Raw genomic sequence first — 57,271 nt, forward strand, 5'->3', positions numbered from 1 at the left:
GGCGCTCCGCCGCGCCCCGCGGCGCCGCGTCCCGGCCCGCCCGCTCCCGGGCAGGGCCCGGCGCAGGGCGGCCAGGGTGGCGGCGCTCCGCGTCCGGGTGGTCCGCGCCCGGCCGCTCCTCGCTCCGGTGAGCCCGGCCGCGCCGGTCCCCGTCCCCCGTCGCCGGGCAACATGCCTCCGCGGCCGAACCCCGGCATGATGCCGGCGCGTCCGGCAGGCGGCGGCCGTTCCGGTGGCCCGGGTGGTCCCGGCGGCGGGCGTGGCGGCCCCGGTGGCCGTCCCGGTGGTCCGGGCGGAGGACGTCCCGGCGGTCCCGGCGGTCGTCCCGGCGGCGGTGGCTTCCGCCCCGGTGGCGGGGGCGGTCCCGGCGGTGGTGGCGGTGGCGCCCCCGCGGGTGGTGGCGGTTTCCGTCCCGGCGGTGGCGGCGGTGGTCGTCCCGGTGGTGGCGGCGGTCGTGGCCGCGGCGGTGCCGCGGGTGCGTTCGGCCGTCCGGGCGGGCCCGCGCGCAAGGGCCGCAAGTCGAAGCGGCAGAAGCGCCAGGAGTTCGACTCGATGCAGGCCCCCTCGGTCGGCGGCGTCCGCCTGCCGAAGGGCAGCGGCGAGACGATCAAGCTCCCGCGCGGCGCTTCGCTCACCGACTTCGCCGACAAGATCGGCGCCAACCCGGCTTCGCTGGTGCAGGTGCTGTTCCACCTCGGCGAGATGGTCACGTCCACGCAGTCGGTGTCGGACGAGATCCTCGAGCTGCTCGGCAGCGAGATGAACTACCAGGTGCAGGTCGTCAGCCCGGAGGAGGAGGACCGCGAGCTGCTCGACAGCTTCTCCATCTCCTACGGCGAGGACGCCGGTGGCGAGGAGGACCTGGTCATCCGGCCGCCGGTCGTCACCGTCATGGGTCACGTCGACCACGGCAAGACGCGCCTGCTCGACACCATCCGCAAGGCGAACGTCGCGGAGGGCGAGGCGGGTGGCATCACCCAGCACATCGGTGCCTACCAGGTGATGACCGAGCTCGACGGCCAGGAGCGGCTGATCACCTTCATCGACACCCCTGGTCACGAGGCGTTCACCGCCATGCGTGCCCGCGGGGCGCAGTCCACGGACATCGCGGTGATCGTGGTCGCTGCGGACGACGGCGTGATGCCACAGACGGTGGAGGCGATCAACCACGCCCAGGCGGCGAACGTGCCGATCGTGGTCGCGGTCAACAAGATCGACAAGGAGGGGGCCAACCCCGCCAAGATCCGCCAGCAGCTCACCGAGTACGGGCTGGTCGCCGAGGAGTACGGCGGCGACACGATGTTCGTGGACATCTCCGCCCGCGAGAACATCAACATCGACCAGCTGCTCGAGGCGATCCTGCTCACCGCCGACGCATCGCTGGACCTCCGGGCGAACCCCGCCATGGAGGCCCAGGGCGTCGCGATCGAGGCGCACCTGGACCGCGGTCGCGGTCCGGTGGCCACGGTGCTGGTGCAGCGCGGCACGCTGCGGGTGGGCGACTCGATCGTCGCAGGCGACGCCTCCGGGCGCGTCCGGCGGATGTTCGACGAGTTCGGCAACGACGTCGAGGCGGCTCTCCCGGCGCGGCCGGTGCAGGTCATCGGTCTCACGTCGGTGCCTGGCGCAGGCGACACGTTCCTCGTCGTCGACGAGGACCGGGTGGCCCGCCAGATCGCCGACCGGCGCCGCGCCCGCGAGCGCAACGCCGAGCTGGCCAGCCGCCGCAAGCGCGTCAGCCTGGAGGACCTGGACGCCGCGCTGAAGGAGACCAACACCCTCAACCTGATCATCAAGGGTGACAACTCGGGTACCGTCGAGGCCCTCGAGGACGCGCTCCTGAAGATCGAGGTGGGCGACGACGTGGAGCTGCGGGTCATCCACCGCGGCGTCGGTGGCATCACCGAGGGCGACATCAACCTCGCCATCGCCGACAACGTCATCGTGCTGGGCTTCAACGTCCGGGCCGAGGGCAAGGCCACCGAGCTCGCCAACCGCGAGGGTGTGGAGATCCGGTACTACACCGTGATCTACCAGGCCATCGAGGAGATCGAGAAGGCGCTCAAGGGCATGCTCAAGCCGGAGTTCGAGGAGGTCGAGCTGGGCCGTGCCGAGGTCCGCGAGGTCTTCAAGTCCTCCCGGTTCGGCACGATCGCCGGTTGCCTCGTGATGGCGGGCGAGATCCGCCGCAACGCGCGCGGCCGCCTGCTGCGCGACAACGTGGTGATCGCCGAGAACCTGCCGATCAGCTCGCTGCGGCGGTTCAAGGACGACGTGGTCGAGGTCCGCGAGGGCTTCGAGTGCGGTTTCACGCTCGGCAACTACAGCGACATCAAGGTCGGCGACGTCGTCGAGACCTTCGAGATGCGCGAGAAGCCGAGGAGCTGACGCGACCCGGGGACCGGTCCCACAAGGCCGGTCCCCGGCGCCGTCGACCGTCATGTTCGTCGGAGCCCTCGAATTGGACGTTCTCCTCGGGGATGTCCACTCGCTGAAGGAGAAGCGGTCCGTGGTCCGCCCCGTGGTGGCTGAGCTGCGCCGCAGGTTCGACGTGGCCGTCGCCGAGGCCGGCCACCTCGACCTGCACCGGCGTGCTCTACTCGGCGTCAGCTGCGTCGCGGCCGACCCCGGTCACGTCGGCGAAGTGCTCGACCGGTGCGAACGGTTCGTCGCCGCGCGCCCCGAGCTCGAACTGCTCTCGGCCCGGCAGCGCATGCTGGGCCCTGAGGACTAGGAGAGGCGAGATGGTGGACCAGGCCCGCGCACGGAGGCTGGCCAAGAGGATCACGCAGATCGTTGCGGCTGCGCTCGAACACGAGGTCAAGGACCCGCGGCTGACGATGGTGACGATCACTGACACCCGGGTCACGGGAGATCTGCGCGAAGCCACCGTGTACTACACGGTGCTCGGCGAGCGCGTCGACGCCGAACCGGACTCCGCCGGGGCCGCCGCGGCCCTCGCCAGCGCCACCGGCGTGCTGCGCTCGCTCGTCGGGGCCGGCACTGGCATCCGGCACACCCCGTCGCTCGCGTTCGTCCCCGACGAGGTGCCGGACGAGGCGCGCCGGATGGAGGAACTGCTCGCCCGCACCCGCGAGTCCGACGCCGAGGTGGCACGCCTTGCGGCCTCGGCCCGGCCGGCCGGCGACGCGGACCCCTACCGGGCGCCACGCGAGCGGGCCGAGGAGGAGTGACCGCGCGCGTCGGGCCCGCCGTCGCGCGGGCCGCCGCACTGCTGGCGAACGCCCGCGATGTCACGCTTCTCGCGCATGTCAACCCCGACGCCGACTCGCTCGGCAGTGCGCTGGCGCTCGGCATCGCACTGCGCCGGCGTGGTGCCGCCGTGCGGGTGTCGTTCGCGACTCCGGAGCGGATGCCCGAGACCCTCGTACCGCTCGACGTCCTCGGGCTCGTCGTGGCGCCGGACCAGGTGCCGGCAGCGCCCGAACTGCTCGTGGCGTGTGACGCCGCCGACCCGTCCCGCCTCGGGAGCCTCGCCGATCGGCTCGGCACCGCGGACGCGTCGATCATGATCGACCACCACGCGACCAACCCGGGATTCGGTGACGTTCAGGTCCTCGACCCCACCGCGGAGGCGACAGTGGTGCTCGTGCACGACGTGCTCGCCGCGATGGGCGTGCCCCTCGACGCCGCCGTCGCCCGCTGCCTCTACGCGGGTCTCGTCACCGACACCAGCGGCTTCCGCCGGGCCGGCGCCTCGGCGCACCGCCTGGCGGCGGAGCTCGTCACCGCCGGTGTCGACCCCGAGGCGCTGGTGCGCCCGCTGATGGACACCCATCCCTACACCTGGCTGGCCGCGCTGGGACGCATCCTGCAGAGCGCAGTGCTGGAGCAGGGCGCCGCGAGAGGGCTCGGGCTCGTGCACGCCCGCGTGCCGCTCGAGGACACCACGCGCTTCCGCACCGAGGAGGTCGACGGCCTCGTCGACATCCTGCGCACGGCGGCGGAGGCCGAGGTGGCAGCTGTCCTCAAACAGGTCGGCAACCAGCGCTGGATCACGTCGCTGCGGTCGGACGGCCGGGTGGACGTCGCGGCGGCGGCCGGGCTGCTCGGCGGTGGCGGGCACCGGGCCGCCGCAGGCTTCACCGCTGACGGCACCGCCGACGAGGTGCTGGCCTCGCTGCGCGAGGCATTGGCGGCCGTGCCCCCGCAGGCGCTCGCCTCCTGATCGGCGCCCGATACGGTGTGCGCTCGACGACTGGAGGAACCTGGATGACGTCCGAGACCGGACCAACCGGCGCTGCCATTCCGTCCGGCGGTCGCACCCCGGGTGAGGGGCGCTCCGCCCACCGCGCCTTCCTCGCGGCGGCGCTGCGCAGGCCGGCGACGATGGGCGCGGTAGCGCCCAGTTCCCCCCGGCTCGGAGGGGTGCTCGCATCGGTTGTGCCGCGCACCGGCGCGCCGGTGGTGGTCGAGCTCGGTCCGGGCACCGGCGCCGTCAGCGCCGTCATCGCCGAGAGGCTCCCGCTCGGCGCGCGGCACCTCGCCGTGGAACTGGACCCGGGCATGGTGGCCTACCTGCGGCACGCACGTCCCGACCTGGAGGTCGTTGCCGGCAATGCCGCCCAACTGGGCACGCTCCTGGCCGATCGGGGCATCTCCGCCGTCGACGCGATCATCTGCGGGCTGCCGTGGGCGCTCTTCGACGACGACACCCAGACCAGGCTGCTGGGTGAGATCAGCGGGGCCATCGGCGACACCGGCGCCTTCACCACCTTCGCCTACCTCCACGGCATGACGCTCACCGCGGCCCGCCGGTTCCGCCGCACGCTGCGCTCCACGTTCGACGAGGTGCTGGTCACGGCCACGGTCTGGCGCAACCTCCCGCCGGCGTTCGTCTACGTCTGCCGGCGCCCGCGCGCGCGGGGATGACCAGAGTCTCCGACCGAGTCCCTGCCCGCCAGGTCCTCCGGCTGGCCGCTCCGGCATTGCCCGTGCTCGCGGCGGAGCCGCTGTACCTGCTCGTCGACACCGCGGTGGTCGGCCGCCTGGGGGCGGTCGCACTCGCCGGCCTGGCCGTCGCGGGTGTGGTTTTCGCGCAGGTCACGAGCCAGCTCAACTTCCTCTCCTACGGCACGACTGCGCGCGCGGCCCGGTTGCACGGCGCCGGCAGGCGCAGTGCCGCGGTGGGCGAGGGGGTGCAGGCCACGTGGCTCGCGCTCGCCGTCGGGCTGCTCGTGCTCTGCGTCGGGCAACTCGTCGCGCGGCCCGTGGCCGAGGCGCTCGGCGACGGCGGCGCGATCGCCGAGGCCGCGGTGTCGTGGCTGCGGGTGGCGCTACTCGGGGCGCCGCTCGTTCTCGTCACGCTGGCGGGCAACGGCTGGATGCGCGGCGTGCAGGACACCGCCAAACCGCTCCGGTACGTGCTGGCGGGCAACGGGCTCTCCGCTGTGGCCTGCCCCGTGCTGGTGCACGGCGCCGGGGGCTGGGCCGGGATGGGCTTGCCCGGTTCGGCGCTCGCCAACGTCGTGGGCCAGACGGTCGGGGCGAGCCTGTTCGTCGGGGCGCTCGCACGGGCGGCAAGGGCGGAGTCGGTGTCGCTGCGGCCGTCGCCCGCCGTGTTGCGCGCCCAGATGGCGCTGGGGCGCGACCTCATCGCCCGCAGCCTCGCGTTCCAGGCCTGCTTCCTCTCGGCCGCGGCGGTCGCGACGCGGTTCGGCGCGGCCGCGGCGGCGGCGCACCAGATCGTGCTGCAGCTGTGGTTCTTCCTCGCTCTCGTGCTCGACGCCGTGGCCATCGCCGCGCAGTCGCTCGTGGGTGCCGCGCTCGGGTCACCCGAGCGGGGCGCGCAACGGGCGCGGGCGCTCGCCGCGCAGGTCACGCGCTACGGGCTGGTGCTCGGCGTGGCCTTCGGCGTGCTGTTCGGCGCCCTCGCCGGGGTGCTCCCGCCCGTGTTCACGCCCGACGTGGCCGTGCTGGCCGAGGTTCCGGTGGCCTGGTGGTTCTTTGTGGCCATGCAGCCGGTGGCCGGGGTGGTGTTCGCCCTCGACGGCGTGCTGCTGGGCGCGGGCGACGCCGCGTACCTGCGCACCACCACGCTCCTGGCGGCTGTGCTCGGGTTCCTCCCGGCGATCTGGGCGTCGCTGGCGTTCGGGTGGGGACTGGCCGGCATCTGGTCTGGGCTGGTCGCGTTCATGCTGATCCGGCTGGTGGCGGTGAGCCTGCGTGCCCGCTCGGACCGCTGGGCGGTGACGGGCGCGGTACGTCCTGCAAGGTGACATTGCTGGACGTTTCACAGGCGCACGCGCTGCACGTCCCAGACCGGCTCGTCGGTCTCTCGCACCTCTCCGTCGCCCGCGAAGAGCAGGAACCGGTCGAAGCCGCGGGTGAACCAGCGGTCGTGCGTCACAGCAAGCACCGTGCCGTCGAATGCCGCCAGCGCCTGTTCGAGGGCCTCGGCCGAGGCCAGGTCGAGGTTGTCGGTGGGCTCGTCGAGGAGCAGGAGCGTGGCCCCCGACAGCTCCAGCTCCAGCACCAGCAGCCGGGCCTGCTGCCCGCCCGAGAGGGTCTCGAAGCGTTGCTCGGCCTGCCCCGCCAGCTCGTAGCGGGCCAGCGCCTTCATCGCCGCACCCCGGGTCATCCCGTCGCGGTCGGCGTCGCCGTTCACGAGCACGTCCAGCACCGTGCGGCCGGTGAGCTCCGGCTTGTCGTGGGTCTGGGAGAAGCGGCCCGGCCGCACCCGGGCGCCGAGGCGGGCGGTGCCCTCATGCGGGACCTCCGCGAGCGCCGCCCCGCTCGGTGGCACCGCGAGCGGTTCGGGGTCGGTGCCGCCGCGGGCCAGGAGCCGCAGGAAATGTGACTTGCCCGTGCCGTTCGCCCCGAGCACCGCCACCCGGTCGCCGTACCAGACCTCCAGGTCGAAGGGGTAGGTGAGCCCGTCGAGCTCGAGCTGCTCGCACACCACCGCCCGCTTGCCGGTGCGCCCGCCGCCCAGCTGCATGCGGATGCTCTGCTCGCGCGCCTTCTCCTTCGGCGGTCCGTCGTCGACGAACCGGGCCAGCCGGGTGCGCGCTGCCTGCAACCGCGAGGACATCCCGTCGTTGTAGGCGGCCTTCGTCTTGTAGTAGGTGACGAGCCGCTCCAGCTTCGCGCGCTCCTCGTCCCAGCGGCGGCGCTGCTCGTCGAGCCGGTCGTGGCGGGCGACGCGCGCCGCGTGCCACGACTCGAACCCACCGGGATGCACCCACGCCGAACCGGCCTCCACCGTCACCACCCGCTGGGCGGTGCGCGCGAGCAGCTCCCGGTCATGGCTGACGAACAGCACGCTCTTGGCCGACTCCCCGATGCGTCCCTCCAGCCACCGCTTGCCGGGGACGTCGAGGAAGTTGTCCGGCTCGTCGAGCAGCAGCACCTCGTCGGGGCCGCGCAGCAGCAGCTCCAGCGCGAACCGCTTCTGCTCGCCTCCCGACAGCGTCGCGACACGCCGGTCCTGCACCCGCTCCCACGGCAGCCCCAGCGCGGCGACGGCGGCGGTGTCGAACTCCACCTCGGCCGCGTAGCCGCCCGCCTCACCCCACGCGGCCAGAGATTCCGCGTACCGCAGCTGCGAGCGCTCGTCCGCGCCCAGGGCGCGCTCTGCCGCGCGCAGCCGCTCCCCGGCGGCGCGCACTGCGGGCGGGGCGAGCGAGAGGGCGAGGTCCCCGACACTCCGGTCGTCGACGATCGAGCCGATGAACTGCCGCATCACCCCGAGCCCGCCGCTGCGTGCGATGCTCCCGCTGACAGGCTCCAGCTCGCCCGCGACCAGCCGCAGCAGCGTGGTCTTGCCTGCGCCGTTCGGTCCGACGAGCGCGACCTTCGCGCCGTCGCCCACCCGGAACGAGACGTCCGCGAAGAGCGTGCGGCCGTCGGGGAGCATCTGCCCCACGGCCATCGCCTCGATGTGTCCCACAAGCGCTGGATGCTGCCGGTTCCCCGCGCGCAGGACCAGCGGTTATCAGACGGGGATGGGAGTGCGGATCAGCGTCTCGCCGATGAACGTCGAGATCGCGTCGAGCTTCGCCTCCGAGTCGCGCACGTCCTCGGGGTCGCCGCCCTTGCCCCAGACCCGCTTGGCCTCGTCCCAGGCGAGGTCGCGGGTGAACCGGATGACGAGGTCGGCCATCCAGTTCGCGGTGCGGTCCCAGATCGCGCCGTCCGGCCCCGCGCTGAGCAGGGAGTCCAGGTCCTCCCGCAGCGGGTCCATCTCGGCCTCGAAGACGTCGTTGATCAGGCGGTAGTCGTGGAACTGGGCGCTGTCGTGGTCGTCGCCGTCCGGGGGGAGGTGGTGCCAGGTGGCGACGAGCGCGCAGGACAGGTCGAAGTTGATGTGGGCGTTGACGCCCGCCACCGCGAAGTTGAGCGCCGGGACGCGGGGGTCGCTGCGGTTGTCGAAGACGACCCGCCACACGCGCGGCGCGGTGCGCATGTCCGCCGCGTAGCTGCGCAGGGCGGCGAAATAGCGCTCGGCGAACTCGAGGTCCAGCCGGACGAGGAACCCCGGCGACCGGAACTCGCCGCGGTCGGCCATCGCGCCGATGTGGGCGGTGATCACGTGGTAGAGGCGGGTGAAGGCGGCGATCCCGTCGTCCTCGCCCCGCAGCGACGTGCTCGCGGCGTAGTCCCGGATCGCCGCGAGCCGATCCAGCACCTCCGGGATCGACGTCGCCGGTGTGGACCCGGCGAGATGGGCCAGGTGCTGCGTCGTGCCGCGTCCGCTGTCCCGACGGTTGCTGTCCCCCGTGCCCACGTGCACTCCCCTCGCTCGCCCGGCCCGTCCCCGGGGCCGCTCTCAGCTAGAGCCGGCGGGGCCACGGCCTGATACACCGAGATCAGCGCCGGTAGGCTGGCCTGCGGGGGACCCGGCGCCGATCACACCCGGCTGCGTGCTTCTCAGGAACGAGCGGGTTGGCTAGCGTCGCGACGTGACGGAGCGATTGGCGTGCCCGCTGGTCGGCCGGGAGCACGATCTCGCCGCGCTCGACGCGGCTCTCGCAACTGTGCGGCAGGGCCGGATGGCCGCCGTCTTCCTGACCGGGGACGCGGGGGTCGGGAAGACGCGGCTCGTGCAGGAGCTCGTGGCGAGGGCCGACGGCGGAGCCGACTGGAGCCGCCCGGCACCGGCCGTGCTTCTGGGGGCTGCCACCGACATCGCGGAGAGCCCACCGTTCTGGCCGGTGGTGTCGGCCATGCGTGGGCTCCTGCGCTCGGCGCAGGGGCCGGAGGTGCGGCGGCTGCTCGCGCCATGGGCCGACCAGCTCGACGAGCTGCTCGCGCTGCGGCCCGCCGGGCCGGCGCCCGCGGGACCGGATGCCCGGGTGCAGACCCTGGAACTGCTGCACCGGGTGGTGCTGCGCCTCGCAGCGCACTCCGGTGTGGTGCTGGTGGTGGACGACCTGCAGTGGGCCGACCGGTCCACACTCGACCTCGTTGCCTACCTCGTCGCGAACCTCGCCGACGAGAGCCTGCTCCTCGCCGGGACCTACCGCACCGAGCCCGGCACGGACTACGGTCCGGCGTCGGCGCCCGCGCGCACCATGATCCGCGAGCTCGGCCGGCACCGGCAGGTGCGCACCATCGAGGTGGCCCCACTCGACAGGGACGCCGTCGCCGAGCTGGTGGAGGCCGCGGCGCCCGGCCGGGACGACCTCGTCGAGCTGGTATGGAAGCGCTCGGCAGGCAACGCCTTCATCGCCGAGGAGACACTGCGCGCCGCGGCGCACGGCGACCAGACGGGCCTGCCCACCACCCTGCGCGAGCTCGTGCTCTCGCGCGTCGAGCGGCTGTCGGCGCCCGCGCTGCGGGCCGTACGGGCGGTCGGGGTGTGCGACGGGCCGCTGCCGCACCGGCTGCTCGCCGCCGTGCTCGACCCCTCGCCGCTCGACCCCGCGGCACCCGACACCGCGCCCTCCGGCGCCGACGCGGCGCTGCTCGACGCCCTGCGCGAGGGGGTGGACGCCGGGGTCGTCGTGGTGGACGGCAACGGCTATCGGCTGAGGCACGGGCTCATGACGGACGTGGTGGTCGCCGAGCTGCTGCCGGGGGAGCGGATGCACCTGCACCGGCGCTACGCGGAGGCCCTGGGGAGCCCGTGGGCCCGGGAGCTGCCCGGTGTGGACGCCCGGATCGCCCACCACTGGCAGTCGGCGGGTGACCCCGAGCGCGGGGCCGCCGCCACGATTGTCGCGGCCGAAGCGGCCGTCCGCGTCCGCGGGTACGCCGAGGCCCACCGGCACTGGCTGCGCGCCGCCCGGCTGGCGGGTCAGCTGACCGCGCCGCCCGTGCCGCGTGCGGAGTGCCTGGAGCACGCAGCGGAGGCCGCGCAGCTCGCCGGAGACGCCGACCAGGCCGTGGCGCTGCTCGCCGAGCGGCTGCGGCTGCACGACCCGGCGGTGGCCGGTGACCTCGTGGCGGCACAGCTGCACGCGCGGACCGGCCGCTACCTCATTGCCGCGGGGCGGGGTGCCGAGGCGGCCGAGGCGTTCGGCCGCGCCACGGCGCTGCTGCCGGACGAAGGCGCCGAACGGGAGCGCGCCGAGGTGCTCGGCGGGCACGCGGACGCCCTCTCGGCGGCGGGCGACTACGCCGCGGCACAGGAGGCCGCCGAACGTGCCCTCGTCCTGGCCCGGCGTACTGGCCTGGCAGTGGAGGAGACGCGCGCGCTCACGACCCTCGGGTTCAGCCTCGCCTACCGCGAGGACCAGGCAGCGGGGGAGGCGGCGCTTCGTGAGTCGCTCGCCGTGGCCGAGCGGGCGGCCGAACCGCACGCGATCGGGCGCGCCTATCGGAGCGTCGCGGAGCTGCTCTCCGGGCCGCTCAACGAGCTCGACCGCGGTGTCGCCATGGCCCGCGAGGGGTTCGACCGGGTCGCCGCCCTGGGGCTGGTGCGCAGCACGGGTGTCGGGCTGCTCGCCGTGACGGCCAACGGGCTCTTCCGGATGGGGCGCTGGGATGAGGCCGACGCCGTGATCGCCGAGGCGTGGGAGCTGCACCCGAGCGGCGCGCAGGCGATGGAGCTGCGGCTCGCGCGGGCGAGGCTGGACATCGGCCGGGGCCGGTTCGCCACCGCCGAGGACGACCTGGAAGCCGTCGACGCGCTGTCGGCGAGCACGGTCGGGCCCCGCTACCGCATCCCCTTGCTGACGCTGCGGGCCGGGCTCGCGATGTGGCAGTTGCGCCCCGACCTCGCACTCGACCACGTCGCCGCCGGGCTGGACGTCGTCGAGCAGGGTTCGGACGACGTGTGGCTGGTCGCGCCGCTGGTCTGGCACGGCGCGCGGGCGCGGGCGGAGCTTGCGCGGCTGGGGATGCGGCGCGCCGAGGACGGCATGGCGGCGCGGCTGCGCCGGCACGCGGCCGACCTGACGGAGAGCGCGGCGTCGTCGGTGCCCGCCGTGCGCTCCGTCGTGGAGGCGTTCCTCGAGATGAGTGCCGCCGAGGACGGGCGGGCGCTGCACCGGTCGGACCCGTCGGCATGGGAGCGCGTCGCTGAGCTCTGGCGCGCGCGCCAGCAGCCCTACCCGTCTGCGTACGCCCACCTGCGGCGGGCGGAGGCGCTGCTCGCCAACCGTGCGCACTCCGCTGCGGCGACCGAGGCGCTGCGGCGGGCCGTGCGGATGGCCCAGGATCTCGGCGCGCAACCGTTCCTCGCGGAGATCGTCGACCTCGCCGAGCGCGCCCGCGTGCAGATCGACGCGCCGGACCCGGACGGCGCGCCTGCTCGCACGGCGCCGGAAGGAGTGGGGGTGGCCGAGGTCGTGGGCGAGCTCGCCGCACTCACCCCGCGGGAGCTGGAGGTGTTGGGCGAACTGGCTGACGGCCACACCAACCGGCAGATCGCGGAGCGGCTGTTCATCAGCGAGAAGACCGTCGGCGTCCACGTCGGCCGCATCTACAACAAGATCGGTGTGCACAGCCGGGTGCAGGCCAGCGCCGTGTTCCGGAGATCGGCGTATGGAGGGCAGGCCGCAGGGCCCGTCGGGTAGCGGTCACCGGGCGCCGGAGGTGACCGGCCCGTCATCGAAGCTGCGGCGCACCCGCTCGATGAGCCGGGCGCGGCTCGGGCCGAGGCTCCCGATCGGGATGCCGGTGGCGCGCGCCACCTCCGAGTACGGGCGCGGGTCGTCGGCGAACAGCTCCTGCATGATCGTCCGGCCTCGCGGCGGCAGCTCCGCCACGATCTTCCACAGCCGCTCGACGGTGTCGGCGTCGACGACCCGCTCCTCGACCCCACGGTCCGGGTCGGGGAGCGCGTCGAGCTGGTCGGTTGTGACGCGGCGGCTCTCCCGCAGGATCCGCAGGCACTCGCGCGACGCCGTGGTGGAGAGCCAGCCGCCGAGGCGCTCGGGGTCGCGCACCGAGTCGCGGTGCTCCACCAGGCGCAGCCACGTGCGCTGCTCGGCGTCGCGGGCGTCGGCGTCCTGCAGGCGGTAGGAGCGCACGACCGCGCTGACGAGCCCCCGGTAGCGGTTGACGATCTCGGTCCACGCCCATCCGTCGCCGATGGTGGCGGAGTGCACCGGCTCCCCCGGACGCGACGTACTCGGGGCTGGCGGCAGAACGGTCGAGACGGTCATCACGTGCTCCCCTTCGGCGGCCGGCGTCGGGGCGCCGGCTTCTGGTGCGCGACCAGCTTCTGGGGATCGGGGGTCCGTGTCGTCAGGACAACGCCCTATCTCCCCCGTCCGGGGCGCCCTACATCCGCCGGTGGTCGCTCGGAAAGTCGCCGTAGCGCGCCGTATCAGGAGGCTCCCGGCAGGGCTCTCCCCGTCGCGCGGCGACCGACGCCGGCCGCCCCCGAAGATGGAGGAACCATGATCGAGACGATCGACCATGGGGCGATCTGCATGGGTGAGCCGGCCGGGAACGGGGGGCCGGGCCGCTCCGGCCCTGCAACGCCTGCCGGGGTCGTCCACGCACTGGCGCGGCTCGCGACCGGCGCCGACGCGCACCGCCGGGGGGCCGGTGCGGGTCCGGTGAACCGGCTGCTCTCCGCGTTGGCCGGGACCGTGGGCGGGGGCAGGGCGCACGACCCGGAGTTCGGCGGCGCCCTCGTTGTGGAGCTGGCCCGGCGGTACCTGCAGGCGGTGCGCGACCACGCGCGTGGCACCGCGGTGCCACGGGTGTGGCAGGTAGTGCTGGACGCGTGGGCCGACCCGGGCGCCGAGCCTGGGCGGATCACGCTGGTCGGGGCGCATGCCCTCGTCGGCCATGACCTACCCCCTGCGGTCGTGAGCACGTGCACCCTGCTCGGCCGGACCCCTGGTCCCGCCGAGCGCGGCGACCTCCAGGCCACGGTGGCGCTCCTGGCCTACCTCGCCTGCGACGCCGCCGGCCGCTCCGCCGACGCCGCGACCCGCGAGGAGGCCACCGGGCTAGAGTTGGTGCTCGCCAGGGGCGAGCCCTGGCGGCAGGCCGAGCACCTGTGGACCGTGCGCGGTCGCCCGTCGGAGACGGAGCGCGACCGGGACGCCCTGGACCGGCGGGCGGCGCTGGTGGTCAGGGGCGTGCTCGCAGCGGGCTCCTGAGACGCCGCACCCGGCGGGCACCCGGTTCCGGTCGGCGCGGTCAGGCTCGCTCGGTGGCGGGGGAGCGCGGGCGCTCCCACGCCGCCCACAGCGCCGCATAGCGCCCACCGGCACGCACCAGCTCGTCGTGCGGGCCGGCCTCGACGATCCGGCCCTTGTCGAGCACGACGATCCGGTCGGCCGCGGCGGCCTGGGTGAGCCGGTGGGCGATGACCACGGCCGTGCGGCCCGCCAGCGCGGCGGCCGCTGCCCGTTCGAGGGCGCGGGCCCCCGCGCTTCCGGCCTCCGCGGTGGCCTCGTCCAGCACGGCGACGGCCGGGTCGGCCAGTACGAGCCGCGCCAGTGCCAGCTGCTGAGCGCGGGTGGCGGAGAGCTCGTCGCCCCCGTCGCCCACCACTTCGGTGAGCGCGAGCGGCGCCCCGACCGTGCGCAGCGCAGCCGCCAGCTCGGCGTCGGAGGCGTCGGGGCGGGCCAGGCGCAGGTTGTCGGCCACCGTGCCGGCGAAGACGTGCACCTCCTGCGTCACGAGTGCGACGTGCCTGCGCAGCTCGGCGATCTGCGCGAGGGGCACGCCGCCGATCTCGACGGTGCCCGCGGTGGGGGTGCGGACCCCGGCGAGCACCGCGCCGAGTGTGGTCTTGCCCGCGCCACTCGCACCGACGACAGCCAGGCGCTCGCCGGGTGCGATGTCCAGGTCGACGCCGTGCAGCACCTCGGCCCCGCCCTCGTAGGCGTGCCGGACCCCGCTGAGCCGCACCGAGGCGTCGCGCGGTGTGCGGGGATCCGGCGGCGCCGGCGGGGCGGGCATGTCGGCCACGCCGACGAGACGAGCGAGCGCGGCGCCCGCCGACTGTGCCTCGTCCAGGAGGAACAGCGTGATCCCGATCGGGTCGAACAGCCGCAGGAAGTACAGCGCGGCCGCCGTCGCGGCGCCTACCGAGACGGCGTCGGCGCGCACCAGCCAGAACCCGGTGACGAGGATGGCGAGCACCCCGAGCATCTCGGCGCCGTTCATCACCGCGCCGAACCGCTGCTGCGCCGTCGACGCGCGCATCGCCGCCGTGACCGCGGCCGCCGAGTGCTCGTCGATCCGGGCGAGCTGCGCCGAGCGCCTGCGGAAGGCGCGCACCGTGGCGGCCCCGCCGACGCCGACGAGGAGCGTCTGGGTGCGGGTGCCCTCCGCAGCGCGCTCGGCGGCGTACAGCGGGCCGGACGTGCGCACGTACCAGCGGGTGATCAGCACCCAGACCGGCAGGGGCACGAGGCCGGCGAGCGCGAGCCGCCAATCCAGCACGGCAAGGCCCACCAGCGTGAGCCCGATGTCGAGCACCGAGATCACCACCATGGGCACGGCCCGGCGCACGCCCTCGGAGATCACGGCGATGTCGCCGCTCACGCGCTGCAGCAGGTCGCCGGAACCCGCCCGCTCGACGTCGGCGACGGGCACGTCCAGGGCGCGTCGCACGACCCGCTCCCGCAGGCCGGCGAGGACCAGCTCGCCGAGCCGGGCCACGAGCGCCGAGCCGAGCGCGGCGAGCACCGCCCGCGCCACGAGCGCACCGACGATCCCGAGCGCCAGACCGTCGACGATCCCGGCCGGGCCGCGCGCGATCACGGCATCGACGATGCGGCCGATCAGCGGGGGCACCAGGAGCATCGCGACCGCGGCCGTGACGAGCACGGCGACCGTCCCCGCGACGAGGCCCCGGTGCGGCCGGAGGAGCCCGCCCAGCGCCTCACGCGTGCGCGCCTGGGTGGCGATGGGGAGCAGCACCGGGGTCACGAAGGCACCGGGGTCACGACAGCACCGGGGTCACGACAGCACCGCTTCGCGGTAGCGCTCGTCTGCGAAGAGGTCGGCGTGCGTGCCGGTTGCCACGACCGCGCCGTCGTTCACCAGCAGCACCCGGTGGCAGCGGGCGAGCAGCGCCGGGCTCGACGTGACGAGCACCGTGGTGCGCCCGGCGCGCAGCGCGGCGATCCCGTCGGCGACGCGGTGCTCGGTGGCGGCGTCGACGGCGGTGGTCGGGTCGTGCAGCACCAGCACGGCGGCGTCGGCGGCGAGCGCCCTGGCCAGCGCGATCCGCTGCCGCTGCCCACCGGACAGCGTGCGTCCGCCCTCGCCGACCAGCGCGTCGAGCCCCGCCGGCAGCACCTCGACCACCTCGTCGGCCGCCGCCGCGGCGAGCACGGCGGGGGCTCGCCCGGTGTTGTCGGCGACGGTGCCGTCGAAGAGCGTGGCGTCGTGGCGGGCCACCAGCACGGCGCGCCGGGCCTCGTCGAGCCGCACGGCGCGCAGGTCGGTGCCGTCCAGCTCGACGGGGGCGTCGGCGTCACGCGCGAGCGCGTCGAGCAGCGCGGCGGCGTCGGCCGCCCGGAGTGTGACCACCCCGAGGTGTTCTCCTGCCGCGACCCCGAATCCGCCGACGCGCAGCGCACCCGCCGACTCCGTGGGCAGTGTCCCGTCGGCGTCGCGCACGGCAGGCGGGGCGGCGAGCAATGCGGCCACCCGCTTGGCCGACCCGCGCGCGCCGGCCAGCAGCGGGCCGATCTCGGTGAGCTGCTCCAGCGGACCGATCAGGAAGATCGCGAGCCCGGCGCCCGCCACCAGCTCCCCGACGCTGATCGCGCCCTCCAGTGCGAGCCGCCCGCCGACCCACGCCACCACGACGAGCAGGAACCCCGTGACGATGCTCGTGGCGCCGAGGTAGCCGGCTTCGAGCCGGGCGGACGCGAGGCGGGCGTGCAGGGCGGAGCGGCTCGCGCGGCGGTAGGACTCGGCCGCCGCCCGTTCGGCGCCGATGCCCTTGAGCACCCGCAGCCCAGTAACGACGTCGGTGGCCACGCCGGTGGCGGCGGCGAGCGCGGTCTGCTCCGCCTCGGCCCGGGCGACCAGCGGCCGCGCCAGCAGCCGGGAGGCCACCATGATCACCGGGACCCCGCCGAGGACGACGAGTCCGAGCAGCACCGAGGCCTGCAGCAGCACGACGGCACCACCCGCCAGCGCGGCGAGCGCCCCGGCCGTGGCGGCGACCGCCTGGCACACGAGCCCGGCCCGGTCGGCGTCGGAGCCCGCGAGACTCACCAGCTCACCTGAGCGGCCGGGGGCCCCGCCCCCGGGGTGCAGCACGCGCCCGGCGATGGCGAGCCGGATCTCGTGCGCCGCCTGCCGTTCGGTGCGGATGGCGAGCCAGTAGCCGAAGTAGCCGCACGCGGCGAGCACCACGAACACCCCGGCGACGATCCCGAGCCACCGCAGCAGGGCGATGCCACTCGCGGAACCGATGGCGAGGTCGATCGCCCAGCCGACCGTGACCGGGACGGCGGCCTCGCTGAGCTGATGCCCGGCCACCAGGAGCGATGAGACGGTGAGGTCACGCCGCTGGCCGCGTACGGCTCGGCGCAGCACCCCTCCCGCTGTGTCGGCGTCCTGCGGCACGGACCCTCCCGTCCTGATCGACGAGACGGTAACCCGCGGGCCCGGGCGCGGGCGCCCGGTTTGTGCACGGGAGAATCGGCGCGTGCCTGACGTCGTCCCCTCCGGTCTGGTGATCGTCGACAAGCCGGGCGGGCTGACCTCGCACGACGTCGTCGCCCGGCTGCGCCGGATCCTGCGCACCCGCAAGATCGGCCACGCCGGCACCCTCGACCCGATGGCCACCGGCGTGCTCGTCTGCGGGGTCGGGCGCGGCACGAAGCTCCTGGGGCACCTGGCCCTCGACACGAAGGCCTACACCGCCACGATCCGGCTCGGCGCCGCCACCACCACGGACGACGCCGAGGGCGAGGTGCTGAGCACCGCGGACGCCGGCGGTCTCACCGACGCGGGAATCGCTGCCGGGATGGCCGCGCTGACCGGCGCGATCGAGCAGGTGCCCAGCTCCGTCAGCGCCGTCAAGATCGACGGGAAGCGGGCGTACGCACGGGTCAGGGCGGGCGAGGAGGTCGTGCTCCCGGCGCGGCCGGTCACCGTCTCGGCGTTCGAGCTGCTCGCCCGCCGGGGCCCCGATCTGGACGTCGCCGTGGAGTGCTCGTCGGGTACCTACGTCCGCGCTCTCGCACGCGACCTCGGCGCCGGCCTCGGCGTCGGCGGGCACCTGACGGCCCTGCGGCGCACCCGCGTCGGCCCGTTCACGCTGGAGCACGCGCGCACGCTCGAGGCGCTCGAAGCGGACCCCGGCCTGAGCCTCCCGCTCGACGAGGCGGTCGGCGTCGCGTTCCCACGTCGCGACCTGGACCCCACCCTCGCCGCCGACATCTCCCACGGCCGCCCGCTCCCGGCAGGCGGTTACGAGGGCACCTACGGCGTCTTCGCACCGGACGGCCGGGCCCTGGCGCTGGTGGCCGACCGCGGCCCCCAGGCCCGCCCCCTGGTGGTCCTGGCCCCCGCAAACGCCTGACCTGACCAGCCCGCGAGTCGGGGTCTGAGCACGCGAGTCGGGCTGTGGGTGCCCGCGAGTCGGGCTGTGGGTGCACGCGAGTCGCTGGATTCGTGCGAGCGAGTCGCGACATTTGAGAGTGCGAGTTGCTGGATCCGGGTGGCCGGGGTCGGCGCTCGACTCGCGCGCTCTCACGCCCCGACTCGCGCGCTCTCACGCCCCGACTCGCACGCTCTCACGCCCCGACTCGCGCGCATTTTCGGCGCGACTCGCTCGCATTTCTGCGGCGACTCGCGGGTGGGTGTGTCCCGGCTCGATGGTGGGGTCGGGGCGTTTCGTAGGCTCGGCACCGTGCAACGCTGGCGAGGGCTAGAGGCCGTGCCTACCGGCTGGGGCCGCAGCGTCGTCACCGTCGGCGTCTTCGACGGGGTGCACCGCGGGCACCAGCAGCTGATCGGCCGGGCGGTGCAGCGGGGACGGGAGCGCGGGCTCCCCACGGTGCTCATCACGTTCGACCCGCATCCCGCCGAGCTGGTTCGCCCCGGGAGCCACCCCGCGCGGCTGACCACCCTGCGGCGCCGGGCCGAGCTCGTCGGCGAGCTGGGCGTCGAGGCGTTCTGCGTGCTGCCGTTCACGGCGGAGCTCGCCCGCACCGAGGCGCCCGAGTTCGTGCACTCGGTGCTGGTGGAGCGGCTGCACGCCGCGGACGTCGTGGTCGGGCGCAACTTCACCTTCGGGCACCGCGCCAAGGGCGACGTCGCGATGCTCGCGCAGCTCGGGCAGCGGTTCGGGTTCGGCGTGGAGGGGCTCGAGCTGATCACCGACGACGGGATCACGTTCTCCTCCACCTACATCCGGGCCTGCATCGACGCAGGCGACGTCGACGCGGCCGCCGCGGCGCTCGGCCGGCCGCACCGCGTCGAGGGCGTGGTGGTCCACGGCGACCGGCGGGGGCGTGAGCTCGGCTTCCCCACCGCCAACCTCTCCACCGCGCCGTACACCGCTCTCCCCGCCGACGGCGTCTACGCGGGCCGGTTCGTGATCGGCGACCGCGCGCTCCCGGCGGCCATCTCCGTGGGCACCAACCCGACGTTCTCCGGACGTGTGCGCACCGTCGAGGCGTACGTGCTCGACGTCGACGAGGACTTCTACGGGTTCGAGGTCGCCCTCGACTTCGAGCACCGGCTGCGCGGCCAGGAGCGCTTCACGGACGTCTCGGCGCTGGTCGAGCAGATGCACAAGGACGTCGCCCGCACCCGCGAGCTGCTGGGCGGCTGAGCTGATCGGCTGAGCTGAGCTGATCGGCCGAGCGGGGCGGGATCAGCGAGTTTTACCGTTCGCCCGCGGTGGCGGGCGCGAACTGCCAGCATCCTCGGCATGGAGGACGACGCCGGTGACTCGTTCGCGGCCCGGCGCACGGAGAACCGCGCGCGCCAGCGCGAGCTCTACGGGGCCCCGCTCGGCGACCGGGTGCGGCGGCTCACCTCGGCCCTCGGCATCTCCCAGGCCCGCCTCGCCCGCACCCTGGGCGTCAGCCCGGCCATGCTCAGCCAGCTCGTGAGCGCGCGGCGCGTGAAGATCGGCGACCCGGCGGTGCTCGCCCGCATGCTGCTGCTCGACCAACGCTGCCAGAGCCTCCAGGAGCGGCCCGACCCCCGCACCGTCGAGACGTTGCTCGCCGACGTCGCGGTGGCGCGCTGGCAGTGGAACGATCCGCGCACGGAGGGCGAGGCCCGTGTCCCGGAGCGTCGTTTCCGGGAGCGTGGGGGCCCCGCGCATGGCAGCGCTGCCGCCGCCCTGCGCGGCGTCACCGACCCTGCGCGCCTGGCGGCCGCCGCGGCCGCGCTCGGCCCCGGCTTCCCGGAGCTGGCCGAGGTGCTGCGGCAGGCCGCAAGCCGTCCCCGGGCCTGACGGTGCGCCTGTTCACGGCACTCTGGCCGACGCCTGACGCCGTCGCTGCGCTCGCCGCCGACACGGTTCCCGCAGGCGCCCCCCGCGGCTGGCGGGCGCCGGCGCCGGCGTCCTGGCACGTCACGCTCGCGTTCCACGGCGAGGCCGACCCCGGCGTGCTTGCGCGGCGCCTGGAGGTCGCCGCCCGCGCCGCCGTTGCTCCGCGCCTGCGGATCGCGGGGGCAGGTACGTTCCCGCGTGTCCGGTGGGCCGGGCTCGAGGTCGCGGACCCGGGGCGCCTGACCTGGCTCGTCACGGTGGCGGGCGGCGACCCCGCCGCGTTCGTCCCGCACGTCTCGGTGCTGCGGCTGCGGCCCCGGCCGGGGCCCGGGGCCGACCCCGACCCGCCGGTCACGTGGGCCGCGCACCGCGGTCCGTGGTGGCGCCCGGGGGAAGTGCTGCTGGTGGCGAGCGAACCGGGCCGGGGCGGGTCGCGCTATCGTCCGGTGCACCGCGTGCGGCTCGTCGTCGAGCAACCGGCGGACGAGCGACGGGCCGGGCCACGGGCGCAGCGGCGCGCCGGGGATCCCTAGAGGTCGAGGTGACATCGTCCCTGGTAGCGTGGAGTGCTGGGTGCGGCTGCAGTCCGTGGCGGCCGCGACCGTCTTCCGCCCCCGATCGTGTGGGTAGCGGGCTTCACGGCACAGCAGACGAAAGAGGAGCACGTGGCACTCGACGCCGCACAGAAGAAGACCATCCTGGACACCTACGGGGTCCACGAGGGCGACACCGGTTCGCCCGAGGCGCAGGTCGCCCTGCTGACCAAGCGGATCAGCGACCTCACCGAGCACCTCAAGCAGCACAAGCACGACCACCACTCGCGTCGCGGGCTCCTGCTGCTGGTCGGCCGCCGCCGCCGGCTGCTGAAGTACCTCGCGGCGGTCGACGTCGCGCGCTACCGGTCCCTGATCGAGCGCCTCGGCCTCCGCCGCTGAACCTCCGCCGGCCCGGACCGTCTCTCGGTCCGGGCCGGCACCACAACTACACGACGCCAGACCGCCGGCAGAGAGTCCGCCGGTCCTCGGTAGTGGCCCCCGGACGTGCGAAACAGCCGAGGGCTTCGATCGAAGACCGGCCAGGCCGAGGATCTCCGAGCGCGGTGTGGCGTCTCCCCCAGGAAGAGGAGATGTCCATTTCATGACCGACCAGATCGAGAACGTGCACGAGACCAGTGCCGTCATCGACAACGGGAGCTTCGGCACCCGCACCATCCGGTTCGAGACCGGGCGCCTCGCGCGCCAGGCCGCCGGATCCGTCGTCGCCTACCTCGACGACGAGACCATGCTGCTGTCCGCCACCACGGCGTCCAAGCAGCCCAAGGAGCACTTCGACTTCTTCCCGCTCACGGTGGACGTCGAGGAGCGGATGTACGCGATCGGCAAGATCCCCGGCTCGTTCTTCCGCCGGGAGGGCCGCCCGGGCACCGACGCGATCCTCACCTGCCGCCTGATCGACCGGCCGCTGCGCCCGTCGTTCGTCGACGGTCTGCGCAACGAGATCCAGATCGTCGTCACGGTGATGAGCCTCGACCCGCAGGACCCCTACGACGCGCTGGCCATCAACGCGGCGTCGGCGTCCACGCAGCTCGCGGGCCTGCCGTTCTCCGGCCCCATCGGTGGCGTGCGCGTCGCGCTGATCGACGGTCAGTGGGTCGCGTTCCCGCAGTACGAGGACCTGCAGCGAGCCGTGTTCGACATGGTCGTCGCCGGTCGTGTGGTCGGTGAGGACGTTGCGATCATGATGGTGGAGGCCGAGGCCACCACCTCCACGATCGAGCTCGTCGCCGGTGGCGCCCAGGCGCCCACCGAGGAGGTCGTCGCGTCCGGGCTGGAGGCGGCCAAGCCGTTCATCCGCAGCCTGTGCGTCGCGCAGCAGCAGCTCGCCGACGTCGCGGCCAAGCCCACCGGGCACTACCCGACCTACCCGGCCTACCAGCCCGACGTGTTCGAGCTGGTCTCCGAGATCGCCTCCGACGAGCTGGCCCAGGCACTCGCGATCGCGGGGAAGCAGGAGCGCGAGGCGCGCCTCGACGAGCTCAAGGTCAAGGTGCTCGAGCAGCTTGCCCCGAAGTTCGAGGGCCGCGAGAAGGAGATCGGCGCCGCGTTCCGGGCGCTGAACAAGAAGCTCGTGCGCCAGCGCATCCTGCGCGACCAGGTCCGCATCGACGGGCGCGGCATCACCGACATCCGGCCGCTCTCGGCCGAGGTCGAGGTCGTCCCGCGGGCCCACGGCTCGGCGCTGTTCGAGCGCGGCGAGACCCAGATCATGGGTGTCACCACGCTCAACATGCTGCGCATGGAGCAGCAGATCGACTCGCTCGGGCCGGAGACGCACAAGCGCTACCTGCACCACTACAACTTCCCGCCGTACTCCACCGGTGAGACCGGCCGCGTCGGCTCGCCGAAGCGCCGCGAGATCGGCCACGGCGCGCTCGCCGAGCGGGCGCTGCTGCCGGTGCTGCCCACGCGCGAGGAGTTCCCGTACGCCATCCGGCAGGTCTCGGAGGCGCTGGGCTCCAACGGCTCCACGTCGATGGGCTCGGTCTGCGCGTCCACGATGTCGCTGTTCAACGCCGGTGTGCCGCTCAAGGCGCCGGTGGCGGGCATCGCGATGGGCCTGGTGAGCGACGAGGTCGAGGGCCAGACCCGCTACGTCGCGCTCACCGACATCCTCGGCGCCGAGGACGCGTTCGGCGACATGGACTTCAAGGTCGCGGGCACGTCCGAGTTCGTCACGGCGCTGCAGCTCGACACCAAGCTCGACGGCATCCCGTCCGAGGTGCTCGCCGGTGCGCTGTCGCAGGCGAAGGACGCCCGCCTGACGATCCTCGAGGTCATCGGCGAGGCCATCGACCGGCCGGACGAGATGAGCCAGTTCGCGCCGCGCGTCACGGCCATCAAGGTGCCGGTCGACAAGATCGGCGAGGTCATCGGCCCGAAGGGCAAGATGATCAACTCCATCACCGAGCAGACCGGCGCCGACATCTCCATCGAGGACGACGGCACGATCTACGTCGGTGCGGCGGACGGCCCGTCCGCCGAGGCGGCCATCGGGATGATCAACGCGATCGCCAACCCGCAGCTGCCGAAGATCGGCGAGCGGTTCCTGGGCACGGTGGTCAAGATCGCCGCGTTCGGCGCGTTCGTCTCGCTGGTCCCGGGCAAGGACGGCCTGGTCCACATCTCCAAGCTGGGCCAGGGCAAGCGCATCGCCAAGGTGGAGGACGTCGTCAAGGTCGGCGACAAGATCCGCGTCGAGGTCACCGACATCGACAACCGCGGCAAGATCAGCCTGGTGCCGGTCGGCGAGGAGTCGCCGAACGGTACGGGCGCGGCGCCCACGTCCGAGGCCGTTGAGGCCGACACCGAGTCCGAGGTCTCCGCGAATTGACGACGGTTCTGACGCCGGGGGCGGGGGCAGCAGCCTCCGCCCCCGGCGGCGTCGCGCGTACTGAACTGCCGGGCGGGCTGCGTGTGGTCACCGAGCCGGTGCCAGGCGTGCACTCGGTGTCTTTCGGGATCTGGATCGGCATCGGCTCGCGCGACGAGGCGCCGCTGCAGGCCGGGGCGGCCCACTACCTGGAGCACCTGCTCTTCAAGGGCACTCGGCGGCGCACCGCCGTGGGGATCGCCGAGGAGTTCGACGCCGTCGGCGGCGACCTCAACGCGTTCACCGCGAAGGAGCACACCTGCTACTACGCGCAGGTGCTCGACGCCGACCTGCCGCTCGCGGTGGACGTGCTCGCCGACGTCGTCACGGATGCCACGCTCGCGCCCGCAGACGTCGAGGTGGAGCGCGGGGTGGTGCTCGAGGAGATCGCCATGCGCGACGACGACCCCGAGGACCTGCTCGGCGAGCTGTTCGACGAGGCGATCTTCGGCGCGCACCCGATCGGGCGCCCGGTGATCGGCTCCGAGGAGTCGATCCGCGCGATGACCCGCGAGACGCTGTACGACTTCTGGCGCGGCGAGTACACCACCCCGCGGATGGTCGTCGCCGCTGCGGGCAACCTCGTGCACAACCAGGTCGTCGACCTGGTCGCCGCCGCGCTCGGCCCGGCGGCCGCGCGGGCCGGGTCGGTGGCTCCGGTGCCGCCGCGCCGTCCGGCTCCCGCGCTGCTCACCCCCGGGCCGCGGCTCGTGCTGCGCACCGAGGACACCGAGCAGGCGCACCTCATGCTCGGGGTGCCGGGGCTGTCGCGCCACGACCCCCGGCGCACGGCCCTGCAGGTGCTCAACACGGCGCTCGGCGGCGGCCCGAGCTCTCGGCTGTTCCAGCAGGTGCGGGAGCAGCGCGGGCTCGCCTACTCCGTCTACTCGGCGCTCGCGACGTACTCCGACACCGGCAGCTTCTCGGTCTACGCCGGCTGCGCGCCGAAGCGGCTCGACGAGGTGGCCGTTGTCGTGCGGGCGGTGCTCGCCGACGTGGCGGCCGACGGGCTTACGCCCGCCGAGCTGGCCCGCGCGCAGGGCAACCTCCGCGGCGGGATGGTGCTCGGGCTCGAGGACACGCCGTCGCGGATGAACCGCATCGGGCGCTCCGAGCTCGACCACGGCCGCCAGCGCACGATCACCGAGAGCCTCGACCGCATCGCCGCCGTCACGAACGAGCAGGTCACGGCCCTGGCGGGGGAGCTGCTGGCGGCGCCGCTCACGGCCGCCGTCGTTGGCCCGTACGAGGACGAGGCGGAGCTGCCGGCGTCGCTGCGGTCGCTGGTCTGACGCGTCTGGCGGGAGCGGTAGGAGGGTCCTGAACAGCTCCGCCCGTAGCGAGCGGCGTCCAGGTGGGTGCATCGCAAGGCGGACGATCGGGCTGATACCGCTGTTGTATCGGTCCGATCGTCCAACGCCGCGAGGTGCCTGCCTGGGCGTCGCGCAGTAGGGCCGAGTTGTTCAGGGCGCTCCTTGGCTCGGACCGCATGCCACGATCACCGTGTGAGCGCCACCGTGATCGCTGCCCTGCTGGTGGCCGTCGGCATCGTCGGGATCGTGCTCCCCGTGCTTCCGGGGCTCGTCCTGGTGGTGGCGGGCATCGCCGTCTGGGCCGTGACGCGCGGCGACGCCGTGGCGTGGACCGTCCTGGGCGTCGCCGTGGCGATCGTCGTCGTCGGATCGGTGGTCAAGTACCTGCTTCCCGGCAAGCGCCTGCGCGAGTCGGGTGTGCCGGGAAGAACCATCGCGGCCGGTGCGGTGCTCGGTGTCATCGGCTTCTTCGTGATCCCCCTCGTGGGGCTCTTCCTCGGCTTCGTGCTCGGCGTCTACCTCGTCGAGCTGACCCGCCTGGGCAGCCACGACCGGGCCTGGCCGTCCACCCGCCAGGCGCTCGCCGCCGTGGGCTGGAGCATCGCGATCGAGCTGGCCGCCGGGCTGCTCGCGGCCGCGGTGTGGGCCGGGGCTCTCGTCTTCGCCTGACCACGGCACGTCCCAGTGTCGCGGAAACGAGGTTCCTTACCCGCCTCCGACGCCCAGGCGGCGCCTCGCTGCGTTGTCGTCGGGCCCGATACAACCCCGGTATCGGGCCTCTCCTCCGCCTTGCCATGCATCCACCTGGACGCCGGATCCGGGCAAGGAACCTCGTTTCCACGACACTAGGCTCTTCCCCGTGGCGGAGAACCGGATCCGGGTGGGAGTGCTGGGCGCGCAGGGGCGGATGGGCACGGAGGTCTGCCGCGCCGTCGAGGGGGCGCCGGACCTGGAGCTCGTCGCCCGGATCGACGCGGACGACCCGCTCAGTGGACTCGTGGAGGCCGGGGTGCAGGTCGCCGTCGACTTCACGCATCCGGGCGCGGTGCTCGACAACCTGCAGTTCTGCCTGGAGCACGACATCGCTGTGGTGATCGGCACCAGCGGGTTCGACGAGGCCCGGCTCGACGACGTGCGCGCGCGGCTGGAGAAGCGGCCGGGGAACGTGTTCGTGGCGCCCAACTTCGGCATCGGCGCGGTGCTCGCCATGCAGTTCGCCCGCACCGCGGCGCGGTACTTCGAGTCCGTCGAGGTGATCGAGCTGCACCACGCGGGCAAGGTGGATGCCCCGTCGGGCACCGCCGTGCACACCGCGGCGCTCATCGCCGCGGCCCGGGAGGAGGCCGGGGCGGGCCCGCTCCCGGACGCCACGACCACCGAGCTGCCCGGCGCCCGCGGCGCCCTGGTGGACGGCGTGCACGTGCACTCGGTGCGCCTCCCGGGGCTGGTCGCGCATCAGGAGGTGCTGCTCGGCACCCCCGGGGAGGCGCTGACGATCCGGCACGACTCGTTCGACCGGGCGTCGTTCATGCCGGGGGTGCTGATGGCCGTGCGAGCGGTCGGTGAGCGTGACGGGCTCACCGTGGGGCTGGAGCCGTTGCTCGGGCTCTGAGACCGCGGCGCCGCTCAGCTCAGCGTGAGGTCGAGGGAGCCCGTCAGGCGCACCTCGCGCAACTCGCCCTGGCCGGTGTCGAGCACCCGCAGGGTGCCGTCGGGCTCCCAGCCCACGCTCGAGTAGAACTTCCGCGACGCCTCGTCGGCCTCCGGCACCCAAGCCAGCCCGTACACGGCGCCTGCCGCGCGCAGCGCCTCCGCGGCGCCGGCGAGCAGCCGCCCGCCGTGGCCACGCCGGCCCCAGCGTGGCTCCACCAGCAGCGTGCTGATCTCCGCCCACGCCTCCGCGCCCAGCGTCGGGGCCTCGGGTGCGACGGTGCCATCGGGCGCGGCCGCGGGGGCCGCGGCGCAGAAGCCGACGGTCCACTCGCCCTCGGTGGCGACGAGCACGTGGTGACCGCCGCCCGCGGTGACGGCGTCCTTCCACGCCCGGTGCGCCTCGGGGCTACGCAGCTGCAGGAGTGCCTCGGCCGGCACGAGCTCGGCGTACGCGGTCTCCCACGTGCCTGCCTGGATGCGGACGATCTCCTCGACGTCCTCGACGACGGCGGGACGGACGGCGGCGGTGGCCATGCGGTCCATCCAAACCCACGCCCGGTCGAGGCGCGGAGCGGGGCCCGTGTGCGTCGTCACCGGGAGATCGCGCGACAACGGTCGTTCGCCATGACAACGTTCCTCGGGTGGAGTCCGTCGTCGCACCCGCCCGCTCCGCCGGACCCGCCGCCTGGGCCGCGCTCGGCGTCGTCTACGTGCTGTGGGGCTCCACCTACCTGGGCAACCGGTTGATCATCGCCGACGTCCCGCCGCTGTTCGCGGGCGGTGCGCGGTTCGTCGTCGGAGGGTCGCTGCTCGCGCTCGTGGTACTCGCCGTCGCGGGGCGGGGCGCGTTCCGGATGACCGCGCCGCAGTTCGGCACGGCGGCGCTCTCCGGGCTGCTCCTGCCCGCGTGGGGAAACGGGCTCGTGGCGGTCGGGCAGCAGTACGTCGCGTCGGGCATGGCTGCGCTGCTGATCGCGGCCACGCCGATCTACATCGTCGTGCTGCGCGCCCTCACCGGCGACCGGCCGCGGCCGGCCACGCTCGGCGGTGTGGCCGTGGGGCTGCTCGGGCTGGCGCTGCTGGTGGTGGCGGGCCCGTCCGGGGGGTCGGGCGGCACGCTGGGCACGGCGTGGTGGGGACCCTTGCTGATTCTGCTCGCGGCCCTGGGCTGGGCGACGGGCACGTTGGCGACAACGCGGCTGCCGGTCCCGGCCAACCCGTTCGCGCTGGCCGCCACGCAGATGCTGGTGGGCGGGACGATCCTGGTCACGACAAGCCTGGTCAGCGGGGACCGGCCCGACCTCACCGCCCTGACACCGACGGCGTGGTGGGCGTGGGCCTACATGGCCGTCGTCGTGTCGGTCACGGGGTTCAGCGCGTACGCGTTCGCGCTGACCTCACTCCCGGTGTCCACGGTCGCGACCTACGCCTACGTCAACCCCGTCATCGCCGTGCTGCTCGGGGTGCTGGTCGTGGGCGAGCGGTTCTCCGCGCTGCAGCTCGCGGGGGGCGGCGTCGTGCTGGTTGCCGTCGTGCTGGTGATCGCGGCCGAGCGCCCCCGGAAACGTCGGGGTGAGCTGGCACCATCCAGCCTGTGACGTCCTCCGTCCCCGTCGAGAGCATCGGGCCGGCGGCCGCGCGCCGCGCCGTGCTGGCCGCCCAGGGGTTCACCGCCCCCCGCCCCTCCGGCCCGGTCACGCGGCGCCACCTCGTCCGCGCGCTCGGGCACGTCCGGCTGCTGCAGCTCGACTCCGTCAACGTGGCCGTGCGCGCGCACTACATGCCGCTGTTCAGCCGGCTCGGGGCGTACCCGCGCCCGCTCGTCGACGACGCCGCCTGGTCGCACTCGGCGCGGTCGCCGCGGCTGCTCGTGGAGTACTGGGCGCATGAGGCGAGCCTGCTGCCGGTGGAGGACTGGCCGCTGCTGCGGGCCGGGCCCAAGCGGGAGGGCTGGTGGCGCCACTACCAGGCGCTGCTGGAGCAGCACCCCGGGCTTGCCGACGACGTGCTCGCGGCGGTCAAGGAGCTCGGGCCGGTCGGCGCGGGGGAACTGGAGGCGGCGCTGGGTGCAGGCACGCGCAAGCGGCCGCCGGGGGCGTCGTGGTGGGAGCGGTCCGACGTCAAGCGGGTCTGCGAGTACCTGTTCGGCATCGGTGCGCTCACCACCGGCACTCGGCGCCACTTCGAGCGGCTCTACGACCTGCCCGAGCGCGTGCTCCCGCCGAAGCTGCTCGCCGCGCCGCAGCCCACGGTCGATGAGGCGGCCAGGGCGCTGCTGCTGCGGTCGGCGTCGGCGCTCGGCGTCGCCACCGAACCCGACCTGCGCGACTACTACCGCATCGCGCCCGAGCGCAGCCGGCGGGCCGTCGCGGAGCTGCTGGAGGCGGGGCAGCTGGAGCCCGTCGAGGTGCGCGGGTGGGGTCGCCCGGCGTACCGGCTGCCCGGCGCCAAGGTGCCGCGTCGGGTCAGCGGCCGGGCGCTGCTCTGCCCGTTCGACCCGCTGATCTGGGAGCGGGCCCGCACCGAACGGATCTTCGGCTTCCGCTACCGGATCGAGATCTACGTGCCGGAGCCGAAGCGGCAGTACGGCTACTACGTGTTCCCGTTCCTGCTCGACGGCGAGATGGTGGCGCGGGTCGACATCAAGGCCGACCGGGCGGCAGGAGTGCTCCGGGTGCCTGGAGCGTTCGTCGAGCCCGGCGCCGACGTGCCGCGGGTCGCGGCCGAGCTGGCGGCCGAGCTGCTCGTGATGGCCGAGTGGCTGGAGCTGGACGGGGTGGTGGTCGGTGAGCGGGGCGACCTCGCCGCCCCGCTCACCGCCGCCGTCACGTCCGTCGCCGCCTGAGGGGTCAGGCGGAGCTGACGGCGGCGCGGGTCACCAGCACGTCGCCGCTGCCGGTGCGCCCGCGCAGCTGCACGGCGGCCGGGAGCTCGGGAGCCACCGAACGCACCTCCAGCTCGCTGCGCGCCCGCCCCGAGCCCGAGGACAGGTCAAGCTCGGCCCGCACCCCCGGGTGCACGCCGACCCGCAGCCCGCCCGACCCGGTTGTCATCTGCAGGTGCCCGCTGCGGGCGTCGGCGATGGCGACGTCACCGGAGCCGGTCCGCACGCCGAGGTCCGCGGCCACCTCGCCCAGCGAGATGTCTCCGCTGCCCGTCTTGATCTCGGTGGAGCCGCCGGTGGCGGCCACGGACACCGCACCGCTGCCGGTCCGCAGCCGGGCCCGGCCGCTCACCGGTCCGATCTCGACATCGCCTGCGCCGGTCGTGACGTCGGCGTCGCCGTCGACGGCGGCGAGCGACACCAGGCCGGTGCCGGTGCGCACGCCCGCCCATCCCGCCCGGCCGGTCACCCGCACGTCGCCCGCACCCGTGCGGGCCGCCAGCCGGGACCCGGCCGGGGCGGACACGGTGATCGCCAGCGGCACCACCCGCAGCGGCAGCTCCTGCGAGGACCGGACGACCAGGCGGCGTCCGCTGTCGGACCAGCTGATCTCCGCGGCGGAGACAGCAGCCGCCGCCAGGTCCTCGGCACTGTCCGCCACACCCATCCCGCCCGTGGCGTTGCCGAGCCAGCTGATGATGCCGGTGAGGCCCTGGCTCCAGCCGCCACCCGCGGACGGGTCGTGGCGCACCTCGACCCGCACCTCGTGCGCCCCGGCGCCGTCGGCGTCCCCGTCGCCGATCTGTTGGTCGAGGTGCACCCGGAGGCGCCCCACGTCCACCGTCAGCTCCAGCTCCGCGGGCCCGTCCACCGGCCAGCTCTGTTGCCGGACGAGCCCGGGGGCCGGGTCCTCCCGGAAGGGCGAGTCGTTCGTGAACTCAGTCATCCCCGTTAACTCCGTCATCCCTCGACCCAGCCCCGCAGACGCCGCCCGTCGCGGTCGTCCTTCGCTCCTTCAGGCCGCGTGTGCTTGCGGTGCCCGCCACCGGCGAGCGCGCCTTGCACGGCCTGGGCGAGCCACGAGTTGAGCGACACACCCTGCGCGGCGGCCGCCTGCTCGGCCTGGCCCTTGATCTGCTCCATCAGGCGCAGCGTGATGCGGCTGATGTCGCCGGCCTCCCCGCCCGGGAACCCGCGGAATGGCCCGGGTCCCGATGTGGGCGAAGGCTCCGGTTCTGGCTCCGGCTCACCGGCCGGCTCGCCGGTGACCGCGACCCGCACGTCGCGGCCGTCGAGGCGCACCTCGACCACGCGGTCCCCGAGTGTGGCGGTGACCTCGGCCGCCAGGTCGGAGAGCGCGTTCATGATCGCCAGCCGGGCGGCCGGCTCGATGGCGGCGCCGAGCAGGGCGGCGGTCCGCTGCGTCTGCTCGTCGCCTGCCGCGGCGGCGGACGCGAGGTCCTCCCGCAACCGCTGGACGTACTGGCTCAGATCCATGACACCACTGTGGCGTCATTGCTGACGTCAGTCAAGGAATTCGTGACACCATTCCATGGCGGCCCCGATCCCGTTCACCCTCCGGTTTACGCTGCCGCCATGCCCGACATCGTGCCGCTGCGCGTCCAGATCGTGGCCAAGACCGAGTTCGTCGCACCGGAGGGCGTGCCCTGGAGCACCGACGCCGACGGTGGGCAGGCGCTCGCGGAGTTCGCCGGCCGCGCCTGCTACCAGTCCTGGTCGAAGCCCAACCCGACCACCGCTACCAACGCCGGCTACCTCCGCCACATCCTCGAGGTCGGGCACCTGTCCGTGCTGGAGCACGGCACGGTGAGCTTCTACCTCACCGGCGTGTCGCGGTCGCTCACCCACGAACTGATCCGCCACCGCCACTTCTCCTACAGCCAGCTCTCGCAGCGCTACGTCCCGGAGCGCAACGCGGCGATGGTCGAGCCCGAGGTCATCGCGGACGACGAGGAGCTGCACGAGCTGTTCACCGAGGCCGCCGCCGCGTCGGTCAAGGCGTACGAGGCGCTGCTGGAGGGCCTGGAGAAGCGGTTCGCCGACGTCCCCAACGCCACGCTCCGCCGCAAGCAGGCCCGCCAGGCCGCCCGCGCCGTGCTGCCCAACGCCACGGAGACGCGCATCGTCGTCACCGGCAACTACCGGGCGTGGCGCCACTTCATCGCGATGCGGGCCACCGAGCACGCCGACGTCGAGATCCGCGAGCTGGCCATCGAGTGCCTGCGGCAGCTGCAGCGCGAGGTGCCCAACGTGTTCAACGACTTCGAGATCGCCACGCTGGAGGACGGCACGGAGATCGCGTCGAGCCCGTTCGTGACGGAGGGCTGAGCGGAGCTTGCGGAGCGAGCGTCGGCGCTGAGCGGAGATGCGGGCCGCGGCTCGTACCCGCGAGTAGGGTCGGGCGTATGAGTCTGGCCAGCCGCGAGCGGGCGGAGTTGAGCGACGAGTTCGACCGGGCAGGCCCGGACCGGCCAACGCTGTGCGAGGGCTGGACGGCTCGCGACCTGCTTGCCCACCTGCTCGTGCGCGAGCGTGTGCCGTGGGCGGCCCCCGGGATCGTCGTGCCCGCGCTGGCACCCGTCGCAGTACGCGCGATGCGCAGCTACGACTCCGTGTCGTGGCCCGATCGGGTCGGGTTGCTGCGCTCGGGGCCTCCGGTGTGGTCGCCTATGCGCCCCGCCCGCGTCGACGCCGCGGCCAACGGCGCGGAGTTCGTCGTGCACCACGAGGACCTCCGCCGCGGCAAGCCGGGGTGGGAACCCCGCCCGCCGGAGCCGGCCCGGGACGTTGAGGTGTGGGCGCAGGTGCAGCGCGCGGCCCGGATGATGTACCGGCGCAGCCCGGTCGGCGTGGTGCTGCGGCTCCCGTCGGGGGAGCAGGTACAGGCGAAAAGCGGTTCCGGTGTCGTGACACTTACCGGGGAGCCGATCGAGCTGCTCCTGCACGCCTTCGGCCGTAACGAGGTGCGGCTGGAACGGGACGGCGCGGCATCGGACGTGGCGGCGCTCGCAGCCAGCTCGAGGGGAATCTGAGCGCCCGGCGAAGCAGGACAGCGGCCGCCAGGCGGCCCGCTCTGCGGCGCAGACCCAACCTGTCGACACCTGTACGTGCCTCAGAGACCGGCAATGCGGCCGTGGGGCGGTACCTTCAGGGCATGAGTCCCACCGCCACCGGACCGCGCCCTCCGGGCCGCCCCTTCGGGCGGGTGCTGACCGCCATGGTCACGCCGTTCGACTCCGAGGGCCGTCTCGACCTCGCCCGCGCCGAGGAACTCGCCGCTCACCTGATCGATCTGGGCAACGACGGGCTGGTGGTCAACGGCACCACGGGGGAGGGGCCGACCACAACCGACGAGGAGAAGTCCAAGCTGGTGCGGGCCGTGGTCGGGGCGGTGGGCGACCGGGCCACGATCGTCGCAGGCACCGGCACGTACGACACCGCGCACAGCATCCACCTCTCACGAGAGGCGGAGAAGGCGGGTGCGCACGGGCTCCTGCTGGTCACGCCGTACTACTCGCGGCCGCCGCAGTCCGGGCTGGTCATGCACTTCACCGCGATCGCGGACGCGACCGACCTGCCGGTGATGCTCTACGACATCCCGCCGCGCAGCGTGATCCCGATCGAGGTGGAGACGCTGCAGCGGCTCGCGGAGCACCCGCGGATCGTGGCGGTGAAGGACGCCCGCAACGACCTGCGCGCCGGCACCGAGGTGCTCGCCACCACCACACTCGCCTACTACAGCGGCGACGACCCGGTGAACCTGCCGTGGCTCTCGGTCGGGGCGGTCGGGTTCGTCAGCGTGGTCGGCCACGTCGTCGCCGACCGGCTGCGCGCGATGATCGACGCCTACGAGGCCGGCGAGATCGACCGTGCCCGGAACCTGCACTACGCCATGCTCCCGGTGATCCGCGCCATGGGCCCGGTGGGCGGCGTCGTGTTCTCGAAGACGGCCCTGCGCATGCGCGGCATCGACGTCGGTGACCCCCGCCTGCCGCTGCCGCCCGCCACCGAGGAGCAGGTCGCGGCCATCGCGGCGCACCTCGGGTCGGCGGGCGTGGCCCTCCCCGACGCCCACAGCCGCGGCGACCGCGGGCACGGGGCGCTCGGGCCCCGCGCCGCCGTCGACCTCGGCGCCGAGGTCGCCTACCGCTGACGCGCCACGATCCCCGCGCCTCCCGGGCGCATGAACACAGCACTGCGAGGAACTAGTTGAGTCGCCCGCCCGCCCGGTCCGACCGTCCCCGGTCCGACCGTCGCTCCCGCTCGTTCCGGCGTGACACCGGTCGCCCGTCGACCGCGCCTCCGGAGGAGGTCAACAGGGCCGAGCTGCCGTCCGGCCCGCCGCCAGCGCTCTTGGAGGGCGCCCTGCGCGTCGTCGCGCTGGGCGGAATCGGCGAGATCGGCCGCAACATGACGGTGTTCGAGTACGACGGCCGCCTGCTCGTCGTCGACTGCGGGGTGCTGTTCCCCGCCGAGGACTCTCCGGGCGTCGACCTGATCCTGCCCGACTTCCGCGCCATCGAGCACCGCCTCGACGACATCGACGCGCTGGTGCTCACCCACGGCCACGAGGACCACATCGGCGCCGTGCCGTTCCTGCTGCGCCAGCGCCCCGACCTGCTGATCGTCGGGTCGCGGTTCACGCTCGCGCTGGTGGCGGAGAAGTGCAAGGAGCATCGGCTGACGCCGCACCTGCTCGAGGTGAAGGAGGGTGCCCGGCTGCGGCACGGGTCGTGGGACTGCGAGTACTTCGCGGTCAACCACTCGATCCCCGACGCGCTCGCCGTCGCGATCCGGACGCCTGCCGGGCTCGTGCTGCACACCGGGGACATCAAGCTCGACCAGCTCCCGCTAGACGGGCGGCTGACCGACCTGGCCGGGTTCTCCCGCCTCGGTGACGAGGGTGTGGACCTGTTCCTCGTCGACTCCACCAACGCCGACGTCCCCGGCTTCGTGATCTCCGAGCGCGAGATCGGGCCCGTCCTCGACGGGGTGTTCCACCGGGCGGAGGCGCGGATCATCGTCGCCTGCTTCGCGAGCCACGTGCACCGCGTGCAGCAGGTGTTCGACGCCGCGGCGGAGCACGGGCGCAAGGTGTGCCTGGTCGGCCGGTCGATGGTGCGCAACATGGGGCTCGCCGCCGAGCTGGGTTTCCTGCACGTGCCCGAGGGGCTGCTCGTCGAGATCGACGAGGCGATGGAGCTGCCCGACCAGGAGCTGGTGATCGTCTCGACAGGCTCGCAGGGCGAGCCGCTCTCGGCGCTCGCGCGGATGGCCCGTGGCGACCACCGCTCGGTGCGCATCCAGCCCCAGGACACGATCATCCTCGCCAGCTCGCTGATCCCCGGCAACGAGACCGCGGTGTTCGGCGTGATCAACGGTCTCACCCGGCTCGGTGCCAAGGTTGTGCACCAGGGCACGGCCAAGGTGCACGTCTCGGGCCACTCGCCGGCGGGTGAGCTGCTGTTCCTCTACAACGCGGTCCGGCCGAGCAACGTCATGCCTGTGCACGGCGAGTGGCGGCACCTGCGGGCCAACGGCCGGCTCGCCGTGCAGACCGGGGTGCCGGAGGACTCGGTCGTCCTGGCCGAGGACGGCGTGGTCGTCGACCTCGTGGACGGCAAGGCCGCGATCACCGGGCGTGTCGAGGTCGGCCGCGTGTACGTCGACGGGCTCGCGGTCGGCGACATCGGCGAGAGCACTCTCGGCGACCGCCTCGTGCTCGGGGAGGGCGGGTTCATCTCGATCACGGTGGCCATCGACCCCAACACCGGGCGGGCGGTCTCCCCGCCGAAGGTGTCCGGACGCGGCTTCTCCGACGACCCCAAGGCGCTGGACGCCGTGGTCACGCTGGTCGAGGAGGAGTTGTCGCGCACCGAGGCCGAGGGCATCACCGACACCCACCGCATCGCCCAGGCCGTGCGCCGGGTGGTGGGGAAGTGGGTGGGCGAGACCTACCGCCGCCGTCCGATGATCGTGCCGACGGTGATCGCGGTCTGACGGTGATCGCGGTCTGACGGGCGTCAGCTCCGGTCCGGGTCGTACGGCTCGTGGCCGAGCGGCCGGACACAGGCGCCGCGGTGTTCGTCGAGCGGCTGGCCCGCGACCCCCCGAGTCACGCTCGAGCGGAGCGGGCCGGAGGATCTCGGCGTGACCGACCTGACCCCGGCGCTCGAACGTTTCCTGGCCCGGACCGACCGCCGGACACCGTTCCTGGCCCTCGACCCGTCGGTGGCTGCTGAGCAGTATCGGTCGCTGACGGCGGCCTTCCCGGGTGCGGGCGCGTACTTCGCGGTCAAGGCCTGCCCGCAGCCGGAGGTCCTGCAGACGCTCGCTGCACTCGGCTGCGGGTTCGATGTCGCGAGCACGGGCGAGGTCGAGCTCGCGCTCGACGCCGGCGCTGACCCGGCGCTGATCAGCTACGGCAACCCCGTACGCGGCCCGGCGGACGCCGCCGCGGCCTACGCGGCCGGGATCGGGCAGTACGTCACGGACAGCGCGGAGGACATCGACGTCCTCGCCGAGCACGCGCCCGGCTCGCCGGTGCTCGTCAGGCTGCTCGTGTCCGACGCGGGGTCCGCCACCCCATTCGCCGCCAAGTTCGGCGCCGCCCGCGACGAGGCCGTTCGGCTGCTCGGGGCGGTGTCGGCCGCGGGCCTCGTCGCGGCCGGCGTGGCCTTCCACGCCGGCTCGCAGCAGGTCCGGCCCGAGGCGTTCGCCGCGGGCGTGGGCGAGGCGCTCGCGGTCGCCGCGGACGCCGGATTGCGCCGACCCGTCCTGAACGTCGGCGGCGGGTTCCCGGTCGCCTATCGCGAGCCCGTGCCGGCCTTCCCGGCCTTCGCTGCGGCGATCCGATCGGCCGTGGACGCGGCGGTCGGGAGCGGCCAGATCGACGGCCTGCAGCTCCAGCTGGAGCCCGGCCGCGCGCTCGTCGCCGAGGGCGGGGTGGTCCGCTCGACGGTCCTGCGCGTCTCGCGCCGGCCCGGCGTGGAGAGCCGCCGGTGGGTGTACCTGGATGTCGGCCGCTACACGGGGTTGGCCGAGACGGAGGGCGAGGCCATCGCGTACCGCCTGCGGGTTCCGGCCCGGACCGGCCCGTGTGAGCCCGTCGTCCTGGCCGGGCCGACGTGCGACGGCGACGACGTGCTCTACCGCCGGACGCCCTGCCCGCTGCCGCTCTCCCTGGAGGCGGGTGACGTGGTGGATCTGCTCGCCACCGGCGCCTACACGGCGTCCTACGGCTCGGTCGGGTTCAACGGCTTCGCGCCCCTACCAGTTCACGTCGTGTAGGTCGCCGCTACCGTGCGGCTCATGCCCGACCGCGAGGTCGTCGAGGCGCTCGGTGCGGGGCTCACCCGGCACTGGCGGCTGGGCGCCGTCCACCATGAGGCCAAGACCCCGTTCCAGCGCGTGCTCATCGCCGAGACCGCGCACGGCACGACCCTGTTCTGCGACGAGGAGCGGCAGAGCGCCGAGGTGACGCAGCTCGTCTACCACGAGGCCCTGTTCGTGCCGGCCGCGCTGCTCGCCGCGCAGCGCGACCGGGTGCTGGTGGTCGGATCGAGCGAGGGTGTCGTCTCCCAGCTGGCCCTCGCCACCGGAGCGCAGGTGGTGGACCACGTCGACATCGACCCGGAGTGCGTCCGCGCCTGCGCCCAGCACCTGCCCTACGGCTACTCGGTCGACGAGCTGACCGCTGCCGAGCGGGGTGACGGGCCGGTGCGCGTGCACTACGGCGACGGGTTGGCGTTCGTCGAGGACGCGGCCGGCCGCTACGACATCGTGGTCGTCGACCTGCCCGACGAGCGGCCGGACGAGCCTGGGGCGCAGCTCAACCGCCTCTACAGCGCGTCGTTCCTCCGCCGCTGCGCCGAGCTGCTCACCGACGGTGGGGTCGTGGTGTCCCAGGCCGGCAGCCCCGCCCTGTGGCGCGACGGCACGCTGCGCGCGGCGCTGGACCGCTTTCACGAGGTATTCGCGCAGGTGGTGCCGTACGTCAGCGACGAGCACGAGTGGGCGTTCCTGACCGGCCGGCGGGCCGGCGGGCCGGATCCTGTGGGCGAGATGACGACTCGGCTGGGGCAGCTCGGTTTCCGGCCGGCTTCCCTCGACGCCGAGGCCCTGCGCGCCCGCTCGGTGCTGCCCTTCGGGCTGCGCCACAGCTGACGGCTGTCAGTCCGGTCCGGCGGACCCGGTGGGCCGCGGGGTCCGGGCACCCCGGTCGACCTGCGCCACCTCGACGCGGCACGGGCCGAGCTTCGCCGCGAACAGCTCGACCACGGGCAGCGGAGCCACCGGCCCGCAGGTGAAGACATCGATCAAGACGGTCCGCCGCTCCGGCCACGTGTGCAGTGACGCGTGCGACTCGGCCAGCACGACCATGACGGTGAGGCCGTGCGGGGTGAACTCCTCGACGAGCGTGCGCCTGATCGTCGCGCCCGCCTCGTGCAGGGCGTCGCGGAACGCGTCGACGAGGAAGGCCGGGTCGAAGCACGCGGGGTCTGCCACGTCGACGATGTCGGCGAGCACGTGCACGCCGAGCCGGTCTGGGCGCGAGCGAGCGGCTTCGGTCACCCCGACAGTGTCCATCGCGGCATCACCGGGAAGCGGGGGCGGGGCGTCGTCCGCGACGCACCGCATCGTGGCTGCTCATCGCGGGCGGTACTTGCCGGTTCGGCGTGCTGAAGGACATCTACCAGGGCCTGCCGCCGAAGCCGCTCCCCACGGCCGGCACGAACTTCGAGCACCGAGAAGAAAAGGTCCGTCGGCCATGTCGAACGTGCGTGCCGGTCTTCGACGCTACAGGTGAGGAGATCAACTCGACTGTGAGGAGAAGCCATGCGCACCCTGATCACTACCGCCTTCGTCTCCCTGGACGGCGTCGTCGAGGCCCCCGGCGGGGAGGAGGGCTACCGCAACGCCGGCTGGACGTTCAAGGACATCGAGTTCTTGCCCGAGGCCTACGAACTCAAAGGCCGCGAGCAGGATGAGGCCGCCGCGATGATGATGGGCCGGGTCAGCTACCAGGCGTTCAGCCCGGTCTGGCCGACGATGACCGAGGACTTCGCCGGGTTCAACGCGCTGCCCAAGTACGTCGTGTCTTCCACGCTGAGCGACGACGACCTCGTGGACAACTGGGGCGAGACGAGCATCCTGCGGTCCCTGGACGAGGTGGCAGCCCTGAAGGCGACCGAGGGCGGGCCGATCATCGTCCACGGCAGCGCGACGTTGAACCGCAACCTGTCCGACGCGGGCCTGATCGACCGCTACCACCTGCTGGTGTTCCCGGTCCTGCTCGGCGCGGGCAAGCGGCTGTTCAGCGACTCCGACGTCGACAAGAGCACGCTGAAGGTGCTCGAGAGCGAGTCCTATCCCAACGGCATCCAGAAACTGGTCTACGACGTCGTCCACTGACCCCGCGGCATAGCCCGAAAGCGAAACCTCAGGTCCCACTTGGACGGTGGGACCTGAGGTTTTGCGGCCCTTCTTGTGGGTCTCGAAGCCCTCGTCGATGACGCCGTGTCGCTGTGCCGTCTCGCCGCCGACACTGGCAGAAGTGGCTACAATCGGCTGCACCAGTGTGACCACAGGGAGCGGCGATGGAGATCGGTATCCGCGAGTTGCGCGACAACCTGAGCAAACACCTCGCCGATGTCCGTGAGGGGCGCACGGTCACCGTCACCGACCATGGCCGGCCCATCGCGCGGATCGTTCCGGTCGAGCGGCTCACCCGCCTGGAGCAGCTCCGCGCCGAAGGGCGGGTGCGGCCCGCATCGCGGCGCAAGCGGCCGGCTCCTCAGCCCGTCGAGGGCGGCGGAACAGTCTCCGACCTCCTCCCCGAACAGCGACGGTGATCGGCTACCTCGACACGTCGGCGATCGTGCCGCTGCTGGTCGACGAACCGACAAGCGCGGCGTGCCGGCGGTTCTGGGACGACGCCGATGACGTGGTGTCCTGCCGCCTGGCGTATGTCGAGGCAGCGGCGGCACTGGCACAAGGGCGCCGCATGGGGCGCCTGGACGCGGCACGGCACGAGCAGGCACGCGAGCTCCTCGACGTGGTGTGGTCCGAGCTCGACGTGATCGAGGTCGACGATCGGCTGGTGCGAGCGGCAGCGGACGCGGCGCACGGGGCCGCGCTGCGTGGATACGATGCCGTGCACTGCGTGGCCGCTGAACAGCTGCTGGAGGACGACCTCGTGGCCGCGTCGGGCGACCGGCAACTGCTGCGCGCATGGCAGGAGCGGGGTGTGTCGGTCTATGACACCGCCGAGTAGCCGCGCCTACGGGAGTCGGAAGTCCGGGTCGCCTGCGACGGTCTGGGTGTCCATCTGGGCCTTCTGCAGCGTGCCGGCGTAGTCCCAGTTCATCGACTGCCAGCGGGTGAACTGGTCGAGCACCCACACCCCCGACTGGCGGCTGCCGTTGCCCGAGCGGCCGTTGCCCCCGAAGGGCAGGTGCGCCTCCGCACCGGACGTCGAGTTGTTGACGCTCACCATGCCCGCGCTCACCCGCTCCCGGAACCGGAACGCGTGCACGGGCGTGGACGTGTAGATCGACGCCGAGAGCCCGTAGCCGTGCCCGTTGGCGAGCTCCACGGCCTCGTCGAACTCCTCGAACGCCGCCACCCCCACCATCGGCCCGAACGTCTCGGTGTTCGCGATCTCGTCGTCGACGCGCACCCCGGCGACGATCGTCGGGTGGGCGTAGACGCCCGCCTCCGCGTCGCCTGCGAAGCCCTCCCGCGGGTTGGCGGCCGTGATGCGGCCGGTGCCGGTGGAGCCGTGCAGGGCGTGGTGCGGGCGGACCAGCCCCAGGTGGCGCTCGAACGCCTCCAGGAACCGCGCCGAGATCATCGGCCCGTACAGCACGTCCGACCGGGTCGGGTCGCCGATCACCGCGCCGCGGACGGCGGCGTCGAATCTGCGCAGGAACTCGTCGTGCACCGCCGCGTGCACGATCGCGGTGCCCAGCGACGTGCAGCGCTGGCCCGCCGTGCCGAAGCCGGAGAAGAGGGCTCCGTCGACGGCGAGGTCGAGGTCGGCGTCCGGCATGACGACCAGCGGGTTCTTGCCGCCCAGCTCCAGGCAAGGGGTCTGCAGGTGGCGCCCGGCCAGCTCCCCGATCCGCACGCCGACGGCGGACGAGCCGGTGAAGCCGATCTTGTCGACGAGCCCGGCGTCCAGTGCCGCGGCGAGGCCGTCGGACGTGGTGGGGCCGTCGGCGAGCACGGTGTTGAGCACACCCGCGGGCAGCCCGGCGCGGACGAACAGCTCGGTTAACGCGTGCGCGATCGCGGGCGTGTACTCCGCGGGCTTCCACACCACCGCATTGCCGCAGAGCAGCGCGGGCACGAGGTACCAGGACGGCACGGCGACCGGGAAGTTCCCTGCCGTGACGATCGCCGTCACTCCGACGGGCACGCGGAAGGTGAACAGCTGCTTGTCCGGCATCTCGCTCGGCACGGTCTGCCCGTAGAGCCGCCGTCCCTCGCCCGCGAAGAACGTGCAGGTGTCGATCACCTCCTGCACCTCGCCCAGCGACTCCGCCACCGGCTTGCCGATCTCGCGGGTGACGAGCGCTGCGAGCGCGTCCTTGTTGGCCTCGACCAGCCGGCCGATCTGCTCGATCACCCGCCCGCGCACCGGCGCCGGGACGGCGGCCCAGCCGCGCTGCGCCTCCCGCGCTGCGCGGCAGGCCTCGACGAACAGGTCGGCGTCGGCGAGCAGGGCCTCCGCCACGGGCATGCCGCGGGCAGGGTCGGTGGACTCCAGCCGGCCGCCGGGGGAGTCGTCGCGCCACTTGCCGTCGACGAACGACCCGATCTCCCGCATGGTCACGCCCGCACCGCCCGTGCCATGGCCGCGACGGCGAGGTCCAGGTCGTCCTCAGTGATGGTCAGGGCGGGCCGGAACCGGATCGAGCGCTCCCCGCCACCGAGGATCAGCACGTGCTCGGTGCGGTGCAGGTGGGTGAGCGCCGCGTCGCGCGCCTCGGCGCGCGGCAGGTCGAGCGCGACGAACAGGCCGCGGCCGCGCACGTTGTCGACCCCCGGGATCGCCGCCAGCCCGTCCAGCAACCGCTTGCCGAGCACTGCGGCCCGCTCGATCAGCCCGTCCGACTCCATCACCTCCAGGTAGCGCCGCGACCGGACCATGTCGGTGAGCCCGCCGCCCCACGTCGAGTTGATCCGGGACGGTACGCGGAACACGTTGTCGGGCACCTCGTCCACGCGCCCGCCCGCCATGATCCCGCAGACCTGCAGCTTCTTGCCGAACGCCACGACGTCGGGCTGGAGGCCGAGCTGCTGGTAGGCCCACGCGGTGCCGGTCATCCCGCCACCGGTCTGCACCTCGTCGAGCACGAACAGAGCCGCGTGCTCGTGGCAGAGCGCCTGCATCGCGCGCAGGAACTCACCCCGCATGTGGTTGTCACCGCCTTCGCCCTGGATCGGTTCGGCGATGAAACACGCGATGTCGTGCGGATGCGCGGCGAAGGCTGCGCGGGCCTGCGTGAGTGCCTTGTGCTCGGCGGCCTCGACCTCCGCGACGTCCATGGGGAACCGGATGGCGGGGACGTCGATGCGCGGCCAGTCGAAGGTCGGGTAGAGCGCCGTCTTCACCGGCTCGGTGTTGGTGAGTGACATCGTGTAGCCGCTGCGGCCGTGGAACGCCCGCCGCAGGTGCAGCACCTTCGTGCCCAGCTCGGCCTGCCGCCCGTGCAGGGCGTTGTGCCGCCGCTTCCAGTCGAACGCGGTCTTCAGCGCGTTCTCCACCGCCATCGCCCCGCCCTCGACGAGGAACATGTGCGGCAGCGCCGGATCGCCGAGCACCCGCTGGAACGTCTCGACGAACGCCGCCATCTGCACCGTGTAAATGTCCGAGTTGGACGGCTTGTTGACCGCCACCTCGGTGAGCTCGGCTAGGAAGGCCGGATCCTCGGTCAGCGCGGGGTGGTTCATCCCCAGCGGAGCAGAGGCGAAGAAGCTGAACATGTCCAGGTGGCGGGTGCCGTCGCGGGCGTCGACAAGCCAGGACCCGCGGCTCGCGCGGGTGTCGAGCACGAGGTCGAAGCCGTCCACGAGCATGTGGCGACGCAGTGTCTCGTGAACGCGGGTCGCGTGGACGGGCGCGGGCTGGGTCACGGGCATGGGTCAAGTGTCTTGACGCGATCCTGACGACGCACGACGCCGAGCGTCGGTTTTGGGCGGCGAAGTGCCACCATGTCCGCCGTGACGCCGACGGATCGTCAGCTCGACGACCTGGACCACAGGTTGCTCGTGCTCCTGACCGCAGACGGGCGCGCGCCGATCGCGAAGCTGGCGCGCAGCGTCGGGCTCTCTCGCACCGCCGTGCTCGCGCGCGTCCAGCGCCTCGAACGGGACGGGGTGATCCGCGGCTACCACGCCGAGATCGTGATGCCGGGTGCGGCCGCGGCACACCGGGCCAGGGTCGGGATCGTCGTCCGCACGTCGGATGTCGCCGGGTACGTCCGGCGGCTCGGGGGGCTCACCGGCCTCAGCGAGGTGGAGACGGTGACCGGCGAGTACGACCTGATGGTGCTGGTCACGGCCGCGACGGCAGGGGAGCTGGACGCGGTGCTCGACCGGATATCCGGCTGGCGCGAGACGGTGCGGACCACAACCTGGGTGGTGCTGACCCGGTACGCGTGACCGGACCTGGGTACCCCACCGGCTCCACCTTCGAGGAGGCGTCATGGCACCGACTCGCACGCTCCGCCAGCTCCCGATGCGCCTGACCGCAGGGGCCTACATCGTGAACACCGGCGTCGAGAAGTGGCAGGCCGACGAGCAGACTGCCGCCGAGCTGCACGGTTTCGCTGCCACCGCCTATCCGTTCGTCAAGAAGATGGACGCGCGGACCTTCCTGAAGGTGCTCGCGGGCACCGAGATCGCGCTCGGCGCCGCCCTGGTGCTGCCGGTCGTTCCCGCGCTGGTCGCGGGCATGGGGCTGACGGCCTTCTCGGCCGGGCTGCTCGGGCTGTACGTGCGGGTGCCCGGCATGCGGCAGCGGGGCAGCCTGCGGCCGACCCAGCAGGGCGTCCCGCTCGCGAAGGACGTGTGGCTCCTCGGCATCGGTACCGGGCTGGTTGTGGATGACCTCACCTCGCGGGACGTTGTCCCGCCCGAGAAGTGATCAACTTGCGGGCGTGAGTCCCGGCGAATCGCCCGCGTATCCGGCGTTTCGGTGATGTATCCGCGCATCGCCGCAGCTCACGCCCCGTCTCATCGGCGGGTTTCCGGCTTAACGATGGCGTTACGGCGTCGGCCTGTCAGAGGACACTGGGGTTACGCACTGTAATCCCCATGCCGCAGCCCAGGATCGATCCCCGCACCCAGCGCCGGTCCCGTGCCGCTCGGCGGGTCCGCGACCTGCTCCGCGCCGCCATCATCCACGAGGAGTTCCCGGCGGGAGCGCTGCCTGGCGAGGCCGAGCTGATGCTGTCTTTCTCCGCCAGCAGGCAGGTCGTCCGAGACGCGCTGGCGCTGCTGCGCGATGAGGGCCTCGTCAAGCGCGTCCAGGGGACGGGGACGTTCTCGGTGGCTTCGAAGGTGCGCCACGACTTCGGGCACCTGCACGGCCCGCCGCGCACAGTGGCGTCGAACCGGGTGCTCGGGGTGAGCCGGGAGACCGCCGCCCCGCGGGTGGCCGACCGGCTGCAGATTCCGCGTGACTCGACATGCGGTGTCGTCGAGTACCTCACCTCGCTCGACGACGAGCCGTACTACGTCTGCACCGCCTACGTCCCGCTGTGGCTGCTGCCCGCGGTGGAGCGTGGTTCGGAGGTCGCGGAGTGGTACGCGGTGTACGAGGCCGCAGGGCACGAGCTGGGCGTGAGTGACTGGGCCGTCGAGGCCACGCTGGCCGACGAGCTCGTGGCCGGTCTCCTCGACATCGTCCCGGGCGCGCCACTGATGCTCTTCGAGCGGCTCATCCGCGACGCGGCCGGCCGGCCGCTCGAGTACGGCGTCTCGCGCGTGCGGGGCGACCGGATCGCCCTGATCACCCAGCTCCCTCGGCGCGACCTCCCCCTCGAGGTCCCCGTGCCGCGGCAGCCGCTGCGAGAGGAGGTGTGATGCTCACGTTCGTCGGACGTCGGCTGCTGACTGCCATCCCGATCCTGCTCGGGGTCTCGATCGTCGTCTTCATCACGATCAAGATCATCCCCGGGGACCCGGTCGCGTCGCTGCTGGGACCGACCGGCTCGGCGGAGGCGCGCGCGGCGCTCACAGAGCGGCTCGGCCTGAACGACCCGCTGCCGGTGCAGTACTTCGCCTGGCTCGGGCACACCGCGGTCGGCGACTTCGGCACCAGCATCGCGCGCCGCAGCGACGTCGCGCCGATGGTGCTCGACGCGCTGGTGAACACCCTGATCCTGACGGCGGCCGCGGCACTGCTCGCGATCGTGCTCGGGGTGGTGGTCGGGGCGCTGACGGCGCTGCGCCGCACCGGGCCGCTCGCCCGCATCGGCAACGCGTTCGCGCTGTTCTCGATCTCGGTGCCGCAGTACTCGGTCGGCCTGCTGCTGATCATCTACCTGGCTGCGGGCGCCGGGCTCTTCCCGGTCAGCGGGATGTACAACCCCGGCGGTGACGGCGGCTTCGTCGACCTGTTCAACCACCTCATCCTGCCCGCCGTCACCGCGGCGCTCGTGCCCGCCGGGATCATCGCCCGGATGTTCCGCTCGGCGGTCCTCGACGTAATGAGCATGGACTTCGTCGAGGCGCTCACCGCCCGTGGGCTCTCCCGCCGCCGGGTGATGGTGCACGCCTTCCACAACACGGTGCCGTCGCTGCTCACCGTGGCCGGCCTGCAGATCGGCTACCTGCTCGGCGGTGTGGTGTTCGTCGAGGCGGTGTTCGCCTGGCCCGGAATCGGCCTGCTCGTCTACCAGTCGATCAGCCAGCGCGATCTGCCGGTGATCCAGGCGGGCGTGCTCCTGTCGGCGCTGGCGTTCGTGCTGCTCAACCTGCTGGTCGACGCCCTGCACGCGGTCGTGGACCCCCGCATCCGCACCTAGCCCAGAACATCCCCGTCCCGTACGGCAGCGCCGCCGCCCCCCGACCGCGGCTCCAGGAGACGAAGAGATGACCGCCCTTACCGAGGCGCCCGCACTGGCGAGCGCTCCGCCCACCACCGACGGCGTGCCCAGGCGCCGCCGCCGGATGACCCTCAGCGCCCGGATCGCGGGCGGCGTCGTGCTCCTGATCGCCGCCGTCGCGGTGGTCGGACCGTTCCTCGTCGCCGACCCGCTCGCAGGCAACCCGGCGCAGCGCCTGCTGGCCGCCGGAACCGACGGCCACCTCCTCGGCACCGATGGGCAAGGCCGCGACGTCCTCGCCCGCCTCGTCGACGGCACCCGCCTCTCGCTGCTCGCCGGCCTCGTCCCGGTGCTGTTCGCGGCCGTCGTCGGCACCGGCCTCGGCGTGGCGGCGGGCCTCGCCGCGAAATGGGGCCACCGGCTGATCATGCGCACGCTCGACGTGTTCTACGCCTTCCCCGCGGTGCTGCTCGCGATCGCGATCGCGGCGGCGCTGGGCTCGGGCATCTCGAACTCGATCATCGCGCTGGCGGTGATTCTGGTGCCGCCGGTGGCGCGGGTCGCCGAGACCGAGACGCGCCGCCTGGTCGACCTCGACTACATGGAGGCCGCGCGGGCCAGCGGCGCCACCCGGTTCGCGATCGCGGTGCGCCAGGTCCTGCCCAACGTCGCACCGCCGGTGGTCGTCTACTGCACGGCGCTGATCGGGCTCTCGATCGTCTACGCCGCTGGCCTGAGCTTCCTCGGGCTGGGTGTCTCCCCGCCCACGGCCGAGTGGGGGCTCATGGTCAGCGACCACACCCAGTACATCTACTCGGCGCCGTTCCTCGCCGCGATCCCGGCCGTCGCGATCCTCATCGCCTCCGTCGCGTTCAACGTGCTCGGCGACTGCCTGCGCGACCTGCTCGACGTGCGCGGGGAGGCGAGGGTATGACCGCCACGGAGACGGTGCCGGCCCCCGCCACCGCGGACGGACCTGCGAGCGCGGTCCTGCCGCTCGAGGTCACCGACCTGACGACGACGTTCGTCGGGCGCGACCGGCGGATCCCCGTCGTGCGCGGGGTGTCGTTCAGCCTGCAGCGCGGCGAGACGCTGATGCTGCTCGGCGAGAGCGGCAGCGGGAAGTCGGTGACGGCCCGCTCGATCATGCAGCTGTACGGCTTGTCCGCGGAGCTCGGCGGAAGCGTCCGGATGAACGGCCAGGAGCTGCTCGGCCTGCCCGAGCCGAAGCTGCAGAACATCCGCGGCGGCCAGATCGCGCTGGTCCCGCAGGACCCGACGGGGGCGCTGGACCCGCTGCGGCGGATCGGCTCCCAGCTCACCGAGGTGCTCGGCGTGCACGGGATCGAGCGCGTGCGCAAATCCGCGCGGCGCCGCGCTGAGGAGCTGCTCGCGATGGTCGGCATCCCCGACCCGAAGCGGGTGGCCGACAGCTACCCGCACGAGCTGTCGGGCGGGATGCGGCAGCGAGCGGTGATCGCCATCGCGGTGGCATGCGACCCGCAGGTGCTGATCGCTGACGAACCCACCACAGCCCTCGACGTCACCGTGCAGGCGCAGATCCTGGAGCTGATCGCCGAGCTGCAGCAGCGGCTGGGCACCGCCGTGCTGATGGTGACCCACGACGTCGGCGTCGCAGGCGACTTCGGCGGCCGGATCGGCGTGATGTACGCGGGACGGCTCGTGGAGGAGGGCCCGGCGGCGCAGGTGCTGTCCGCGCCGCGGCACCCGTACACAGCGGGGCTGCTCGACTCGCTGCCCGCGCCCGGTGTGGAGCGCGGCGCGCTGCGCTCGATCGTCGGCGCGCCGCCGGGAGTCGGCGCGTTCCCGCCCGGCTGCGCGTTCGCCCCGCGCTGCCCGCAGGCCCGGCCCAGCTGTTCGGAGGACGACCCGCCGCTCCTCGCCGTGGCCGACGGCCGCTCGGCCGCCTGCCCCGTGGCGAACCCGACCCCCGACGGCAAGGCGGCCGCGTGATGGGAGAGGTGCTGCTGGAGGCGTCCGGGCTCACCAAGACGTTCGGCAACGGCGTGCGGGCCGTCTCGGACGTGTCGCTGACCGTGGGCCGGGGCGAGACGCTCGGGGTGGTCGGCGAGTCGGGCTGTGGCAAGTCGACGACCGGGAAGATGCTGCTCGGGCTGCTCGCGCCCGACAGCGGCAGCGTCAGGTTCGACGGCGTCGACCTGGCGGGCCTGGGCCGGCGGGAGATGCGGGCCTTGCGGGCGCGGCTGCAGGTCGTGCCGCAGAACCCGCAGACCTCGCTCAACCCGCGGCTCACCGTGCGCTCGTCGATCGAGTTCAACCTGCGCGCGCACGGCGTCGAGCGGGCGGCGCGGCGCCCGCGGGTGCTGGAGCTGCTCGAGCGGGTCGGGCTCACCGCGGCGCAGGCCGAGCGGTTCCCGCACGAGCTGTCCGGCGGGCAGCTGCAGCGGGTGGCCATCGCGCGGGCGCTCGCCACCTCACCCGACCTCGTGGTTTGCGACGAGGCGGTGTCCGCGCTGGACAAGAGCGTGCAGGCGCAGGTGCTCAACCTGCTGGCCGACCTGCAGCGCGAGACTGGCGTGGCGTTCCTGTTCATCTCCCACGACCTGGCCGTGGTCGAGCACATCTCCGACCGCGTCGCCGTGATGTACCTGGGCCGGGTGGTCGAGCTCGCCCCGGCTGCCCAGCTCTGGGCCGACCCGCAGCACCCCTACACGGCCGCCCTGCTCTCGGCCACGCCCGGCCAGGGCCGGGAGCGGATCGTGCTGTCCGGGGAGCTGCCCAGCCCGGCGAACCCGCCGTCGGGATGCGGGTTCCGCACCCGCTGCCCGGTGCTGCAGGACGTCTGCTCCACCGAGTGGCCCGCGCTCACGCCCGCTGCTCCCGGACACAGCGCCGCCTGCGTCCACGTCGGAGAGCCTGCCGCCGTGCCCGCCTGACCCCGACTCGCGCGCACCCAGACCCCGACTCGCGCGCACCCAGACCCCGACTCGCGCGCACCCAGACCCCGACTCGCGCGCTCACACCCCGACTCGCCGGTCGTCGATGACCCCTGCCCTGCCTTGCCCTTGATTGCCCCCGCCTGCCGCCTGCTCCGCCCCCTCGCCCCGGAGGAACGACCGTGTCCCGCATCCGCAAGCCCGACCGGCCGCTGCGCCGTCGCCCCGTCCTGATCACCGCACTAGCCGCCGTGCTGGCGAGCCTGCTCGCGGCGTGCGGCGGCAGCGCCACCGCGGGGGGCGGCGCCGACAACACCCTGATCATCGGCATGACCGCGTCCGACATCCCCGTGCTCGACACGGGGCTGGCCCAGGGCCAGGGCTACGAGGGGCTGCGGTTCGTCGGCAACCAGCTCTACGACGGCCTCACCAAGTTCGACCTGACCCAGGGCACCGAGATCCCGAAGATCGTGCCGGCGCTCGCCGAGTCGTGGGAGCCCAACCCCGACCTCACGAGCTGGACGTTCCACCTGCGGCCCAACGTGACGTTCCACGACGGGACCCCGTGGAACGCCGACGCCGCCATCTTCAACCTGGAGCGCTACACCGACAAGAACAGCCCGAACTTCTACCAGGAGCTCAACGCGCAGGGCGGGCTCTCGGTCGCCGGAATCAAGACCTTCTCCAAGGTCGACGACCTGACGATCCAGATCGACACCAACGGCCCGTGGTCCTACCTGCCCACCGACCTCGCCACGGTCTACTTCGGCAGCCCGACGGCGATCAAGGCAGTCGGGAACCAGGCCTTCGCCGAGCACCCGGTCGGCACGGGGCCGTTCAAGTTCGAGTCGCTGGAGCGGGGCCAGCGACTCGTGATGACCAAGAACGAGAACTACTGGAACGGCGCGCCGAAGGTCGACAAGGTCATCCTGCGGCCCATCCCGGACCCGACGGCCCGCGTCGCCGCGCTGCGCTCCGGTGAGGTCAACTGGATCGAGGTGCCGCCGCCGGACGACGTGCCGAGCCTGCAGGGGCAGGGCTACCAGGTGCTCATCAACTCCTACGACCACATCTGGCCCTGGGTGTTCAACATGACGAAGGCGCCGTTCGACAACCCGAAGGTCCGCGAGGCGCTGAACTGGGCGATCAACCGCCAGTCGCTGGTCGACAACATCCTCAAGGGCACGGCCGAGCCCGCCAACGGGTTCGCGCCGCGAGCCAATGCCGCGTACCGGCCCGCGAACGACGTCTACGGCTACGACCCGGCCAAGGCCAAGCAGCTGCTCGCCGAGGCGGGCTACCCCAACGGCTTCACGATGACGCTGTCCTACCCGACCAGCGGCTCCGGCAACATGGTGCCGACGCCGATGAACACGGCGCTGCAGGCCGACCTCGCGGCCGTCGGCGTCGCCGTGGAGCTCAAGCCCATCGAGTGGGCGGCGATGCTCAACGACTTCTTCGTCGGCAACATCCCGGACAACGCCGATGCGCTGAACATCTCGCTGTCCTACCAGCAGGAAGGGTTCTGGCGCAGCTGGTTCGGGACGCAGTCGGCCATCAACGCGGGCAAGTACTCCAACCCGCAGGTCGACGCCCTGCTGGAGCAGGCCCGCACCGTGCTCGACGGCAGCGCGCGCTCCGACATCTACGCGCAGATCGCCGCGATCCTCGGCAAGGACTCCCCGTGGCTCGTCGTGGTCGACGACAAGAACCCGCGGGTGCTCGCCGCCAACGTCCACGGGTTCGTGCAGCCGCAGTCCTGGTTCGCCGACCTCACGACCCTCTCGGTCGGCTGACCAGTCCCGGTGGCGGGCACACGCCTCCGCGCCCGCCATCGGCCCACCACCGCTACTCCAAAGAAGGAGATCGCCATGGGCACGCCCCGAGGACGGATTCGCGGATTCGTCCGCCGCCCCACTCCCGAGCAGGTCACCGCGCTCGGCGCCACCGAGCACCTCGCGCTCACCCCGCGCGAGGCCCAGCAGTACGCCGAAGTGCTCGACCAGGTGCTGGCGGGCGTCGATCGGATCGACGAGCTCGCCGCGCCCGTCGCGCCGCTCGCGTTCACCGACCGCGACCCCGGCGGGCCGCCTGCCGACGCAGACGACCCGTTCCACGCGTTCGTGCGGCGCTGCCACGTCAAGGGCGCCCCGGAGGGGCCGCTCGCCGGTCTCACCGTGGGCGTCAAGGACAACCTGGCGGTTGCAGGCGTCCCCATCACCAACGCGTCGCGCACCCTGAGCTACACCCCCACCACCGACGCCGTCGTGGTCGAGCGCCTGCTCGCCGCGGGTGCCGCCATCACCGGCAAGACCAACCTCGACGACTTCTCCACCTCCGGGACCGGCGAGTCCAGCTGGTACGGCCCGGCCCGCAACGCCGTGGACCCGGCCCGCTCGGCGGGCGGCTCGTCCGGCGGGTCCGGCTCCGCCGTGCGATCCGGCGCGGTCGACCTCGCGATCGGCGTCGACGAGGGCGGCTCGGCGCGCATCCCGGCGTCGTTCAACGGCGTGGTGAGCATCAAGCCGACCCAGGGCCTCGTCCCCTCGCACGGCCTGACGTACATGGACCACACGATCGACGCGGTGTGCCCGATCGCGCGGACTGTGGAGCTCACCGCGCGGATGCTCGACGTGATGAGCGGGCACTCCGACCGCGACCCGCAGTGGGTGCGTGGGCGGCCTGAGCCGACGAGCTCGGCCGACGTGCTCGCCGCGGGCGTCGACGGGATGCGGGTCGGCGTGGTGGCCGAGGGCCTGGCGCCGGGGCTCTGCGAGCCGGGCGTCGAGGCGGGGTTCGAGGAGGCCTGCGGCGCGCTGCGGGCGGCCGGCGCCGACGTCGTCCCTGTGTCGGTGCCGCTGTGGACCGACGCGTGGGCGATCGAGACGACGCTGCTGCTGCACCTGGCCTGGCTCAACGCGCAGACCGACGGGGCCGGCTACTCGCACCTCGGCGAGGTGGACGTCGAGCGGACCCACGCGTTCGGCCTCGTGCGCAGGCTGGAGGCCGACGGGTTCCCGCCGTTCTTCAAGGTCTGGCTCCTGGGCGGGCGCTATCTGCACGACAGTTACTTCTCCACCTACTTCGCCAAGGCCGCGAACCTGCGCCGCGCGCTCACCGCCCAGATCGACGTCGCGCTCACCGACCTCGACCTGCTCGTGACGCCCACGACGCCGCAGGTCGCCCCGGTGCTGCTGGACCGTCCGGCCGAGGACCCCGAGCTGCTCGTGCGCGGCACCACGATGGTCGCGAACACGTGTGTGCTCAACCTGTCCGGCCACCCGGCACTCGCGGTGCCCAGCGGTGTCGACCCGGGCACCGGGATGCCCACGTCGATCCAGATCGTGGCGCCGCACTGGGAGGACGCGCGGACCTTCCGGGCAGGTGCGGTCGTCGAGGCTGCCGTCGGCATGACGCCGGGGGACGGCGCACCCGCGGTGGCCCCACAGCCCGTGGCGCAGTGACCGCCGGGAGCGTCCCTCGGACTGCACCCCGCCAGACGGCACCCGACCAGCGGTCCCTGCGCAGGCGCTTCCACGGCGTCGTCCTGCTCGCCGGCGTCGGGTTCGGGTTGACCGCCCCGTTCACCGCCCTGCTGGTGACGGCGCTCGGCGGGCACCCTGCGTGGGCGGCGTACGTCGTGGCGTCGATGGGGCTCTCGCTCCTGCTCGTCGACGTCTCCGGCACCCGGTTCGTCCCGCGCCTGGAGTCCCGGGCGGCGCTGACGGCGTCGATGCTCGTGTTCGGCGTCGGATCCCTGCTCTCCGCCGTGACCACGAGCTGGGTGGTGGTCGGCCTGGCCCGGGTGCTGCAGGGCTTCGGCGCGGCGCTGTTCATGGGCGGCGGGGTGCTGCTCGCCGTCCGGCTCGCCGATGAGGAGGAACACGGCGGCGCGATCGGAACCTTCAACGCGGCGTGGTTCGCCGGCGTCGCGTTCGGGCCGCTCGGCGGCGGTCTCGTCGCGGCGACGGTGCCCGGCGCGGACGGGCTCCGCCTGCTGTTCGCGGTGTGCGCCGTGGTGAACGTACTCGGCGCGGTCGCCGCCTGGAGGCTGCTGCCGCGGGTGCCCTCGAGGCTGCGGCCGCGCATCGGGCTGCCGCGTGGGCTGGGGGTGCGCGGCGCCCGCCGCTGGTCGGTACTCGTGCTCGCGGGACTCGGCCAGGCCGTGCGCTCCGGCCTGGCGCTCACCCTCATCCCGCTGCTCGGCGAGCAGCTCGGCATGGGCTGGGTGCCGCTCGGGACCGCGCTGTTCGCCCTCGCGGTGGCCGACGTCAGCGTCATGCACTTCGGCACCCGGTGGGCCGACCGCCGGGGCCGGCGGGTGCCGCTCGCGCTCGCCCTCGCCTGGGGCGCGCTCGTCACCGCTGGGCTCGCCGCCGTGGGCGACCCCGTGCTGTTCACCCTCGGCGCCCTTGCCGCAGGCGTCACCGTCGGCGCCACCTGGGTGCTGCCTGTCGCCATGACCGTCGACCTCGCCGCCGACCGGGAGCCCGCGCTCGCCGCCTACCGGATCGCGAGCGACGTCGGAATGCTCGCCGGCGGCCTACTGGCCGGAGCGGGCATCGCCGCGGCAGGCATCGACGGCGCCCTGCTCGGCATGGCCGGCCTGCTGCTCGCGGGCCTCGTCCTGGCCCTTGCCGTCGGAGAGACGGCTTCTCGACCCACGTCCGCACCGCCACTGGAGGAACCCGTGCCCCTGCCGCCGATCGAGCAGTTCGCCGTGCTCGCTGACAACCAAGACATCTCCCTCACCCCGGAACGGCTCGCGCAGGCCCACGCCGCGCACACCCGCTACCGGGCCGACCTGGAGCGCCTGCGCGCGCTGCCGCTGCCGTTCACCGAGCCGGTGACCGAGCCGTCGACCGCGCTCGCCTGGATCCAGCAGGGAGGCCGCCCGTGACCGCCGCGCCCGAGGTGACCGACCTCGCCGGTCTTGCCGACCTCACCGCCTCCGAGCTGCTCACCCGCTTCGCCGCCGGCACGGCCACGCCGACGCAGGCGCTCGAGGCCTGCCTGGTCCGGATCGGGGCCACCGAGCCGCACGTCAATGCCGTGATCACGCTGCTCGCCGACCGGGCGCGGGCGCAGGCCGCGGAGTCCGACGCCCGCTGGGCGGCCGGGACCGCCCGCCCGCTCGAAGGGGTCCCCTACGCGCTGAAGGACATCGTGGCCACGGCCGGGATCCTCACCACGGGCGGCTCCGCGCTCTACCGCGAGTTCGTCCCCGAGGCCGACGCCGCGCTCGCCGAGCGGCTCGCCGACGCCGGAGGCGTGCTGGTCGCGAAGCTGGCGACCTACGAGTTCGCCTGCGGCGGCGCGGTGAACAAGACGTTCGGCAACACCCTCAACCCCTGGGACCCGACCCGCACCACCGGCGGCTCGTCGTCGGGGTCGGGGGCGTCGGTTGCGGTGGGACAGGTGCCGCTCGCCATCGGCACCGACACCGGCGGCTCCATCCGCATCCCGAGTGCCTTCTGCGGCCTGACCGGGATGAAGGCCACCTACGGCCGGGTGCCGCGGCACGGCGTCATGGGCCTGTCCTGGACGATGGACCACGCCGGGCCGATGACCCGCAGCGTCGCCGACTGCGCCCTGATGCTCGACGTCATCGCGGGCCCTGATCCTCGTGACCCCACGACCCTCCCGGCCGAGGACGCCCCGTTCACCGCCGCCCTCGAGCGCGACGTGGCCGGGCTGCGCGTAGCGCGCGCCCGCGGGTATCTCGAGGCCGAGATGCACCCCGGGGTCGCCGAGGCCTACGAGCAGGCGCTCGCCGAGCTGGCCGCGCTCGGCGTCGAGATCGTCGACGTCGAGCTGCCCACGTTCGACCTCGCCGCCGTCGCGGGCTGGTGGATCATCTACGCGGAGATGCTCTCCCTGCACGAGGGGCACGCGGAGCACATCGAGGACCGCGACGAGATGGGCGCATCCCTGCTCGGCGCGGCCCCGTTCGTCAGCGCCGCCGACTACCTGCGGGCCCTGCGCCTGCGCCCGCTGTTCCAGCAGGAGCTCGCGGCCGCGATGGCCGGCTGCGCTGCGCTCGTCACGCCCGCGATGACGGCGCTGCCGCCGGTGATCGCCCCCGAGATGGTCTCCGACCTCGGCGACCGGACCGTGCCGTGGCTCGATGCGGCCTGCCGCACGCAGGTGCCGTTCAACCTCACCGGCAGCCCCGCGCTCGTCCTGCCGTCCGGCCTGGTCGACGGGATGCCCGTGAGCCTGCAGCTCGTCGGCCACCCGCGCGACGAGGCCTCGCTGTTCGCCATCGGCGCGGCCTACCAGCGGGCCACCGACCACCACCTCCGCCGTCCGCCGGTCCCGGCCGCGGTCTGACACATCCAGGGAGAGCAGATGCACCTTACGATCGCTGAGGCCGCCGCGGCGCTGCGCGCGGGGGAGACCACCTCCGTCGCGCTCACCGAGGCCACCTACGCAGTCGCCGACGCCCACGACGAGGAGCTGGGCGTCTACCTGGCGCGTTTCGACGAGACAGCGCTGGCCAGGGCCGCGCAGGCCGACGCCGAGCTCGCCGCAGGCGTCGACCACGGGCCACTGCACGGGATCCCGATCGGGGTCAAGGACATCATCGCCACCGACGAGGGCGTGACGACCGCGCAGAGCCTCGTGCTCGACCGCTCCTGGGGGGAGATGGGCGACGCGCCCGTCGTGGCCCGGCTGCGCGCGGCGGGTGCGGTGATCACGGGCAAGACCACGACGATGGAGTACGCCATCGGCACGCCCGACCCCGAGAAGCCCTTCCCGATCCCGCGCAACCCCTGGCACACCGAGCACTGGACTGGCGGGTCCAGCTCCGGCACCGGCGGCGGCGTGGCGGCAGGCATGTTCCTCGGCGGGCTGGGCACCGACACCGGCGGGAGCATTCGCTACCCGGCCACCAACTGCGGCATCACCGGGCTCAAGCAGACGTTCGGGCGCGTGCCCAAGTACGGCTGCGTCCCGCTCGGCTACAGCTACGACCACATCGGCCCGATGGCCCGCAGCGCGCAGGACTGCGCCCTGATGCTGCAGGTTCTGGCCGGGCACGACCCGCGGGACGCGACGTCGGTGGACATGCCGGTCGGGGACTACACGTCGGGGCTCACGGGCTCGCTGGAGGGCGTCCGGATCGGGGTGGACCCGCTGATGGAGCGCTCCTCCTTCACCGTGCCCGAGCTCGCCGAGGTGCTCGACGCCGCCGTGGCGGAGCTGACGGCGGCAGGCGCCACCGTGGTGCCCGTCGAGCTGCCCCTCTACGCGGAGCTGACCACCGCGACGATGATCGGGATGGCCGCGGAGGCCTATGCCTACCACCGGCCCGACCTGCAGTCGCGGTGGAACGACTACGGCGCCGGCACCCGGATGGCCGTGGTCGGCGGGGCACTCGTCCCGAGCGGCGACTACGTGCAGAGCCAGCGCGTGCGCCGCGTGGGCCAGCGCGCCATCGCAGGCGTGTTCGCCGACGTCGACCTGATCATCACCCCAACCAGCGGCTGCGGCGCCCCGCACCTGGAGAAGCTCTCCTTCGAGTCGATCATCGACGCCCTGCACACCCCGTACTGGAACGCGCTGGGCAACCCGGCGATGTCGGTGCCCATGGGCTTCACGCGCAGCGGCCTGCCGCTCGGGCTGCAGATCGCGGGCCGCCCGTTCGAGGAGGCCGCCGTGCTCGCCGCCGGGCACGCCTACCAGCTGCGCACCGACTGGCACCTGCGGGTGCCGCCCCTGGTGGCCCAGACGGCCGCCGCCTGACCGCCTGTCCAGTTCGCTTTGTCGACTGCCTGAGAGAGGAACCCGCTGTGGAAGCCGATCCCGCCCAGCTCGTCCCCGCCCAGCTCGTCCCCGCCCTGCTCGCCGCCGCCAGCATCAGCCCGTCGGCGGAGGAGGTGGCTTTCATGATCGCTGAGTTCCCCGCGAGGGCGACGGCGATCGAGGCGCTGTACGCCGTGCCTGAGGCCCGTTACGAGGAGCCCGGTCTGGTGTTCCGCGCCTCGCCCTGAGCGGTGCCGACCGGCCGCACCTCCACGGCGAGCACGAGCAGCTCGGGCACGCCGTCCCCCCGGCCAGGTGATACCAGCTGGTGGTGGTCGACACCGCCGGGGTGCCCTCGGAGGGGGTCGGGGGTGACCGGGTGATCACGGACCGGTCGGCCGGGGGCGAGTCGATACCCGAGTCGATCACCCGTCCCGGCTACCGTAGGCGCCATGGCGGGGCGGACCGGGACGACGAGCGGAACGGGCCGGGGCTCGGGCGGCCGGGGGGCGAGCCAGCGGGCGGGCGCGTCGCGGTCCGGCGCGCGCCGCTCGTCCGGCTCCACCAGGAAACCCGCGGCCCGCAGGCCCGCGCCCAAACGCGGTCCCGACCTGGTCGACCGCGGCATCGACGGCGTCGGCCGGGGCATCGCGAAGCTCGGCCGGGCCGTGGGCCGCGCCGTCGGGCGCACCCGCGAGCTCGACCCCGAGCACCGCCGCGACGGGCTCGGGGTGGTGCTGCTCGTGCTCGGCGTGGTGGCCGCCGCCGGGATCTGGTGGGGCGCAGGCGGGCCGGTCGGGCACTGGTCCTCCGCCGCCGTCGGCGCGGTCGTCGGGATCGGGGCCGTCGTGCTGCCGGTGCTGCTGGTCGCCGTCGGGGTCGTGCTCATGGGCACGCAGGCGCACCCGGAGTCGCGCCCGCGGGTGGCTGTCGGCTCGCTACTGCTCGCACTCGGCGTGCTCGGGCTGGTCCACATCTTCGCCGGGCGGCCGGACGACCCGGCGCTCTGGTCGCACGGCGGGGGAGCGCTGGGCTACCTCGCCGCAACTCCGCTCGCCACCGGCCTCACTTCGTGGGTCGCTGTGCCCGTGCTCGTGCTGCTGTCCGGGTACGCGTTCCTCGTGCTTACCGGCACACCCGTCCGGGAGGTGCCGCGCCGCGTCCGCAGGCTGCTCGGCCAGACCGTCGACGAGCCCCTCCCGGACGCGCCCGCCGCCGACCCTGTCACGGGCACGCCGCCCGTCGCGCTGAGGCGTCCCTCGCGCCGGCGGCAGGCCTCGCGCACGGCCGACGTCTACCGCGACGGTCTCGACGAGATGTCGGACGGCGCCGACCCCGCAGACCCCGCCGACCGCGCGGACCCGGCGGCCGCCGCCGCGCCGTCGCGC

General features: G+C 73.6%; 53 protein-coding genes (2 of these 53 running past the window's edge). 42 read left to right on the top strand and 11 right to left on the bottom strand.

The window, feature by feature from the left end:
* The 6 genes in view from infB to ABD143_RS25070 are tightly spaced (at most 52 nt apart) and all read left to right on the top strand, a layout consistent with a single transcriptional unit that may run on beyond the window.
* Positions 1-2,388, top strand: the 3' portion of a protein-coding gene (gene infB, locus ABD143_RS25045) for a translation initiation factor IF-2 (RefSeq protein WP_343983160.1). 741 nt of this gene lie to the left of the window's left edge; 2,388 of the gene's 3,129 nt are visible here — the last part of the coding sequence; the start codon falls outside the window, past its left edge; its stop codon occupies positions 2,386-2,388.
* A 52-nt stretch (positions 2,389-2,440) separates the two neighbouring features.
* Positions 2,441-2,734, top strand: coding sequence for a DUF503 domain-containing protein (locus tag ABD143_RS25050; RefSeq protein WP_343983163.1), 294 nt, complete (start codon positions 2,441-2,443; stop codon positions 2,732-2,734).
* Between the two features lie 10 nt (positions 2,735-2,744).
* A complete protein-coding gene (rbfA, locus tag ABD143_RS25055; protein ID WP_343983166.1) occupies positions 2,745-3,194 on the top strand; it encodes a 30S ribosome-binding factor RbfA in 450 nt (149 codons plus the stop codon).
* Positions 3,191-4,189 carry a DHH family phosphoesterase gene (locus ABD143_RS25060; RefSeq protein WP_343983170.1) on the top strand — a complete coding sequence of 333 codons (999 nt, stop codon included), beginning with the start codon at positions 3,191-3,193 and terminating at the stop codon, positions 4,187-4,189. Before rbfA ends, ABD143_RS25060 begins: the two co-directional genes overlap by 4 nt.
* Positions 4,190-4,233: 44 nt before the next feature.
* Entirely contained in the window at positions 4,234-4,893 is a 660-nt protein-coding gene (locus tag ABD143_RS25065) for a class I SAM-dependent methyltransferase (protein ID WP_379659939.1), read from the top strand.
* The gene (locus tag ABD143_RS25070; protein ID WP_343983173.1) at positions 4,890-6,239 is read left to right on the top strand and encodes an MATE family efflux transporter; all 1,350 of its coding nucleotides are present in this window, start codon (positions 4,890-4,892) and stop codon (positions 6,237-6,239) included. The genes ABD143_RS25065 and ABD143_RS25070 overlap by 4 nt, the downstream gene beginning before the upstream one ends.
* A 14-nt stretch (positions 6,240-6,253) precedes the next feature.
* Here ABD143_RS25070 and ABD143_RS25075 read toward each other — a convergent pair whose 3' ends face one another.
* A complete protein-coding gene (locus ABD143_RS25075; protein ID WP_343983175.1) occupies positions 6,254-7,912 on the bottom strand; it encodes an ABC-F family ATP-binding cassette domain-containing protein in 1,659 nt (552 codons plus the stop codon).
* Positions 7,913-7,957: 45 nt separating this feature from the next.
* Complete coding sequence (locus ABD143_RS25080) at positions 7,958-8,749, bottom strand: DUF5995 family protein (protein WP_343983178.1); 792 nt, start codon at positions 8,747-8,749, stop codon at positions 7,958-7,960.
* Between the two features lie 175 nt (positions 8,750-8,924).
* On the opposite strand from ABD143_RS25080, the gene ABD143_RS25085 reads away from it, so the two are divergent.
* Positions 8,925-11,984 (top strand): helix-turn-helix transcriptional regulator, encoded by a 3,060-nt coding sequence (locus ABD143_RS25085; protein WP_343983180.1) that lies wholly within the window; start codon positions 8,925-8,927, stop codon positions 11,982-11,984.
* A 3-nt stretch (positions 11,985-11,987) separates the two neighbouring features.
* On the opposite strand, the gene ABD143_RS25090 is transcribed toward ABD143_RS25085, so the two are convergent.
* Positions 11,988-12,575 carry a sigma-70 family RNA polymerase sigma factor gene (locus ABD143_RS25090; protein WP_343983183.1) on the bottom strand — a complete coding sequence of 196 codons (588 nt, stop codon included), beginning with the start codon at positions 12,573-12,575 and terminating at the stop codon, positions 11,988-11,990.
* Positions 12,576-12,812: 237 nt separating this feature from the next.
* On the opposite strand from ABD143_RS25090, the gene ABD143_RS25095 reads away from it, so the two are divergent.
* Positions 12,813-13,526 (top strand): DUF5995 family protein, encoded by a 714-nt coding sequence (locus tag ABD143_RS25095; protein WP_343983186.1) that lies wholly within the window; start codon positions 12,813-12,815, stop codon positions 13,524-13,526.
* Between the two features lie 40 nt (positions 13,527-13,566).
* On the opposite strand, the gene ABD143_RS25100 is transcribed toward ABD143_RS25095, so the two are convergent.
* Positions 13,567-15,309 carry an ABC transporter ATP-binding protein gene (locus tag ABD143_RS25100; protein WP_343983188.1) on the bottom strand — a complete coding sequence of 581 codons (1,743 nt, stop codon included), beginning with the start codon at positions 15,307-15,309 and terminating at the stop codon, positions 13,567-13,569.
* Positions 15,310-15,339: 30 nt separating this feature from the next.
* Positions 15,340-16,965, bottom strand: coding sequence for an ABC transporter transmembrane domain-containing protein (locus ABD143_RS25105; protein WP_343983191.1), 1,626 nt, complete (start codon positions 16,963-16,965; stop codon positions 15,340-15,342).
* An 82-nt stretch (positions 16,966-17,047) separates the two neighbouring features.
* On the opposite strand from ABD143_RS25105, the gene truB reads away from it, so the two are divergent.
* The 9 genes from truB (at position 17,048) to dapB (ending at position 26,209) form a co-directional block, all read left to right on the top strand.
* Positions 17,048-17,926 carry a tRNA pseudouridine(55) synthase TruB gene (gene truB, locus ABD143_RS25110; protein WP_343983194.1) on the top strand — a complete coding sequence of 293 codons (879 nt, stop codon included), beginning with the start codon at positions 17,048-17,050 and terminating at the stop codon, positions 17,924-17,926.
* A 330-nt stretch (positions 17,927-18,256) separates the two neighbouring features.
* Positions 18,257-19,183 (top strand): bifunctional riboflavin kinase/FAD synthetase, encoded by a 927-nt coding sequence (locus ABD143_RS25115; protein WP_343983197.1) that lies wholly within the window; start codon positions 18,257-18,259, stop codon positions 19,181-19,183.
* Between the two features lie 99 nt (positions 19,184-19,282).
* The gene (locus tag ABD143_RS25120; protein ID WP_343983200.1) at positions 19,283-19,816 is read left to right on the top strand and encodes a helix-turn-helix transcriptional regulator; all 534 of its coding nucleotides are present in this window, start codon (positions 19,283-19,285) and stop codon (positions 19,814-19,816) included.
* 2 nt (positions 19,817-19,818) lie between these two features.
* Positions 19,819-20,388 (top strand): 2'-5' RNA ligase family protein, encoded by a 570-nt coding sequence (locus ABD143_RS25125; protein WP_343983204.1) that lies wholly within the window; start codon positions 19,819-19,821, stop codon positions 20,386-20,388.
* Positions 20,389-20,520: 132 nt separating this feature from the next.
* Positions 20,521-20,790, top strand: coding sequence for a 30S ribosomal protein S15 (gene rpsO / locus ABD143_RS25130; RefSeq protein ID WP_343983207.1), 270 nt, complete (start codon positions 20,521-20,523; stop codon positions 20,788-20,790).
* 202 nt (positions 20,791-20,992) lie between these two features.
* Positions 20,993-23,245 carry a polyribonucleotide nucleotidyltransferase gene (locus tag ABD143_RS25135; RefSeq protein ID WP_343983210.1) on the top strand — a complete coding sequence of 751 codons (2,253 nt, stop codon included), beginning with the start codon at positions 20,993-20,995 and terminating at the stop codon, positions 23,243-23,245.
* On the top strand, positions 23,242-24,576 hold the full coding sequence (locus tag ABD143_RS25140) for a M16 family metallopeptidase (RefSeq protein WP_343983213.1): 1,335 nt from the start codon (positions 23,242-23,244) through the stop codon (positions 24,574-24,576). The genes ABD143_RS25135 and ABD143_RS25140 overlap by 4 nt, the downstream gene beginning before the upstream one ends.
* Positions 24,577-24,789: 213 nt before the next feature.
* Complete coding sequence (locus ABD143_RS25145; RefSeq protein ID WP_343983216.1) at positions 24,790-25,266, top strand: DUF456 domain-containing protein; 477 nt, start codon at positions 24,790-24,792, stop codon at positions 25,264-25,266.
* A gap of 190 nt (positions 25,267-25,456) precedes the next feature.
* The gene (gene dapB / locus ABD143_RS25150) at positions 25,457-26,209 is read left to right on the top strand and encodes a 4-hydroxy-tetrahydrodipicolinate reductase (protein WP_343983219.1); all 753 of its coding nucleotides are present in this window, start codon (positions 25,457-25,459) and stop codon (positions 26,207-26,209) included.
* A 14-nt stretch (positions 26,210-26,223) separates the two neighbouring features.
* On the opposite strand, the gene ABD143_RS25155 is transcribed toward dapB, so the two are convergent.
* On the bottom strand, positions 26,224-26,784 hold the full coding sequence (locus ABD143_RS25155) for a GNAT family N-acetyltransferase (RefSeq protein ID WP_343983223.1): 561 nt from the start codon (positions 26,782-26,784) through the stop codon (positions 26,224-26,226).
* 107 nt (positions 26,785-26,891) lie between these two features.
* Between ABD143_RS25155 and ABD143_RS25160 the strand changes: the two genes are divergently transcribed.
* Both ABD143_RS25160 and ABD143_RS25165 read left to right on the top strand, forming a co-directional pair.
* A complete protein-coding gene (locus tag ABD143_RS25160) occupies positions 26,892-27,848 on the top strand; it encodes an EamA family transporter (RefSeq protein WP_343983226.1) in 957 nt (318 codons plus the stop codon).
* A complete protein-coding gene (locus ABD143_RS25165; protein ID WP_343983229.1) occupies positions 27,845-29,095 on the top strand; it encodes a winged helix-turn-helix domain-containing protein in 1,251 nt (416 codons plus the stop codon). The genes ABD143_RS25160 and ABD143_RS25165 overlap by 4 nt, the downstream gene beginning before the upstream one ends.
* A 4-nt stretch (positions 29,096-29,099) precedes the next feature.
* On the opposite strand, the gene ABD143_RS25170 is transcribed toward ABD143_RS25165, so the two are convergent.
* Together ABD143_RS25170 and ABD143_RS25175 are read right to left on the bottom strand one after the other, a co-directional pair.
* Positions 29,100-30,080, bottom strand: a complete 981-nt coding sequence (locus tag ABD143_RS25170; protein WP_343983232.1) for a DUF4097 family beta strand repeat-containing protein — start codon at positions 30,078-30,080, stop codon at positions 29,100-29,102.
* A 14-nt stretch (positions 30,081-30,094) separates the two neighbouring features.
* Positions 30,095-30,631 carry a toxin-antitoxin system HicB family antitoxin gene (locus ABD143_RS25175; RefSeq protein WP_343983235.1) on the bottom strand — a complete coding sequence of 179 codons (537 nt, stop codon included), beginning with the start codon at positions 30,629-30,631 and terminating at the stop codon, positions 30,095-30,097.
* A gap of 99 nt (positions 30,632-30,730) precedes the next feature.
* On the opposite strand from ABD143_RS25175, the gene thyX reads away from it, so the two are divergent.
* The 6 genes from thyX (at position 30,731) to ABD143_RS25205 (ending at position 37,321) form a co-directional block, all read left to right on the top strand.
* On the top strand, positions 30,731-31,483 hold the full coding sequence (gene thyX, locus ABD143_RS25180) for an FAD-dependent thymidylate synthase (RefSeq protein ID WP_343983238.1): 753 nt from the start codon (positions 30,731-30,733) through the stop codon (positions 31,481-31,483).
* A 77-nt stretch (positions 31,484-31,560) separates the two neighbouring features.
* Positions 31,561-32,187, top strand: a complete 627-nt coding sequence (locus ABD143_RS25185) for a TIGR03085 family metal-binding protein (RefSeq protein ID WP_343983241.1) — start codon at positions 31,561-31,563, stop codon at positions 32,185-32,187.
* Positions 32,188-32,309: 122 nt separating this feature from the next.
* Positions 32,310-33,308, top strand: coding sequence for a 4-hydroxy-tetrahydrodipicolinate synthase (dapA, locus tag ABD143_RS25190; protein ID WP_343983243.1), 999 nt, complete (start codon positions 32,310-32,312; stop codon positions 33,306-33,308).
* Between the two features lie 173 nt (positions 33,309-33,481).
* Complete coding sequence (locus ABD143_RS25195; RefSeq protein ID WP_343983977.1) at positions 33,482-35,155, top strand: ribonuclease J; 1,674 nt, start codon at positions 33,482-33,484, stop codon at positions 35,153-35,155.
* A gap of 150 nt (positions 35,156-35,305) precedes the next feature.
* A complete protein-coding gene (locus tag ABD143_RS25200) occupies positions 35,306-36,445 on the top strand; it encodes a type III PLP-dependent enzyme (protein WP_343983246.1) in 1,140 nt (379 codons plus the stop codon).
* Positions 36,446-36,466: 21 nt separating this feature from the next.
* Complete coding sequence (locus ABD143_RS25205) at positions 36,467-37,321, top strand: spermidine synthase (protein WP_343983249.1); 855 nt, start codon at positions 36,467-36,469, stop codon at positions 37,319-37,321.
* A 6-nt stretch (positions 37,322-37,327) separates the two neighbouring features.
* On the opposite strand, the gene speD is transcribed toward ABD143_RS25205, so the two are convergent.
* Entirely contained in the window at positions 37,328-37,729 is a 402-nt protein-coding gene (speD, locus tag ABD143_RS25210) for an adenosylmethionine decarboxylase (protein ID WP_343983252.1), read from the bottom strand.
* A gap of 264 nt (positions 37,730-37,993) precedes the next feature.
* On the opposite strand from speD, the gene ABD143_RS25215 reads away from it, so the two are divergent.
* From ABD143_RS25215 to ABD143_RS25225, 3 genes are all read left to right on the top strand, one after another.
* The gene (locus ABD143_RS25215; RefSeq protein ID WP_343983255.1) at positions 37,994-38,569 is read left to right on the top strand and encodes a dihydrofolate reductase family protein; all 576 of its coding nucleotides are present in this window, start codon (positions 37,994-37,996) and stop codon (positions 38,567-38,569) included.
* Between the two features lie 185 nt (positions 38,570-38,754).
* On the top strand, positions 38,755-39,009 hold the full coding sequence (locus tag ABD143_RS25220; RefSeq protein WP_343983258.1) for a type II toxin-antitoxin system Phd/YefM family antitoxin: 255 nt from the start codon (positions 38,755-38,757) through the stop codon (positions 39,007-39,009).
* Entirely contained in the window at positions 39,006-39,431 is a 426-nt protein-coding gene (locus ABD143_RS25225; RefSeq protein WP_343983261.1) for a type II toxin-antitoxin system VapC family toxin, read from the top strand. Before ABD143_RS25220 ends, ABD143_RS25225 begins: the two co-directional genes overlap by 4 nt.
* A gap of 6 nt (positions 39,432-39,437) precedes the next feature.
* Here ABD143_RS25225 and ABD143_RS25230 read toward each other — a convergent pair whose 3' ends face one another.
* Both ABD143_RS25230 and lat read right to left on the bottom strand, forming a co-directional pair.
* Positions 39,438-40,988 (bottom strand): aldehyde dehydrogenase family protein, encoded by a 1,551-nt coding sequence (locus tag ABD143_RS25230; protein WP_343983979.1) that lies wholly within the window; start codon positions 40,986-40,988, stop codon positions 39,438-39,440.
* Between the two features lie 2 nt (positions 40,989-40,990).
* Positions 40,991-42,304 (bottom strand): L-lysine 6-transaminase, encoded by a 1,314-nt coding sequence (gene lat / locus ABD143_RS25235; RefSeq protein ID WP_343983264.1) that lies wholly within the window; start codon positions 42,302-42,304, stop codon positions 40,991-40,993.
* 81 nt (positions 42,305-42,385) lie between these two features.
* Here lat and ABD143_RS25240 point away from each other — a divergent pair, with 81 nt between their 5' ends.
* The 14 genes from ABD143_RS25240 to ABD143_RS25305 form a co-directional block, all read left to right on the top strand.
* Complete coding sequence (locus ABD143_RS25240; RefSeq protein ID WP_343983268.1) at positions 42,386-42,826, top strand: Lrp/AsnC family transcriptional regulator; 441 nt, start codon at positions 42,386-42,388, stop codon at positions 42,824-42,826.
* 43 nt (positions 42,827-42,869) lie between these two features.
* Entirely contained in the window at positions 42,870-43,310 is a 441-nt protein-coding gene (locus tag ABD143_RS25245) for a hypothetical protein (protein ID WP_343983270.1), read from the top strand.
* A gap of 170 nt (positions 43,311-43,480) precedes the next feature.
* A complete protein-coding gene (locus ABD143_RS25250; RefSeq protein ID WP_343983273.1) occupies positions 43,481-44,251 on the top strand; it encodes a GntR family transcriptional regulator in 771 nt (256 codons plus the stop codon).
* Positions 44,251-45,195, top strand: coding sequence for an ABC transporter permease (locus ABD143_RS25255; RefSeq protein ID WP_343983275.1), 945 nt, complete (start codon positions 44,251-44,253; stop codon positions 45,193-45,195). The genes ABD143_RS25250 and ABD143_RS25255 overlap by 1 nt, the downstream gene beginning before the upstream one ends.
* Before the next feature lie 67 nt (positions 45,196-45,262).
* Complete coding sequence (locus ABD143_RS25260; RefSeq protein ID WP_343983277.1) at positions 45,263-46,150, top strand: ABC transporter permease; 888 nt, start codon at positions 45,263-45,265, stop codon at positions 46,148-46,150.
* Positions 46,147-47,190: an ABC transporter ATP-binding protein gene (locus ABD143_RS25265; protein ID WP_343983280.1), complete on the top strand. Its 1,044-nt coding sequence runs from the start codon at positions 46,147-46,149 to the stop codon at positions 47,188-47,190. The genes ABD143_RS25260 and ABD143_RS25265 overlap by 4 nt, the downstream gene beginning before the upstream one ends.
* Entirely contained in the window at positions 47,190-48,134 is a 945-nt protein-coding gene (locus ABD143_RS25270) for an ABC transporter ATP-binding protein (RefSeq protein WP_343983282.1), read from the top strand. The genes ABD143_RS25265 and ABD143_RS25270 overlap by 1 nt, the downstream gene beginning before the upstream one ends.
* Positions 48,135-48,316: 182 nt before the next feature.
* A complete protein-coding gene (locus ABD143_RS25275; RefSeq protein WP_343983284.1) occupies positions 48,317-49,930 on the top strand; it encodes an ABC transporter substrate-binding protein in 1,614 nt (537 codons plus the stop codon).
* A 75-nt stretch (positions 49,931-50,005) separates the two neighbouring features.
* Positions 50,006-51,598: an amidase family protein gene (locus ABD143_RS25280; protein WP_343983286.1), complete on the top strand. Its 1,593-nt coding sequence runs from the start codon at positions 50,006-50,008 to the stop codon at positions 51,596-51,598.
* Positions 51,595-53,034: an MFS transporter gene (locus tag ABD143_RS25285; protein WP_343983289.1), complete on the top strand. Its 1,440-nt coding sequence runs from the start codon at positions 51,595-51,597 to the stop codon at positions 53,032-53,034. Before ABD143_RS25280 ends, ABD143_RS25285 begins: the two co-directional genes overlap by 4 nt.
* Positions 53,031-54,467, top strand: a complete 1,437-nt coding sequence (locus ABD143_RS25290; protein ID WP_343983292.1) for an amidase — start codon at positions 53,031-53,033, stop codon at positions 54,465-54,467. Before ABD143_RS25285 ends, ABD143_RS25290 begins: the two co-directional genes overlap by 4 nt.
* 18 nt (positions 54,468-54,485) lie before the next feature.
* Positions 54,486-55,883: an amidase gene (locus ABD143_RS25295; RefSeq protein WP_343983295.1), complete on the top strand. Its 1,398-nt coding sequence runs from the start codon at positions 54,486-54,488 to the stop codon at positions 55,881-55,883.
* Between the two features lie 47 nt (positions 55,884-55,930).
* Positions 55,931-56,131 (top strand): hypothetical protein, encoded by a 201-nt coding sequence (locus ABD143_RS25300; RefSeq protein ID WP_343983298.1) that lies wholly within the window; start codon positions 55,931-55,933, stop codon positions 56,129-56,131.
* 204 nt (positions 56,132-56,335) lie between these two features.
* Positions 56,336-57,271: the start of a DNA translocase FtsK gene (locus ABD143_RS25305; protein ID WP_343983301.1), read on the top strand. 1,599 nt of this gene lie beyond the right edge of the window; 936 of the gene's 2,535 nt are visible here — the first part of the coding sequence; it begins with the start codon at positions 56,336-56,338; its stop codon lies beyond the right edge, outside the window.

Source organism: Pseudonocardia aurantiaca (genome assembly GCF_039526725.1).
Lineage (GTDB): Bacteria > Actinomycetota > Actinomycetes > Mycobacteriales > Pseudonocardiaceae > Pseudonocardia > Pseudonocardia aurantiaca.

What these genes read in the sequence shown, in the direction of transcription:
- ABD143_RS25280 (WP_343983286.1), top strand. Translation starts at nt 50,006, where the DNA reads ATGGGCACGCCCCGAGGACGGATTCGCGGATTCGTCCGCCGCCCCACT.
- ABD143_RS25215 (WP_343983255.1), top strand. Translation starts at nt 37,994, where the DNA reads ATGCGCACCCTGATCACTACCGCCTTCGTCTCCCTGGACGGCGTCGTC.
- ABD143_RS25250 (WP_343983273.1), top strand. Translation starts at nt 43,481, where the DNA reads ATGCCGCAGCCCAGGATCGATCCCCGCACCCAGCGCCGGTCCCGTGCC.
- ABD143_RS25095 (WP_343983186.1), top strand. Translation starts at nt 12,813, where the DNA reads ATGATCGAGACGATCGACCATGGGGCGATCTGCATGGGTGAGCCGGCC.
- ABD143_RS25175 (WP_343983235.1), bottom strand. Translation starts at nt 30,631, where the DNA reads ATGGATCTGAGCCAGTACGTCCAGCGGTTGCGGGAGGACCTCGCGTCC.
- ABD143_RS25220 (WP_343983258.1), top strand. Translation starts at nt 38,755, where the DNA reads ATGGAGATCGGTATCCGCGAGTTGCGCGACAACCTGAGCAAACACCTC.
- ABD143_RS25155 (WP_343983223.1), bottom strand. Translation starts at nt 26,784, where the DNA reads ATGGCCACCGCCGCCGTCCGTCCCGCCGTCGTCGAGGACGTCGAGGAG.
- ABD143_RS25230 (WP_343983979.1), bottom strand. Translation starts at nt 40,988, where the DNA reads ATGCGGGAGATCGGGTCGTTCGTCGACGGCAAGTGGCGCGACGACTCC.
- ABD143_RS25295 (WP_343983295.1), top strand. Translation starts at nt 54,486, where the DNA reads ATGCACCTTACGATCGCTGAGGCCGCCGCGGCGCTGCGCGCGGGGGAG.
- ABD143_RS25070 (WP_343983173.1), top strand. Translation starts at nt 4,890, where the DNA reads ATGACCAGAGTCTCCGACCGAGTCCCTGCCCGCCAGGTCCTCCGGCTG.
- ABD143_RS25065 (WP_379659939.1), top strand. Translation starts at nt 4,234, where the DNA reads ATGACGTCCGAGACCGGACCAACCGGCGCTGCCATTCCGTCCGGCGGT.
- thyX (WP_343983238.1), top strand. Translation starts at nt 30,731, where the DNA reads ATGCCCGACATCGTGCCGCTGCGCGTCCAGATCGTGGCCAAGACCGAG.
- rbfA (WP_343983166.1), top strand. Translation starts at nt 2,745, where the DNA reads ATGGTGGACCAGGCCCGCGCACGGAGGCTGGCCAAGAGGATCACGCAG.
- ABD143_RS25050 (WP_343983163.1), top strand. Translation starts at nt 2,441, where the DNA reads ATGTTCGTCGGAGCCCTCGAATTGGACGTTCTCCTCGGGGATGTCCAC.
- ABD143_RS25090 (WP_343983183.1), bottom strand. Translation starts at nt 12,575, where the DNA reads ATGACCGTCTCGACCGTTCTGCCGCCAGCCCCGAGTACGTCGCGTCCG.
- ABD143_RS25135 (WP_343983210.1), top strand. Translation starts at nt 20,993, where the DNA reads ATGACCGACCAGATCGAGAACGTGCACGAGACCAGTGCCGTCATCGAC.
- ABD143_RS25185 (WP_343983241.1), top strand. Translation starts at nt 31,561, where the DNA reads ATGAGTCTGGCCAGCCGCGAGCGGGCGGAGTTGAGCGACGAGTTCGAC.
- ABD143_RS25245 (WP_343983270.1), top strand. Translation starts at nt 42,870, where the DNA reads ATGGCACCGACTCGCACGCTCCGCCAGCTCCCGATGCGCCTGACCGCA.
- ABD143_RS25255 (WP_343983275.1), top strand. Translation starts at nt 44,251, where the DNA reads ATGCTCACGTTCGTCGGACGTCGGCTGCTGACTGCCATCCCGATCCTG.
- ABD143_RS25265 (WP_343983280.1), top strand. Translation starts at nt 46,147, where the DNA reads ATGACCGCCACGGAGACGGTGCCGGCCCCCGCCACCGCGGACGGACCT.
- ABD143_RS25205 (WP_343983249.1), top strand. Translation starts at nt 36,467, where the DNA reads ATGCCCGACCGCGAGGTCGTCGAGGCGCTCGGTGCGGGGCTCACCCGG.
- ABD143_RS25260 (WP_343983277.1), top strand. Translation starts at nt 45,263, where the DNA reads ATGACCGCCCTTACCGAGGCGCCCGCACTGGCGAGCGCTCCGCCCACC.
- lat (WP_343983264.1), bottom strand. Translation starts at nt 42,304, where the DNA reads ATGCCCGTGACCCAGCCCGCGCCCGTCCACGCGACCCGCGTTCACGAG.
- ABD143_RS25170 (WP_343983232.1), bottom strand. Translation starts at nt 30,080, where the DNA reads ATGACTGAGTTCACGAACGACTCGCCCTTCCGGGAGGACCCGGCCCCC.
- ABD143_RS25120 (WP_343983200.1), top strand. Translation starts at nt 19,283, where the DNA reads ATGGAGGACGACGCCGGTGACTCGTTCGCGGCCCGGCGCACGGAGAAC.
- dapA (WP_343983243.1), top strand. Translation starts at nt 32,310, where the DNA reads ATGAGTCCCACCGCCACCGGACCGCGCCCTCCGGGCCGCCCCTTCGGG.
- ABD143_RS25270 (WP_343983282.1), top strand. Translation starts at nt 47,190, where the DNA reads ATGGGAGAGGTGCTGCTGGAGGCGTCCGGGCTCACCAAGACGTTCGGC.